The sequence below is a fragment of the Pantoea sp. AG702 genome (assembly GCF_003182295.1).
Taxonomy (GTDB): Bacteria; Pseudomonadota; Gammaproteobacteria; order Enterobacterales; family Enterobacteriaceae; genus Pantoea; species Pantoea ananatis.
This window is the reverse complement of record NZ_QGTU01000003.1, coordinates 285,961-343,631: the sequence shown is the minus strand read 5'-3', so window position 1 is coordinate 343,631 and position 57,671 is coordinate 285,961. Positions and strand designations below refer to the sequence as shown.

Below are 57,671 nucleotides of genomic sequence, written 5' to 3'. Positions count from 1 at the left end.
TTGCGCCGTTAACCGACGACGAAGATGCCGCCTGGCGACATTCACTGGCAAACTGGAAAACCATGATTGCCCAACGCGCGCCGGTTATCACGCTCGGCAATCCCGAGTACTGCCTGCTGAATGATATGTTTGCTTTTAAGCGCCAGTTTTACCTGTCGTGAATCTGCCCTGCGGGAAATGCGCGAGGCCCTTTCTTCGCGCTTCCCTTATACATCCTGGTTTTACGAAAAAAGCCTTACCTATCCATCGTGGCTGAATCGTTTACAGATTTTTGACTACTGCCGATAAAAAGATGACTTAACACCATTAAAAAGCATTTTAAATGTGAGCAACATCCCACTAACACGCTTAATCCTTCCTCATTTTCCAGCAGGTGAGGAAAATCACGTTTCCGTTACGTCCGAATCAGTAAATTCCTCTGATGATTGAAAAAACGATTCAGCTAAAGGGGTAAATGATGAAGACAAAACTCGCACTGACGGTATTAGCCGTGATGATTTCTGGTTCTGCGTCTGCCAAAACCTGGGTGCTGACGAGTGCTGAACAAGGCACAGACAAAGGAAACTGGCAGGTTAACAGCAGCGAGCTGAAATTCCAGGGCAAGCCGTTCAGCATTAAGCAGAAAGTGTTGCACGGCGGTAAGCAGGAAGGCAGTAAGATCCTGGAGATTCGTAGTCAGGATGGCCTGACCATCACGCTCGTTCCCACCCGGGGAATGAACCTGCTCCGCGTGGAAGGCTTTGGCACCCGACTGGGCTGGGATTCACCGGTTAAAGAGGTGGTGAATCCCGCTTTTATCAACCTTGAAAGTCGCAATGGCCTGGGCTGGCTGGAAGGGTTCAACGAGATGATGGTGCGCTGTGGCTATGAATGGACCGGCCATCCTGTTAACGACAAAGGCCGCATCTATACGCTGCACGGCAAAGCTGGAAACACGCCAGTCTCACAGCTTGAAGTCGAGGTGGCGGATGCGGCCCCGCACGAAATCCGCATCCGCGGTTTGATCAAAGAGAGCACCTTCAAGAAAGCCGATCTCCAGACGTGGACGGAATTGCGCTATGTGCCGGGCAGCAATCAGTTCAGCCTGCATGACGTGCTGACCAACCATTCCGATTACCCACACGATTACGAGATTATCTATCACAGCAACTTCAGCACGCCAATTCTGGAAGAAGGCGCACGGTTTCTCGCCCCGATGTCGCAAATCAGTCCGTTTAATGACTATGCCAAAGCCGGTTTGAACAACTGGCAAACTTATCAAGGCCCGACAAAAGACTTCGATGAAATGGTGTTTAACATCAAGCCGCTGTCTGACAAGGATCATCAGACCCTCGCCGCCGTAGTGAATAAAGCCGGAAACAAAGGTGCCTCTATCCAGTTTGATACTCAACAGCTGCCGCTGCTGACCCTGTGGAAAAATACCGATACGCTGAAACAAGGCTATGTCACCGGGATTGAGCCCGGCACCAACTATGCCTACCCGGTGACCATTGAACGTGAACAGAAGCGCGTGAAACAGCTGGCACCGGGCGCGAGTGCAACCTTCGATCTGACCTATACCTTGCTGCATAACAGCGAGCAGGTGAATGCGGTGGAAAAACGCATCCAGGCGATTCAGGGCGATACGAAGATTGACGAAAATGCTACGCCGATAGCGACAGAGTAAAACATCCTGCCTCTCTGCCGGGAAATTTGTCGGCTCTCGGAGCGGACAGATGATGAATCACACTTACGGGCATAATTGCCCGTAAGTGCATCAACGAAGCCTGGGCGCGTTTACTTCTACGCCCTGTTGGCTGTTCCTCATAATGCTGTTTCTGCGAACCGAAGATGCATGAGATATCATCGATAAATCAGCGGGTTAAACCTCACAGGCGAGGCGATTTACTTCAAGGAATGTTGAATCAGTTGGATGCTGTTTTTAATTTCATGCTGAATCTTGTTCTCATCCCAGTCCGCCAGTTCTGGCGCAAAAGGTTCAAAGGCATAAATGCCTTTATAGCCTCGTTCTTCAAGCTGTTTAACCTGGCGACAGGTGAACAGGCGATCTTCCGGCGTTAACATTATGCGCTCGGCATCTGTCAGGCTTTCACGCGGACGTTTGTCCTCCACGCCCGACAGGTGAACCAGACCAATTTGGGCGATATCCACCTGACTGAATTCGGCGTCAGCATCGGGATAGAGATAATGATGGAAGGTGTCGATTAATAATTTAAAGGGAACATGGGCATCGCGAATAAGCTTCTGCGCCTGCGCTGCCGAACGCAGCGAGCTTTGTGGGAAGCCGAGTGGCTCAACCAGTCCGGTTATTCCATAGGTCGCGAACAGCGGTGCCAAATCGCGCAGTGCGTTTAATGTTACCTCTGGCGCAACCGACGAGCCGTCGTTCAGGGGACAAAGCACCAGCGAACGCGCCCCCACCGCTTTCGCATCGGCCAGCAAGGATTCGGTCAGTTGGCGAACCTGTTCCGTACGCTGATTGAAGGGATAAACGGCATTTATGGTAATAATGTCAATGCCATAACGTTCAGCCAGTGCGCAAACCTGGGCAGCACTCAGGTTGTCCATCACGTTACCGCTGGGCAAGTCGTTACGAAGTTCCACCTTATTCAACCCTAAACCGTTCACCAGCCTGAAGAAGGCTTCAATGCTCAGCGAGGGGGCGATCTTTCTGTTAATACAAAAACGTTCTGCGGCGATGGTCATGCGACTCTCCTGAACCCGGTAACATCAAGCGAACCCAATGGGATAATAAAAATATTTATTTCATTTTAGATTAAAAGGAAAATAAAGTTCTTTGATGACACTCGCAAATACGTTAACGCCCGGTTAAATAACCCAGAAAATAAAGAATAAACCCCACCATTTCTCTTAATTAACAACTAACTGTTCATTATTCTTTTCCTGACAAGAATGGGCAGGTTCACGTGAAAAAATGCATCCCTGATGAAATGGAAATTTCATTTCATTTAAATGCCCTTAAGCACCCTGCGAGGACAGCGACAGTCAGGTGTGAATCTTTTGCCGGTGTCAGGCCAGTACCTGATTATCGCGGGTTAGGTTATTAGTGGAGATCAGCCATCCAGCAGCTAACCGGCGTTAACACCATTATGTATTATGCCCCCACCGTGCTGGAGTCAGTCGGTATGTAGTATAACGCCGCGCTTTTTGCCACCATCGCCAATGGCGTGGTGTCCGTCCTGATGACGTTCGTTAGGATCTGGATGCTGGGTAAAGTGGGTTGCCGAACCATGGTGATGACGGGACAGTTTGGTTGCACCGCCTGCCTAATCTTTATCGGTATGGTGAGCTATCTGCTGCCTGAAACGGTTAATGGTCAGCCAGATGCGCTACGGCCTTATAGGGTACTGGCGGGCATGCTGATGTTTCTCAGTTTCCAGCAGGGTGCCTTATCAACCGTGACATGGTTGTTATTGTCAGAGATATTTCCGACGCGACTGCGTGGCATCTTTATGGGCGGTGCCGTATTCGCCATGTGGATAGCGAACTTCCTGATCTCTCTTTTCTTCCCTCTTCTTCTTGTCTGGGTCGGTCTGGCGAGTACGTTCTTTATTTTCGCCGCCATTGGACTCTTTGGTGCCATTTTTGGCATCAAATGCGTGCCGGAAACCCGTAACAGAAGCCTGGAGCAGATCGAGCATGATCTTAAGGGCTGGCTTGATGATGAAAATCGCCATACGGCCGACCATGCCGTTTTCGTTTCAAAAAGCCGCTAACGGCACAGGCGCTTAAGAGTTGGTAATCGCCTGTGCCGTAATGAGGACGTTTAAGGGATGATAGTGCTCAATGTTATCTGACGATGCCCCGTGGATGATCGCGTTCCAGTCAGTAAACCGTCATCTCAACGCTGCGCGGGGCATGACGAATATTGATCACCTTTTGCGCCACCATCTGAGGCGTCATGCAGTATAACCGCCCCGGATACAGAGACAGGCTGATATCCGGGGCGTTATTAATTACCGTCAGGCGCTGTGCTAAGCATCGGTGTTCTCCCTACGGACTCATTTAGGGGAAAGCCGTTAGGCCGAAAAGCGACAAGGACGATCAAGCTCGTCCAGTTTCTTTTCCACCAGCCACTGAAACGCTTTGCCATCCGGGCGGGAATAAAGCGCTTTTCTCACCGGCACCAGCGCCACCCACTTCTGGGCAATCGTCATTTTTTTAACGTCGGACAGCGGCAGCCCATGACTTTCGCTAATCGCCCGATTAACGGCCTGTTCGGCAGTGATGTCCTTCCAGTTACGGTTACGCTTCAGCGCCTCGCCAAACCACAGCAGGCGAAAACTCTGGTGACGTTCGATAAGCCCTTTCATCGCACTGACGCGCTGCCAGAACGTTTTACTGAGGGTATCAATGACATCCTCAGGAAAGAAAGAATCCATGGTGGTTCTCCTTTGCAGATGAATGTTCAGGTCAGTATGTGCACCGCTCTCTGTTATATCGGCATATGACCGTCAGAGTGACAGTAACGCATAGCAGGAATGATAAGCGTGTCACAGGTAAAAAACGCGCCTGTTTACAGCCTTTTACGTCCTTTACACTATCTAACGAGAGATATCATGGTGTGACCACGGCGCGGTATAGCCCCCTTGTAAGCGAGCTGTTAGCCATCAAAGGCTGCGCCATAACCTTCAGGCGCTTTGCATCCTTTTACTGCGGGTATTTCAGCAATTCACCCGGCGGTTTTATCAGAAACGACGCGCCTGCGGTGGCAGTCGCCCGGTTGCAGTTTGTTTCCCTGAGAGGAGCGCACATCCAAAAACTGAACCGGCTTACCCTGTTCGTTATCAAGCAGAACAGAATAGGTTTCCCCTTGTTCAAACATATAACGCTCTCCCCATTGCCGCATCGCCACAACAATGGGGAAAACGGAACGCCCCTTTTCCGTCAGGACGTATTCCCTGTAGGCGCTGCCATCCGATGCTGGCAAAATGTCGAACACGCCGATATCGACCAGATGTTTCAGGCGCGAAGCCAGGATGTTTTTGGCAAGCCCCAGGTTTTTTTGAAACTCGCTGAATCTCCGCACATCATCAAATGCCTCGCGGATAATCATCATGCACCAGCGCTCACCAATCGATTCCAGCGTCCGCGCAACGGGACATTCGCTGGTTCTTAGCGATTCCTGTTTTGCCATGGGTGTTCTCCCTGTCAGTCTGTCTACTGATGTAAGCTTAATCCCCGCATTTAACAGTTGCAAAAAAAAACCACTCTTGTTACTTCTATAAGCAACCTAGTTTTAAAAAGAAACCAGAATAAAGGCACCTTATGGCAGGTAAGGCAAGTACGTGTCGCAATGACGGAACGAAAATCGCATCGACCAGTGTCACTGCGCTGAGTTCAGGGATGACGATGCTATTTTCATTGACCTGTGCACTGGCGGTAGCCAATGTGTATTCTGCGCAACCGTTACTCCAGTCGATGGCGACAAGCCTGAAAGTCTCGCCCGCTATGATCGGCAGCATTGTTACTGCCACACAGGCGGGCTATGCCATCGGCTTGCTTTTTCTGGTGCCGCTCGGGGACTGGATGAACCCTAAACGCGTAGTGATGACGCAGTTGTTATTCTCCGTTGTGGCGTTAGTTATGGCGGGGTTATCACGCAGTGTCACGGTCCTGCTCTGCGCCGTGCTGGTTATTGGCCTGATGGCCGTGGTGGTGCAGCTTATCGTAGCGTGGGCAGCGAGACTGGCGACACCACAAAAACGAGGCCAGGTGATTGGCACCCTGACCAGCGGAATTGTTACAGGCATCCTGTTATCCCGTTTTATCTCAGGCGCCATTGCCGATATCGCCGGCTGGCGGGCTGTTTATCTCACCTCTGCCTGCCTGATGTTGCTGATTACCTGTTTCGTCTGGAAAGTGATGCCATCGCCCCCGCCACGGCCCTGCAGGCCCAGTTACCTCTCCCTGCTGAAGTCGGTTTTTCGGTTGTTTATCACGGAACCTCAACTGCGAAAACGTGGGATGATTGCGCTCCTGATCTTCGCGGCTTTCAGCATGCTGTGGACAACCATGGTAATGCCACTTACGGCACTTTCCCTGACACATACCCAGACAGGTATGTTTGGCTTAGCCGGAATGGCTGGCGTGCTCGCGGCATCACGCGCGGGCAAGTGGGCTGACAGAGGATTTGCCCAACGCACAACAGGGTTAGCACTGGCACTATTGGTGTTCTCATGGCTGCCTGTCGCATATGTCGAAAACTCTTTGTGCTGGCTGGTGGCAGGCATCATCGCGCTGGACTTTGCGGTGCAGGCCGTTCATGTCTCCAGTCAGAGCCTCATCATTGCAGCCAGACCCGCAGCAGCAAGCCGTCTGGTCGGTGCTTATATGTGTTTTTATTCGCTGGGCAGCGCAGCAGGCGCCCTCATTGCAACGCAACTGTATGCCTACTGGGGATGGCAGGCCGTCTGCCTTGCCGGTGCCTCGGTCAGCGCGTGTGCCTTTCTTATCTGGTCAGGATCCCGTTAATCATGAAATACCCACATCTTCTGCTCGCCATCCTGGTTACCGCAATCTGGGGCGTAAACTTTTCCGTCATTAAACTTGGCCTGCACACTATCGATCCCTTCATACTGGCAGCCATTCGCTTCACGCTGAGTGCCCTGCCTGCCCTTTTTTTTATCAAAAAGCCCGATGTGCCGTGGCGTTACCTCATCGGTTACGGCCTGATTTTTGGCATCGGCTTGTGGGGGCTGGTCAATCTGGGAATCAAAACAGGCTTGTCTGCCGGGATAGCATCGCTTGCGCTGCAGTTCAGCGCTTTTTTTACCTTATTGCTGGGCAGCCTGATATTCCGGGAGCGCCTCAGTCGCTATCAAATCACCGGTTTTGTTATCGCCTGTGCGGGTTTACTGAGCATTGTTTTTGTAACGGATGGCTCGGTTACACTGAGCGGTATGCTGCTGGTCATGGCCGGTGCGCTTGCCTGGAGCGTCGCCAACATCATTATTAAAAAGGCAGGCACAAAACAGGTATTCGCCTTTCTGGTATGGTCGAGCGCATTTTCGCCGCTACCGCTTTTTGGCCTGGACTGGCTGGTTAACGGTAGCAGCGGCTTTACAGAGATGTTTAGCCACATGGACAACCGCGCGTTGTTGTCTGTTTTGTTCCAGGTCTATCCCAATACACTTTTCGGCTACTGGATATGGAATTCGTTACTCAAGCAGTATCCGGTTTCCACAGTCGCACCGCTTTCACTACTGGTGCCGGTCTTCGGGATTTTAGGTTCCATGATGATATTCGGCGAGCATATCTCACCGCAAAAAATGCTTGCTCTGCTGTTGATTATTATCGGGCTAACGGTCGGGTTGTATGGTCAGCGACTCGTCCAGCGCGTTCAGTTGCTGCCGCGCAAACGCTAAAAATACCTCCAGCGCGGCACTACGCGGCCGGCCGGAAGGCACCTGCAACTGCAGATTGCGCTGGCTTAATTGATCGATGCCGACGGATCGCAAAACCAGTCCGTGCGCTTCGGCTTCCTGTATCACGCTGAACGCACTGCAAATGGTGACGGCTAATGGCGTATGCAGCAGGAACTGGAACAGGGTTGAGAAATTGTCGCAGGTCACGACCGGTTCAATCAGATTGCCGCTCATATGGCTTGCCAGCTCGAACAGCTGTCGTACCGTGGTGTTTTGCTGCGGCAGTGCCAGTGGATAGTGGCTGATATCGCTGAGCGTTACCTGCGGCGCGCAGGCCAGTGGATGACCCTGATGCATGACTAACAGCACCGGTGCAGGCCAGGAACCGAGGATCTCAACCCCGTGCTCAGCGTGCAGGCTGAACTGCAGCGCCAGGTCGCAGTCGCCATTACGTATCAGTTCTGATACGCCCTGTGGGCTGGCGACCTTGATCTCAAAAAGGATGCCGGGATTATTCTCCCGAAATGCGGCGATCATGCGGGGCAGCAACGTGAAGGCCAGGCCATCGGTACAGACCAGCCGAATCAGGGTGCGGCGTACTGCTTTCAGCCCTTTGATTTCCGCCAGCGCGTATTCCATATCCAGCATATTTTTGCGCACGTGATGGGCAAAAATTTCCCCGGCTTCATTCAGCACCATGCCGCGCGCGTGGCGATCAAACAGCGGCACGCCCACCTGCGCCTCCAGCCGCTGAATTTGACGACTGATCGCCGATACCGCAATAAACAGCTGCTCGCTTGCCGCACTGAGCGATCCGGCATTGGCGACGGCAAGAAAATAGCGGATTTCATTACTGATCATGCGAACGCCTTTTGCTGGTGCATGCCTCGAAAACGGGCAGGCAGCTTTGCTTTAAAAGCAAATCTTACTCGATAAATTGATAATTGTGGCAAAGCAGCGTTTCGGAAATGATGGGAAAACCATAATACGAATAAAAGACGAGCAAACATGACAGCCCAACAAGCGGTAGACCAGGCCACCGCCTGGTTCGACAGTGGGGAATTTCAGCGGGTTCTGGCGCGCCGCGTTTCGCAGCGAACCGAGAGCCAGCGCCAGGATCGCGACAGTGAATTACACCACTATTTACACGACGAAATCGGCCCACAGCTAAGTGCGTTGGGTTTCACCCTCCACTTCATCGAAAACGCCGAAGCGGCCCATCGTCCTTTTCTGGTGGCGGTGCGCATCGAAGATCCTGCGCTCCCTACGCTGCTGAGTTACGGCCATGGCGATGTGGTGTTCGGCGATGATGAAAACTGGCGTGAAGGATTAATGCCTTGGCAGCTCGTTGAAGAGGGCGATCGCTGGTACGCCCGTGGTAGCGCAGATAATAAAGGTCAGCACTGCGTGAATCTGGCCGCGCTGGAACAGGTGTTTCTCGCACGCGGCGGACGTCTGGGCTTCAACTGCAAGCTGCTGTTTGAGATGGGCGAAGAGATCAGCTCACCCGGCCTGGCGCAGCTGTGCCGGCAGCACGGCGATCTGCTGAAAGCCGATCTGTTTATCGCCTCGGATGGCCCGCGCCTGAATGCGGTGCAACCTACCCTGTTTCTGGGATCGCGCGGTGCCGTGAATTTCCGCCTGACGGTGACGGCCCGTGACAACGCCTATCACTCTGGCAACTGGGGCGGTTTGCTGAGCAATCCCGGCACGCAGCTGGCCAACGCCATTGCCGCGCTGGTTAACGCACAGGGTGTACTTCAGGTGGAAGCACTGAAGCCTGACTCACTGACGCCGCAGGTACGTGACATTCTCAGCCAGATCAACGTTGGCGGGATGCCGGGCGATCCCGAGATCGATCCCAACTGGGGCGAACCCGCATTAACGCCAACGGAACGCCTGTACGGCTGGAACACTCTGGAAGTGCTGGCCTTCCTGACCGGCAATCCTGCGCGCCCGATGAACGCCATTCCAGGTGAGGCAACGGCGGTCTGTCAGCTGCGCTTTGTGGTGGGCACCGACTGGGAAAAGCTGGCGCAGCACGTCAGCGAACATCTGTCGCAGCACGGCTTTGGCTATGTGAAGGTCGAGTTCCTGCGCGGATCGCCGGCAACCCGCCTTGATCCCACCGATCCGCTGGTCGACTGGGTGCTGGCCAGCATCGCCGAAACCAGCGGCAAGAAACCGGCTCTGCTGCCCAACCTGGGCGGTTCGCTGCCCAACGAGGTGTTTTCTGACATCCTCGGCCTGCCCACATTGTGGGTGCCGCACTCCTATCCCGCCTGCGGCCAACACGGCGTGAACGAACATATGCTGAAGTCGATTGCGCGTGAAGGTCTGCAAATCATGACCCGACTGTTATGGGACTTAGGCGAGCAAGGCCGCGAACTGGTGGCGAAGCATCGTCAACATGCCGGAGGTGCCGCATGAGCACGCTCAACACCGCTGCACCGCTGCACGCGAATAAACCCAGCCTGCATAAAACCCTTTTCGCCACTTGCATCGGTAACGCGCTGGAGTGGTTTGATATTGCGGTTTACGGCTTTTTTGCCAGCTATATTGCCCATGCGTTTTTCCCGACCAGCGATCCGTCCGTTTCTATGCTGCTGACCTTCGGCAGTTTCGGTGTCTCCTTCCTGATCCGGCCATTGGGCGCGATTGTGTTGGGTAACTATGCCGATCGCCACGGGCGTAAAAAAGCGCTACTGCTCTCCATCAATCTGATGATGCTGGGCGGTGCCATCATTACGTTTATGCCGGGCTACGAACACATTGGTCTGGCTGCGCCCTTGTTGATTCTGCTGGCGCGTCTGATACAAGGCTTCTCTGCCGGTGGCGAATTTGGTAGCTCGACGGCGTTTCTGGTCGAGCATTTTCCCGAGCGCAAAGCCTTTATCGCCAGCTGGCAGTTCGCCACGCAAGGGGCAAGTACCCTGATGGCATCGGCCTTTGGTCTGGGATTAACGAAAATCCTGACGGAAAGCGAGATCCAGGACTGGGGCTGGCGCATTCCTTTTGCCTTTGGTCTGCTGATCGGCCCGCTGGGGATCTATATTCGCCGCCACGTACATGAACCTGCCAGCTTCGCCACCCAGCAGCCCGAGGTCGCCCCGCTTAAGCGCCTGTTTGGTCGCCAGAAAGAGCTGATGCTGCTGGCGATTGGCCTGATGGTTATCTCTACGGCGGTTAACTACATGCTCAACTATGTGCCAACCTACGCCACCCGCAATCTCCACCTGCCCGGCTCTGTGGCCTTTACCGCCACCTTGCTGGCGGGGGTGATCCTGACCGTGGTGACGCCGATTATGGGCCTGTGGGCAGAGCGCGTGGGCCGGGTTCCGCTGATGTGGGGATCGCTGATTTTACTGATTGTCACCATCTACCCTGCCTTTAAGCTGGTGGTGAATCACACCACGCCCACCACGCTGATCGTGCTGGTCTGCTGGATGGCGTTGCTCAAGTCGATTTACTTCTCCACGGTACCCTCGGTCATGGCCGATCTGTTTCCTATGGGCACGCGCGCCAGCGGCATGGCGATCAGCTATAACGTGGCGGTGACGGTATTTGGCGGATTTGCGCCGCTCATCTGCACGCTGTTGATCACCGCCACCGGCACCAGCCTGGCTCCCGGCTATTACCTGATGGCGATGTCGGTGCTGAGCGGCCTGGCGCTGCTGCGAAGCCAGAAGCGGGTGACGTGAGAGGACAGGTGCACAGGGTTGTGCACCTGACGGATTTTATCATCGTGATGAACAGACAGCATGTTTTTGGAAAGAGATTCCCATTTTTGTCATCCATGTCAGATTTCCGCTGTTCGTCATGGCAACCTTAATCATTTACACGTTATGGCGCATGGTTCATCTTTACGGTGTGGTCAGCAACTCGGTTCGATTTCAGCATGACCGGGCTTCACTCTTTTTGTTGCATCATGCCCAGTCATTGAAGTGTGTACCTCTCTCATAACAAGGATGATGGGATGACAATCTCTAAGGAAAAGACCAAAACAAATCAGTACCAAATCCGACTTTCTCACGAGTTTCGGACGCAGCTCGAAGAACAGGCGTGTGAGGATGGTGACGTCAACCTGGCGACGTGGATAAAGCGGGTACTGCGGAAAGAGCTTAAGGTAAGGGGCATTGAGCCGAAGGGGGGAATTTAGGTTGGAGTTATTTCGCTTTAACGGCATTATTATTGTTGTCTCAACAACCAGCCAATGTTTCAGCTGCCAGAGATAAATGCTTATGCGGTTGCCAGTTTTAGTTGACTACTACAGTGCTGACGAATAATGGATACGTAGAGTAAAATTACCCCAAAGTGATCTCGAAGCAGTAGTTAATAAAGAGGGTATGGTTAAAAGTAAAGATTACATAGCTAAATGGCTTTAGACAGGTGAGGATTTATAATGAGTGCAGTAAAAGTTGCAATTAATCCATAGGACTTCACTCTTTATAAATTTGATGACTCTACTTATATAATGAAAGTCATATTTAGTGAAGGCGAGTATAAAGTTGATGTGGAGAGGTTTTTTATTTTAACTGATTATTTTTCTGGGTTTGAATATAACATCTAAAAATTAAAAAAAATCTCTCAAGAGATAAGAAGTGACTATAATAAGCACAAGCATAGAGAAATTAATAAGATTCACTTTAATATTCTTTTAAAGTTTTTTTAACAAGTTTACCACTATGAATCGCCACGGATAATCCAGACACTTCTGAGCCGTTGATAATACTGGTTTTCATATTCTGTCGGTGACATCTGATCGCTCGAACCATGCCGACGCTTACTGTTATAGAACATTTCGATGTAATCAAAAAAATCGCTACGGGCTTCCTCCCTTGTAAGTACACCTTTTTAGTTCCACGCACTTTTTGAGATTTCCGGGTTTTCAGTTATCAGCCGGTATTCTTCCGGCGTCAGGTTATTCAGGGATTCATGAGGGCGCTCGCTTTTATATTCCATCAGCCAGCGCTCTAGAATTTCCTGTGCTTCATTCAGGGTTCTGAACAGATAAAAACCCAGTATTTCTGTCCAGTACGTCCCGCAGAATCGCTCGACAAAGGCATTATGCGTTAGCTTGCCAGGCCTGATAAACTCTGGCATCACACCATGCTCTTCTGCCCATTGTGCCAGCTCAGCGAGACCCGCTCCAGGCAATTAACCATATCCGCACCCTCAGCGGATATCCGCGGTTCGCCAGTATCCTGTCCAGTCCCCTGATGACACGTTGGGCTGTGATATTCAGGTCAATTCGAACGCCAGTACTTCGCTGTTAAAATCACCCAACCCATTTTAGGTCCGGAAGCGTCTTCCGCATACCAGCGCATCGTGCATAAAATAGATGGACCCGCTCTGGTTCATTGCCTCTGGCGTAGGCAGCGAGCCTGGATTACTCACCGGCAAAGCGCTGTTTTCCCTTATGGCGAAAATTCAGGTTCAGCAGGCAATAAATCCGGTAAACGCGCTTATGGTTCCAGCTATTGCCCTGCATGCGCAGCACCTGAAAAAGCTTTTAAAGCCTTATCGCGGATAGCGTTCAGCCGTCACGGTCAGTGCCATAATGGCCGGCTCATCACGTCGCGTATCCGGCTGATATCGAAATACCGTCCTGCTCAGCGAAAATATCCTGCAGGCATGACGTCATCTCATAGCAAACTGCGCGGTCAGACAGCTGACTACCTGACGCTTTATCGCTGGTTTTAACATTTATTTTAAATAACGTCTTTCAATGCCGACACTCGAGACTCAGGTCCGCAAACATCGGTTTTAGCCGGCGGTTTACATTTTCGAGGTCTTTCATGTTTTTGATATCACAGGCCTCTGAAATTCCGACTTCGCGGCAGACATCTTTCACGGACTTCAGAACGGCAAAGATCTGGTGTTCGATGAATCGGGCTTTGCGCATGACAATCTCCTCCGGTAAAATAATTATTATGCCGAAAGATCTCTAAAGTTGAATGGTCCGCTTTGACGTGATGCTGACAGCTAAATATGATACTATCTATTATTAAATCTTAAATGAATTTTTAAAAAGTTCTTGCTGCAGAAGAATTGATGGTTAAGAGCTAAGTCTAACTTATTAATGGCAAGAAGCATTTAATTTTGATAACATCACAAACATTGTTCTTTTAAACTCTTTTTATACCAACTGCATTTGTGGGAGGCAAAATGAACAATTATTGGCATCAATTCGTAGACACATGATATTTATCAATGCGAAGTAACATTGAGGCAGATTACAACTCCCCTCTGAACATCGAAACTCCCATTAACTCAGAACATCTAAATATCTACAGACCTTCAAAAACATTGCCTACGAGTTAAATAAATATAATACCACGTATAGTCTCACCATAGCTAACCAATAATATAGATCATTTTTTGAAAAAATTAATTCCACACCAGGGAGGGCAACCATCTTTAAATTAATCAATTACTACCCCACTCTGTTTACTATAATAATTAATCATCATACTTATCAATTAATTCTAATTTTTTTGACAACCTCAAAATAATACAGTTAATTATTTTATTTCCCCAATAAACTTATAGTTTTCTATTTTAAAACTGCATATTACAAATACATGTAAATTTAAATATATTTTTCGAATAACTCCTTACTCTCATTTATGCCATGAATAATTCTTTCTGAGTATATTTCTAATTCAGTATTTTTGATCCTCTCTAATAGTTCACATTGATCTTCACCCCATATTGTGGCCCTTCCTGTGTTGGTTTTTCGAGATTTCATTTTTTGGACGAAACCAAATTCTTTTAAACCTGTTTCAAGTTTCAAATGAATTGGCATCTCAATGACTTCGTTTTCATGATTTAATTGTGAAGAAAATTTATTATAAATTTTACTTTCCAAATCCAATTGATATAAATTTTCATTACAAGCATATCCAGTAGCTCTGATTGTTCCATTATACCTCGCATTAATTTCTATAACTACCAAATCCTGATGTGTTTTTATAAACTCAACCTCTATCCATCCATTAAAGATATTGGTATTACTAATTTTACTTAATATGGCATTTATTTTTTCATTTAAGCTTTTATTTTTTAGCTTGCTAATATACCTGAATTTGTCCATTGCGTGCCCGCTATGAATATCAGTTTCGCCTTTAAACATTATCGGGGAGGCTATATAAAACCCATTTAGCATATAAGCGTTTACAGAAAACTCAAGTCCTTTCAGAAACTGTTCTACATACCAATCAGTTACCTCATGAGGGAGTTTATATATGTCATCAAATCTTTGGCAATAAAATTGATTTACACCACCTGCTCCATTGTTAGCTTTACAGACTATAGTTCCACCATTATATTCAAGGAAATCATGTATTTCTTTTTTTGTGTTACATTGAAGCCCTTTGGGAATACTAACACCCAAAAATGCCATTAACTCTTGCGTGATGCTTTTATAAGCAGCTGTAGAAAAAGCATTTTCATTCATGCCTAGATAGATGTTTCTTAATCCTGCCAACTCAACAGCTTTTAATTCAGCGAACGAGTTGATTTCAGAACCGGAAGTGCTCCATATAAAATCAATTTCATTCCCAAGCTCCATTAATCTTACAGAGTAAGAATCTATCTTATCGTAGTACTCATATTTTAAACCTAAGCTAAGTTCATTTATTTTTGGAGTATAGAAAATTAGTGATCTTTTTAATCCAAACTCATCGCATGCCATAGAGGATAAATCACTATTAAAATGCGACGTAATAATTAAACTTTTCATCATTTTACACCTTTAGTTATGCTACTTTAATTTCATCCATAGAAAAATGAACGTTTATAAAATACTAACTCAATAGCTAAAATGGTTATAAAGAGTAACTAAATGCCAGATTTAAATTTCTAACTCGCACTAAATAAGTATGTAGTTTCGATATCTTAAATATAATAATACATGCACTGTGAGCCTGACGGCAAGCCGTCAATACATGTCCTTTGGCTGGAATCGCCTTTACTAACAAGTGTCTAATATGTAAGCCAAACCTGAATTAATACTACATCAAGACGACCAGAATGACCACAAATCGGCATTAGTTTTATCAAAAAATACGATATCAATGCTAGCTGTTGTCATCATAACAACTGCCTATGTTCCAGTGAATTGAGAGAAACGCCTTGGGGTAACCACATCCAAATGTCATCATTACCTGAGAGATGACGCTATCGGGCGGTAACAAATCCGTTTAACCTTTAAAATAGAGCACCGGTCCTTTTCTACTTCACATCACACTCCCATACACCTGTTTTACTCATCTGGCATTTTGTGCCTGATTCTCACTTCAAAAAAATAATTTTCCTCTGGGAAGGTTCCCTTTTTATTAAGGAATCGTACCTATGCATTACATCAGGATGACTAATCCTCTTATGTTACTGAATTATGATTAGACGGCTTCTGCAAAAATTATAGTGCATTACGTAAAAACTCAGCTTAACCTTCGTCTTAATTACGGACACATAGTTGATGAAGATCCCCTGATTCCTGCTGACGGCCTTCCTGACTTCCTGACCTGGTTCCCGAATCTGATTTAAATTGGGATTCAGGTATAATGGGTTCAGGAAAAAGGAAGCAAAAATTCAGAATTTAAATGAAAGTGAAAATCAAATAAAAAATTAATATTTACACGGAAGGTATAATTTAAACACCTAAAAAAAACACACCTTACAACTCTATTTTAATGTAGAAACAAGAATATTAACACCTGGTGATTATATCTGATGAATATGATGCGGCCTGTTTTTTCTCAGAATATTTATGCCACGAAATAAAGACAGTATTACAGCATTTTAGGCATAGTGCCTTATGATACACGATGATAATTCCGGCAATAATAAACCAGCGCATCTTTCCCCACAAAAGCTTTAGAAGAAAGAACCTGACAAAAGAAGACAGAGTGGGTTCCTGATTCCACAATATTATCTACACGACAATCTAAACAGCAAACGGAATCAACTACAGCAGGAGACCCCGTGACCAGAACGTCTGCGTCGAATAATGCTAAGCGCTCCTCAACTGAAACCTGATGATTAGCACATTGCATTGCAATGTTGCTTTGCTCTCCTGAAAGAATGCTGACACACAAAGAGCCATTATTTCTTATAACACTATTGTTATTGGAGGCACGATTTATACATACGAGTAAAGTGGGTGGGTCGTCGGTGACAGAACACACGGATGAAACTGTACATGCTGCAGCCCCGCAGGAGCCGCTTGATGTTACAATAGTGACTGCAGTAGGAAGATGCGACATTGCGTGGCGAAAAGCACTTTTATCTAGCATAATAGAGCTCCAATGAGTGTTGAGGTGTTATCGCATGATGTTAAATGAGCAATGACATGTAACTTTAAAATATTTTAAACTGGTTCTTATATACAACCTTCAACCCGGTAACCATGTCGCCTTTTCAAAATGAGAGGTTATTTCTAGTTTATGTTTTATTATTCTTTCTTTGAAAAAAGATCATGTTCCTGAATAGCCATGGTAAGACTGTATGGGATGTTATTTTTAATAAGCTGTTCTGCTATATCGCTTGATGGTTTATAAGGGTAAATATACTCTTGAACGGCAGGCATGACCAGATTAGTGGGTAACGCAAACTCAACTTCAGATTGATTTGGTAATGCCATTTTCCATTTTTCAATCACCTGATGCCAGTAGTTATCCATTTTTTCGCCTCCCACAAATGCTGCAGGCTGAAAAAAATTTAACAGCGCAATGTTTGTAAAATTATCAAAGATAAATGCATCGCGCCATTCACTGGTAAAACTCAATTCTTCGCCATTCAGTCTTCTGCATTGTGCCTGGCTTAAAAAAGCTTCTAAAAAATTAAAAGATATAACATCGTTTTTTGCCTGATGAATAATAAAAGCTACAAATGCGTCAAGTGGGAGATAAAGGGTACGGCCTTTATGTGCAAAACCGCTATTGACCTCTTGAACGGCTGTCATATAGATGAAGCTAAGAGAAATACGTTTAAACTTCATACTTGTATCAAAGTCATGACGCAGACGTCGATCTACAGAGGCAGAGTGCATTTCATTTGGTTTTAGCGAGTAAACGATATTATGTTTCTTTTTTTTATTTCGTGTGAAAAAGGTAAGTTTATCTATTTTCCCGCCGTTATTAAACCACCATGCATAAGGGCGCCAGTTCAGATCGCTAAAGTTGGTATGGGTCAAGAAAAACCTTAAATGGAACGCGTTTTTGTTACTATTTTGTAGATCGTAGACATAACGTGAGACCCCCGCTCTTGGAAAAAAAACATTCATACTTGCATGAGGTAAGGTAATATAAATATCTTCTGATGTTATAAACTCATTGATTGCGCTGGGTGTGACGCCAAGCGTTTCAAGCACATGTTCTCTTTCCTGCGTATTTAAATGAGTAAACTGTTTAAGATAAAAACCAGTAATAAATTCAGAAAAATCACTTTTGAAATTTAACATCACCTAAATCCTCATAGTTAAAACTGCGACTCTGATAAACCCATAATACATTGAAAAAAATAAGCAGTATCGCAAGTATTAGATAAGTTGTAGTTATGCTGTAAAAAGTCAAAAAAGCACCAGACGAAATAGAAAAGACAATTTTCACACCAGAAGCGACTGAGTTTCTCATCATTGTGAATTTACCAATATTTTCTATATCAGGCATTTGATTCGTGAGTACCTTAATAGAAATCATATGCCATGAAACAAAAAAAGAAGTGAGAAATAAAAAAAAGTATACGGCATAATAATTTCTCGTTGATAAACACATCAAAATCAGACAGATGCCAGAAATACACAGAGAAAACCGTAATGAAGACTTTAGAGAAAGCATATTGAGTGCTGCTGCTATCCCCGAGATAATGACAGCACATTGTAGAGTCATATTCAGCACTGGATAAATTTTCTCGCTATTACCATATAGAGAAGATAATGAAGGAAGGGATGTGTTTAAAAATTGTAAAGCTCCACTTGATGGAACAGTAAAAATCAAGGGTAACAAAAAGTCCTTACTGCGAAAAAGATATGTAAAGGATTCATTTTTCTTAGTGACAGAGTGAATCTGCACAATAACCTCAGCGTCTTTATTATCAGGATTCCCTTTCTCAAAAAGTGTCGAAATATAAATATTCAAAAGGTAGATGCAGCAGGTCAGCATGAGCGCTTGCATGTAGTAACCCGTACTGATAGCCCATCCTCCTATGGCCGCGCCAAAAACCTGAGCGGCCTGCATGCCAGAGGAGGCAAGCTGAAGTGCTTTTATTGCATCACTATTACTGAATGCTGTTCTGATAATGCGATTTTGGGATGTCTTATTAAACATTTTGACAACAGATAATACGGCCTGTGCCAAATAAAAGATACTGAGCGTGATTAGTTCAAAACCCTCATTTCTCATTAAAATAAAATAGACAATTAGCGATATGGCACTAAGAGAAACATTACTGATAAATAACTGTTTTCCAGGACTGCTCGCATCAGCTTTTTTGAGGAAAAAGAATCCTAATACGGCTGATGGAAGATATGAAGAAACTATAGTCAGACTGACAAGCATCGGACTATGAGTTTCATGATATATAAGCCACAAAAATATAACCGTCTGAATCCCTTCAGCCGAGCATGAAAGAAAATTGTATATCTGGAAGAAAGCGTTTTTTTTGGTTTCATATTTTAACATATCGAATCTTACTCTTGTCTGTCAGAAATATCATGCAAAAAATTCCTTATTTCTTCTAAGGATGATGAAGAAACATAAATCATATGATTAAAAGACGTTGAACTGGGAACTGCGGGTTTAGCAGCATTCTCACGCAAATTTACATATTTATCCACGGATACTTTTGACGTACTTCTGATATCATCGACCGGGAAAGAAGAACATATCCCAATAGCAGCACAATATTTATCGGACTTATGATTTAGGGGTAAAATAAATTCTTTATCAATCTGAGAATAAATAAATGCCTCCCAGAAATCGACGCCTCTATACATATAATACATATCGGTCACACCCGCTCCGGGAGGGCGGATACCAAACTCACCGAGTATAAATCCATCCTGAGTATGATACATTTCAATATGAAAAACGCCATTAGTCATTTCAAAATGACTTTGCAAATTCGTGGCAAGTATTAAGGCATCTTCATGAAGCCGTGTGCCATCGGGTAAGTTGATACTGGCTCTGTTTTTACTTTTTGCCTCGAGTATAGGCCTGTCGTAAATTGACAGTGTTGAAAAGAGGATATTACCGTCTTTGATTATACAATCAAGATGATATTCATCTCTCATTAAAACCTTTTCTTCAATTAACATCAATTTGTTATTTTCATTAAGATATTGGTTTAAGTCTTCCTGTGTGACTGTTTCGACATGTTTTGCAGAACTACCTGTAAGAGGTTTTACGATGTAATCTTTCTGGGATGACAGTAAAAGATTCTCTGAATTGATGATCTCACCTGATAGCCAGAACTTGGGACAGGATAAAAAACCTGAGCAAAAATTACGCATCAGGAATTTATTGGTTGCAATTGTACTTTTATAATATTTTTCACCATAAAGTGAATAACGATTACGCAATAACCCAGCCAAAGCGATAAAATCCTCAGAACTGGCTATAACATAACTGAATGATTTTTTATGCATTAAATCATCTGAAAGATTAATGATATAATCTATACTTTCGTTATCCAGTGTTCCTCTGTCAATAATAATAAATTCTATCTCATTGAGCCCTTTGATGACTCTTTCCATATTACTTTTCAACCCAATAACCAATGCTTTTTTATTCATGGCTTTTCACCGTTTAATTTTAAAATAAATACACTATGCATATTTGTCTGGTATTTATGATAAAAGTAAAATCCTTTACTTTCAAAATAGCGTCGGTTATAGCTTAGCGAATCTCGCAAAACGATCTTCATAAAATCCTTTCTTTTTTCATACGCTATTTTCTTCAGTTTATGAAATAATTCATTCCCTACTCCCATTTTTCTGAATGGTGGTGTGACGCAGAGAAAATGGAAGTCCAGATAAATATCATAAAGTTCATATCTCACTGCCCCCACAATGTCTGACTTGTATTTCGCGACTAGCCACTTCGAGGATTCCTGAGCAATGATATTTTCAGTAAACTGCAAAGCGGTAGGTGAGAAATTCAGTGTATAAGGTTCGTAAACTTTTTCTAAAGCCTTTCTTAACAGCTTCGCATCTTCATACGAAGCTTGTTCAATGCTGATGTCCTGAATCGTCATGCTATGAATCATCACGCTTCTTAGCTATAAATAACTCACTTATATAATCTATGCTAATTTTTCCACCAACTGAGTGTTCGTCAATCAAGATTTCAATCTCCTTCCAGAATCCATTACGATCGTTCTCAATAGCTCTTTGTACCTGGGTTGAGGAAGAAATGAATCCAAAAAAATCTTCTGAAATCATTTCCATAGTCCACCCTGTGACGACTTTCTTAAAGTTAGCAATAGGCAATTTAAAAACATTGGTGATTTCATTTTCATAGTCATAGTCGCGATAATGTCTGCTGTAACCTGGACTAAATTTCTCTAGCAAACCTTCATATTTGTTAAGCATTTCATTATTTCTGTAATCTCGATTGTTTTGCAAAACTGCAAAAACCCCGCCCTTATTTAAAGATTTTATCGAAACTTCTAATGTTTTAGCTCTATCCATCCATTGGAAGGACTGTGCCGCCATAATGACGTCAATACGGCTTTTATCAGAAAGAATATCTTCCGCTTTTCCTTTAACCCAAGTCGTACCAGGCAGTTTTTCCCTTCCTTTTTTTATCATATCTTCAGAAATATCTATCGCCGTGAAATCATAGTGTTTTCCAGTGACACGTGTCATACCTTCAATAGCAATACCTGTGCCTGCGCCAATATCGTATATATTTTTGGCAGACGGCTGCATCCAGTCATGGATTTCCTTGAAAAGGATTGCAGGATAACGGGGACGATATTTATCATAGTTATCAGCCAAACCATCAAACTTTTCACTTTTCATTGCTATAACCTCTTAAAATATCACCTTTTTTTTCCATAATTTTATTTATGGTGTAGGGTATTATGCCACCTGCACTGACAATTGCCGTCATCTGCGAGCTGGGAGGGAAAAAATTTATTTGATTATTTTCTGTATAAATTACCCCTCCAGTCAGTTCTATTTTAATTTCACTTAAATCTGCAAGTTCACTCGTATCGACCTCAATCGCATGTAAACCCAAATTCCAAGAGTTCCTAAAAAAAATCCTCCCGAAAGAAGGGGAAAATACATATTTAACACCACATGCCAACAGAGTTGTTACTGCCTGCTCCCGCGAACTCCCTATACCGAATATTTGATCACATACAAGCACATCATTGATACTGAGCGTTTCCCTAAATCCGGGAAAACGGCTCTCAAAAAGATGCGGTGCCAGCTGGGCCGGCTCGGTATACATATGTTTATAGCGCGCAGGTATAATATCGTCGGTCGAGATGTTCCCTTCCACGCGTCTGACGCGATAATTTTCAGCAGTTTTACTCATATGCGGACTCTCCCTCAAAATGTGGAACAGTGCCGTTCAATGCAACCATCGCTGCAGTTCGTGGAGAACATAAAAAGATGTCTGCCTCAGCATTCCCCATTCTTCCCTTAAAATTGCGGTTCATCGTACTTAATACTTTCTCCCCATCCGCAGGAATGGTTCCTTGGGTACCCACACAAGCTCCACAACCCGGTGGGGTGACAATAATGCCCGAGCGGATAAGCGTATCGATATATCCCGCCTGGAGAGCTTTTAGATAAACACTTTTCGATCCTGGCGTCAGAAGGCAGTGAATATCGGGATGTATTGTTTTACCAGCAACAATTTCGGCCACCTCTTTGATATCTTCAAGTCTGCTGTTAGTACAGCTTCCAATGAAAATATAATCAAATTTCAGACCCTCAAAGTCATTTGCAGGTTTAGCATACAAAGGACTGTGAGGTGGTGCGATATGGGGCATTAATTCTGATACAGAAAAATTGATGACACTGTCTGCCACTGAGGCATCCGCCTTCAATAGCCCCTCAGGCCTGCCTTGCCCATCTGGCATAAATATGCATTTGGCTCCTAACTCAACAGCCATACTTGCAAAACTTGCAGCTTCGTCAAGCGTTAGCTCTTCTGCCCATTCCCCTGAAACTTCGATCGATTTATAAAGAAATGGTGTTTGTCCGTACTTATTTAAAAGTGCCAACATGACATCTTTTGCCCGCACATCTTTTCCCGTTTTACCCTTAATACACAAATGGACTGTTTGAGGGACTTTCAACCACGTTTGTCCTGTTAACATAGCAACCAGAATATCCGAAGCCCCCATTCCCAGCGCTAAAGACTGTACGGCCCCCCCTGTACAAGTATGGGAATCTGCGCCCAGCACTATATTGCCGGGTTTAAATATTTTACTCTCCAGGGCAATGACGTGACTAATTCCCTCCCCTCGTGAATAGATGTTTATTCCAAGTTTTTTTGCAAATTCCATGGCCTCGTTGACACGTTTAGCCATGGTTTTATCAGGTACCAGAACTGAATGGTCGAAGAAGAACCCGATTTTATCGGGTTTTAGCACCTCAGACAGATGATAATCCTGAAACAGTTTTGCCACGGTCGGTGAATTTCCATCCTGAACATAGACGTAGTCAACATCTACCGTGATCAGTTCACCTGCTGAAACCTGACCTCTGCCACTGTGTGACGCAATGATCTGGTTAACAATCGGCTGATTACTTTTCATACCTGTTTACCCCGCGGTATACAGATCAACTAATACATGTGGAGGGATCCCACCGGGGTGGCGCACGGCATGACTTCTCACGCGTTCTAAACAGCGATCAAGAGCCTTATCGTCGGCAGCTTTCACGCCTGATTCTTCGAGAAAATGTTTGATAATGGCGCGACCGGAATGTTTACCCACGACCAGACGTCGTTCTCCTCCCACCGTAGCTGGGTCGAAGGGTTCAAAAGTACTGCTGTCTTTGAGCATACCATTTGCGTGAATGCCCGATTCATGTGCAAAAACGTTATCGCCTACGATCGGCTGCCATGGACTGATTTTTTGATGGCTGTACCTGGCGACCGTTTCACTCAACGCGATTAATTTTGTTAAATCGAGCCCTAAATCAACCCCGTGGAAAAAGTGCAATGCCATAGCAACTTGTGCCAGGTCTGGCATTCCAGCCCTTTCACCAATGCCATTGACGCAGACATGAAAGTAGCGTGCTCCTGCTTCAATGCCTGCCAGCGTGTTAGCAACTGCAAAACCAAAATCATTGTGGCAATGGCACTGCAAATCGATGTTGACGTTCTTATTTAACAAAGAGACTTTTTCTTTGTATTGTGCAGGAGAAAGAATACCAATCGTGTCAGAGAGGCGAAGACGATCGGCTCCAGCCTCAGCAACTACCTGTGCATACTCCTGTAAGAATCCAATATCTGTTCGGCCTATATCTTCTGCGCTGATAGAAACAAACATCCCTTTGTCTTTGGCAAACTTAACTAAATCTGAAGCCGTCTTTACAAGCCAGGACTTATCTTTCTTAACGCTTTTCTCTAAATGGATAGCTGAAGTCGGTAGCCCGATATGCACCGCTTTGAATCCAAGTGAGATACTGTACTCAATGTCTTCAAGCACGCCTCGGTTCCACGCGATGATGTTAATTTCATTTTTTCTCTCTAACATTTCCGACAGAGCCTTTACTTCATCACCCTTCATCGCAGGTATTCCGGCTTCGATCCATTTAACGCCCATATTTGCAAGTAGATAAAAAATTTCTACTTTTTGCTCTGGTGTAAATGCAACACCTGGCGCCTGCTCACCATCACGTAAAGTGGTATCTTCAAGAATCAGATTTTTATTAAGCATTTTATATTTCCTCGCAATACATTATTGATTAAACAATTTATTAGTAGGTCTTTTAAGCCCCAGTTTTTCTCTTAATGTTCCAGTAGAATATGATTTTTTATACCATCCTCTTGCCTGAATAAGTGGAATGACATGATCGAAAAGATTAATAAGAGATTCAGGCATGAGAGGAGGCATAATGTTGAAACCATCACATGCTTCATTTTCAACCCACTTAATCATCTCATCTGCTAAATCTTGATAGGAACCTGTAAATGTATAATGTCCTCTTGAAATGATTATTTTTTCATAAAGTTGCTTGATAGATAGTTTTTCTTTTCGAGCTAAATCGATAATAATTTTTTGTCTACTCTGATTACCATTAGATTTCGGTAAATCTGGTAATGGTCCTTCAGGATCATTGTTTTTTAAATCAACCCCACCCAGTAAATCTGATAACATACTTAAGCCAAATGATTGAGGGATCAGTGCGTTGAGATCATTAAGCTTTTTACGGGCTTTAGATTCGTCACTTGCAATATAAAAGCTTAATCCGGGAAGAATAAGAAGTTCACTCTTTGACCTTCCGTATTTTTCCATTCGCCCTTTAAGATCATCATAGAATTTTTTTGCATCTTCAATATTGTTTTGTGCAGTAAAAACAATATCTGCTGTTTTTGCAGCTAACTCTTTTCCTTCCTCAGAGGAACCCGCCTGGACGATGACGGGATAGCCCTGAGGAGGGCGAGCTATGTTTAATGGGCCTTTTACATTAAAATATTCACCCTCAAAATTTATTTCCCGGTATTTATCCTTAACGAAGAATTGTCCACTGGTTTTATTCCTTACTAAAGCATTGTCTTCCCAGCTGTCCCACAAACCACTGATAACCTGCCATGCTTCCCAGGCCATATCATAACGCTTTGAATGTTCTGGATGAGCGGCAAGGCCAAAGTTTTTAGCCGCATCCGACTTTGAGGATGTCACCAGATTCCACCCTGCCCTTCCTTTGCTAATGTAATCCAGCGAAGCAAATTCCCTCGCAATGTTGTAAGGGTGTTTGTACGTCGTTGAAGCCGTCGCAACCAGCCCAATATTTTGTGTTTGAGATGCTAAATACGATAATAATGATAATGGCTCCAGTACAGATACCCTGCTGCCATAACCGTCCATATTGTCCTGAAATACAGAAGGCGTATCTGCAAGAAAAAGTAAATCAGCTAATCCTTTCTCACATACTCTTGCAAGATTGGCATACGTATCAATATCAAGCGCTGCCGCTGCATTTACGCCACTTTCGCGCCATGAAGCAGGATGATGTCCTGTTCCATACGATATATAGGCACCTATTATCATCTCTTTTTTTTTCATGGTCATTCTCTTTAAGGAATCAGTGAAATAATTTCCTTTACACTCATGCAAGATTTTTCTATCTCTGCCGTCCTGCCATATCTCAATATTTCTTTTGAAACATTTTCCATTGCTTTATAAGCAGCCCTGAGCATATGGTTTGCATAAATGATCACGTTAAAACCCGCTTCACTGAGTTCTCTGTTGCTGGTTGCAGAATAAGTAGTAGGAACACAAATTAATGGTACTGATGGATATTTTTCCCGAAATTTCGTACTGAATAAGAAAACCTCATCCGGAGTCTTCTTACAACTATGAATCATAATTCCGTCTGCCCCGGCTTCGACGTATGCGTCGGCACGTTCGAGTGCATGTTCTACGTCGAACCCTGCAATAAGACTTTCAAGTCTGGCTATGATCATAAAATCATCAATATAAACTGCAGATTTTCCTCTTTTAATCTTCTCTGAAAAATCATTAATATCTGCGAGAGTCTGTTCTACTTCAGTGCCGAACAAAGAATTTTTCTTTAATCCTGTTTTATCTTCGATGATGACGCCATTTACACCGTTGTTAATCATTCTTTTTACGTAATAACTAAAATGTTCTGGTTTTCCCCCCGTATCAGCATCCATGATGATGGGCATGTCTGTCACATTTCGGATATCAGCAATATTTTCTAACCTGCTGCTTAATGCCAGTGTTTCGTTATCGGGAATACCGCGAGATGCTGAGTCCGTTAACGAGCTTGACCATATACCGTCAAATTTGACAATACGGCCTTCTGAATTAGTTTGTTCTGCTTTAGACGCAATTAATGCGGAGAGCGGATTATGGGCCTCAATAAAAATCAGAGTACCCTTTTCTGCAATAAGTTTTTTGATCATATAAACACCTTTGATGCGTAAAGATGAGAAATTAAGACGCTCTTATAGAGTGCCTGCCTAAACGCTTTACATTTCCGTGGTGATAAAATGATCAATAAAAAATTTTTGAAAAAAGTCGTTCGTTTATTCAATACGCCTTTAAATTCTGGCTATCTGGTTTGGAGTATTTCGACACTGAAAATGCTTCAACATTAGTAATGTTAAACACTAACCGTGATTTATCACTGCCGTCACGCTTATGTCTGTGAACTATCTTATAGCTATCGCCCGACAATCTTATCAACTTAATTTATATTTCAATTTGTTAATCAAAGTGTAATCTTTTGTCAGTTTTGCAAAAAAACCCTTAAAACCAACACTTTACATTGTTAAACTTTAATTAAAATTAAATTTAATGGCGGCAATTCGATATTAAACATTAGAAAAAAGCAATCTTTTACACTTAGGATAGTCACCACAAAAAACATGTAACAGATGAAACTTATTCATGTTTTTAACTCTATGTATTTTCTGATGTAACTTTTAGTACGAAACAATTTGTTTCTTTTGTTAATAAACTTTGTTTTAATTTGTTTATACTCAAGCGTTCTCCGTGTGCCGCCACTTCCAAGTAAATGAGATTTATCTTATATCCGAGGTTAATTATCTTATCTCAAGCTCCACGATAATGACTTTTGGAAAATTGCTTAAGGCGGGGGATAAATTGATCTTACACGCCTCACTTTGACTGTTACTGAATCCCCTGTTTTCATCTTGGGTGATAAGATCCGCATTTTGGGACAGATAACGTTGGTGGCATTATTCGTTCATGGCATAACCGTTGAAAGCAGCCGAGTGAGTACGATCCTTCCATTCAGTACCGTGATATGTTTCCGGGTTTTTTCTTCGCTCAGCATAAATTCCCTTTCTGACGTTCTTCTTTATAGGTGTTGGGGCCGATATATAATAAATGGCCTGCCAGTTAGGTTTATCTCCCCAAGACTTAATCACCAGTATGTCTCTCTGAATATAAAGTTCATACAGCGGTCACTCAGCCTGGACCAGATTGCGCTCCGCACGCTTTACAGAACGCTCTCGACGTTCTACGGTTTGTATGTCCGTATCTCTCTCTGAATCCAGTAAGTTGATTTTACTATGCAAATTCTTCATAAACACTCCAGAGGCTTACCGGGCATAGTAAATTAGGTCGCGTTAATAAAGGGCTCAACGTAATGAATGTGTGCATGCTCTTCGCAGCACACATTCATAGTCAGCATTCTCCTTCATGGTTCTGAAGCACCGTACAATCCGGTGCCAGCTGACAGCTCTACTCCTCTTCAATGCGTGTCCCCGTATGAATCTGACTGAAAAGACGCTTCGTCCAGGCATCAGTGACTAGCTTAAGATCGGATGTGATATACATCGATTTAATAAAGCTCCTTTCCTTGTGGCGGAGCTACCAGCTATATCAGACGTGCGGCTAACCTCAATCGTCAGCCTGTTATTTCCCGCCCAGTTTCTGGACATGCAGTAATAGTTGCCGGGCTCTGCTGACCAGATGGTGCCCTCTAAAACGGCCGAGGCTGAGCAGTCTGTATTCTTTTGGCCGCTGTTATGCGCGGCCGCTACACCCGCGTCATAGACGAAGCCAAACTTTTCCTTCAGATGCACCAGCGTATTGATCGGTACGAAAAGTGGGCCGTAAGCATCGTCGACCTGAAGATGCCACGCGGGTTCCCCCATGGCATCGTTAAATGCTTCAGTCCATAACGCGATATTTCGATCGTTCAAATCGAATACATGTCTGTAATCAGTGTGGACATCCCTTTTATGAATTAACATTCGAAATTATTTTTTCGGTTAAGAAGTTATTTTCAACAGCATTTCCGGCCATCTGGTGCGTAACATGCAATGCCACTGCCGGGAGAAAATTTCCAATTGCATCAGGGCAGGGCGCGGGCAGAATCTCTCAAAGGGACGCCTTTTAGCAGGTTGCGATTAAGTCAGCCCCACACCTTCAGGTAGCCCCTGAGTCTGACCCCAGGTAAGATGCAACCACAACTCGATTTCCCTCCGCTAACGAAACTCGAACACCTTCGACCAGTACTCTCTCACGCGCTGATGTATGAGCTCGACGGTAGGCTGCCAGAGGGGACAGATGAAAGGTGATGCATTTTCTGCGGCTCAGCATACAGAGCTTCTTGAGCAGCGGAGGAGTCCGTCAGTCAAATGATCTGAGCAGAAACAGCGTGGAGGCGGTAAACCGCCAATTAAGCGTGAATGAAGGTAATATGATGGACATTTCGTAAGACTTTGACGAGTCAGTTTCAGCCCTGGCACAATTAAAATTATTTTTGTGCTTTATCTTGTTTCCTACGTAACAAGAGGCTTAGCTTCACTAATCGGTTTTTTCATCAATATAAGAAACAGGAAAAACAGGTATAGAACGCACGCACCTCAATAAGCTAACCAAATCTTTCTGGATTAATATTATTATCAGTTTTTTATTGCTTTTAATTTTTCATCGGGTTCATTATTTTAGCTATATGATTAGCCCGTCCTTTGCACAAATAGATAACCCCCTTACCAAATCAAACCACTCCTCAAAATTAACATATAAGCTATAAAAAACAGTGTAGTGATACTCAGACAGCTTAAATAAATATGTATTTTACATGGACTAACAATTAAAAATTGAAATATATTTCAATAAATTAGTCAGCTTAGCAATAGCCTGCTCATTAACTGTAAAACTTCCTTATGCTTTTTGAGCAATTTACACTATTTCTTAGCTTCGTATGCCCGTCTTTTCTCGATCATTCTTATATAGAAATCATGAAATTCTTTATATTGGCTTTCTCTGATTTCTTTAGGAAGCATTTCACGAGATTTTGACCAGGCATCCAATTCCGACTTGCATTTTATGTATGCGTCGTCAACGATTTTTTGGCTGGAATTTTTGTGTTTATGAAAGGAATCGTATTGTCATTGAGGCATTCCACTTCGGGTGTCATAAAACCGGGAGTATCTGAGAATGCCAACGCAGGATATAAGATGCCTAAAAATAATGTACGTTTCATCATACAGCTTCCTGTTGCTGTTTAGCCTGCTTGGTTATCCAGGGAATAATTCGCTTCTGCGGTATCTCATCAGCTCGCACACGGCGAAGCTGCGTGTTGTGCAAGGCAATGACGAAATGCGCCTCTGTGCCATCCCCGCCCATATGCTTTCAGCATCACATAGTGAAAATGCCGACCATCGAAACCGTAAACCAGAACATTACGATCGCGTAAATCAACCTTACCCCAACAACATCACAGCGTTAAAGCCCTCAAACGCAAAAACCCCCGCCGAAGCGAGGGTTTCAAATTTGTGGTGCCCGAACCCGGAATCGAACCAGGGACACGGGGATTTTCAATCCCCTGCTCTACCGACTGAGCTATTCGGGCAACGGGGCGCATTAAACCTTAAGCAGGCCCCAGCGTCAAACGCTTTTCACAAAAATGAAATCAACTGACGGGTTTTCCATCAACAGGAAGGGGAACGGGCGAAAATTTAACAATCCGCCCAATCAACCGCCGGATTTTCGCGCTGCAGAACGCCCTCTGGCAGGCTATTTTTCGCTGCAATTTTGCTTTAACTGCGATTTATCGGCCCTCTTTTTACCAACCGTTTTTTTGCCATAAATCCGTCATCTGCGCTCATTACTCTAAGATTATTCCTGGACAATCAAGAGCCGCATCATGCAGTTACCCGCCTCTGCGAATACTGTGGTTTCCGCCTCAAGCCGTTATGACGCGCGGGTGTTATGCATTGAGGTCCCTTTCGTCAGTCCGGAGACAGATAACCGTGCCGTCATGGCACTCTTTGCCGAACACAAAGATCTGATCGGGTTGCCCGTGGTGGAAAACGGCAAGCCGTTCGGCATGATCAACCGCCACATCTTTTTGTCGCAGATGGCGCGCCCTTTCTTTCCCGAACTCTATGACCGCAAGAGCTGCATTGCCTTTATGGATAAGTTCCCGCTGGTGATTGACGTGGAAAATACGCTGGAAAGCGTTGCGCAGCAGGTCGTGGCCAACGGGGATAAGTCCGTCGCCGATGGGTTTATCCTGACGGAGAACGGGCACTATATCGGCATTGGCTTGGGGATCGATCTGATTCGCCGCGTCTCCGATTTGCAGGCGCGCCAGCATCAGCAAATTTTACAAAGCATTGATTACGCGCGAGTCATTCAGGACGCGATGCTGGATCGTTCCAACCAGCTGATTGCCTCCCTGCTCGACGACTGGTGTTTGTACTGGCAGCCCCGAGACGGCGTGGGCGGCGATTACTACGCTTTTCACCGCCATGACAATGGCTGGCTGGCGGTCATCGCCGACTGTACGGGCCACGGAATTCCAGGCGCTTTTATGACGGTGATTTTGCAGTCTGCGCTGGAAAACGCGCTGCGCGAGGCCGATCTGCAGGCACCTGCCAGCATCCTGCATGCCCTTAATCACCATATTAAACAAACCCTGGGCCAGCTGAACGCCTCCCAGCAAACCTCACTCTCTAACGATGGCTGCGATGCCATCGTGATGTCAGTTGATACCGGACTGCATCAGCTGCGCTGGGCCAGCGCCCGAACCCAGGCATTTATGCTCAGCAACATCAGCAATGAAATTATCTCGCTCAGTCAGGATCGCGTCGGCGTCGGCTATACCGATACGCCGGAAGACTATCACTGGCCTGAACAGAGCCTGGCGTTTAATCCGGGCGACATGCTGTTTGTCCTCACGGATGGCGTCACCGATCAACCGGGTGGCGAACGGAATATCATGTTTGGCAATAAGCGTATTCAGTCTCTGCTGATGCGCTATCAGCATTTGCCTATGGCGGAGTTATCGCTGGCGTTTCAGCAAGACTATTTAAGCTGGCAAGGTAATCAGGCGCGACGCGATGACGTCACCTGGTTTGGCTTTCGCTATTGACTGCACCGGGAAGAAAATGAAAAACGAGTCACTACGGGGTCTGCCCTTTAATACCGAATCGCAGTCCGGCCTTATTGCATTGCAGTATACCGGCTTTTTTTCACCGCAGAACATCACGGCGATGGGCGAAGTGGTCAAACTGTTTCTGGAGAATCACGAGCGGTCGCAAAAAGTCAGGCGGCGGCTGTTCTCCAGCTTTGTCGAGATTGCGCAAAACATTCTGCGTTACTCGCAGGACAGCCGGGCGCTGAGCCACAACGATCAGCTGTATCGCTTTGGTTCATTGAGCCTGCGTTACGATGACGGTCGCTACTATCTGGAAAGCGCAAACCTGGTCGGCAGCGACGCCACTCATCAACTGCGCGGGGATCTGGATTCGCTCCGCGTGATGAATGCGGATGAAATTAAACAAGCTTACCGAAACCGGTTACGCGCTGAGAGTCCGGTCTGGAGCAAAGGCGCCAATATCGGCTTGCTTACCCTGGCGCGCGACGTCAGTGAACCGCTGGAGTATTGTTTCCAGCCACTGGAGGCCAGCGAGCTCTCTGCCTTTTGGCTTAAGGCCACTATCTGCCATGACTGAAGAAGCCCCTATGCAAATCATTCAACTTACCGCCACTGAATGTACGCCCGCCGTAGAGTTTGACTTTGCGGCCCACCGATTCTCCCTGCGGGGAGAATCCTGGCCAGAGAATGCCGCCGCCTTTTACCGTCCGCTGCAAAGCGCGCTGGAAAGCTGGCAGCCTCAGGCCAGCCAAGCGGCAGAGGTGAATATCGACCTGAGCTATTTCAACAGCTCAAGCACCAAGATGCTGTTTGGGCTGTTTGATCAGTTCAACAGGCTCGCGCAGAGCGGCTGCACGATCGTACTGAACTGGTTTTACGATGCCGAAGATGACGTGTCAGAAGAGTTTGGCGAAGAGCTGTCTCTGGATTTCACCGCGTTAACCGTGAAGCTGCATGCGGAACAGCGCCAATGACGCACCTCAATGAGCTGTTTCTGGAAGAAACCCAGGCACTCAATCAGGCCAGCCATGTCGCGGCGCAGCATAGCCTGCAGGCTGAAGAGTATCGGCAGGCGCTGCTACAGCTCAACGGGCACTACCAGCGGCTGATGCGTGAAACCTATCGGTTAATCTCACGCAGCGATCGGGCAGAGCGTGAGCTGAACCGGGTAAATGAGCAACTGAACGAGCTGGCAACGGAACTGGAGTACAAAGCCACGCACGATCCCCTGACGGATGTCTGGAACCGCAGCGCCATTATTCAACGCATCAGCGATACGCTGGACCAGGCGCCGGCGGCCTTAATCATTCTTGATATCGACTTCTTTAAACGCATCAATGATGAATACGGTCATCCCGTCGGGGATAAGGTGATTTGCGAACTGGTACAACGTATTCAGCGTAATACGCCTGCCATCGCCAGCATCGGTCGAATCGGCGGTGAAGAGTTCACCATCATGCTGCCCAATACCTGGCTGGGCGATGCGGTTATCGTCGCCGGAGCCATTCTCGCCTCGCTGAACGCCTCGCCGTTAAATGCGCTGCCAGAGCGGCTGGTCACGGCCAGCCTCGGCGTCAGCTGGGGCGCAGCAGGCACCCGGTTCGAAACGCTTTACACCCAGGCAGATGCCGCGCTGTACGATGCCAAAAAGCACGGGCGTAACCGGGTATTCTTCCGCTAGCCTGCCTGATGCTGTGCCACCTCAACGGGCGGCGGGGTGGTCGGCGGCAGGAAGATATGGTCAAGCAGCTTGCGCATCACCGGCGCGGCAACCACGCCTTCACTTCCGCCGTTTTCCAGAATCAACGCCACCGCAACTTTGGGGGCGCTGAAGGGCGCGAAGGCGGTATAAAACGTATGATCGCGCAGCCGTACCGGAATCATTTTGGCGTTGTAGGTCTGGTTTTCTTTCAGACTGAACACCTGAGATGTCCCACTTTTCGCTGCAATGCCGTAAGGCGCGGTATGGAAATATTTATAGCCCGTGCCGTTCGGTGCGTTGGCCATGCCAAACATAGCGTGGCGCACTAATGACCAGTAGGGAGAATTCGGATCGCCAATCTGCGCCTGTGGCAGCTTAGGCTGATAGAGCTGAACCCGGGTGCCGAGCTGGGATTTTTCCAGTAAGTGCGGCGTAATCACCCGTCCATTATTAATCAAGGTTACCAGCGCCTTCACCATCTGAATCGGGGTCGCAATCCAGTAGCCCTGACCGATCCCCACCGACACCGTGTCCCCCTGATACCAGGGCTTTTTATGGACTTTCATTTTCCAGTCGCGGCTGGGTAGCAGGCCACTGTACTCTTCGTTCAGGTCGATGCCTGTGGAGCGGCCGTAACCAAATTTGCTGAGCATGGTGTGAATGCGATCGATGCCCATCATAAAGGCCACCTGATAGAAGAAGGTATCTGCAGACTCTTCGATCGCTTTGGTGACATCGAGCGTGCCGTGGCCGCTTTTTTTCCAGTCACGGTAGCGACGGTCGGTGCCCGGCAGCGTCCATGTTGGGCCGCCAAAAAAGGTGGTTTGCGGCGTAATCACATGGGTTAACAGGGCAGACATCGCCATATAGGGTTTGACGGTGGAGGCCGGGGGATACAGGCCCTGGGTGACACGGTTAATCAGCGGCAGGTTTTTATCCTGCAGCAGCGTCTTGTAGGCTTTATAGCTGATGCCCTTCACAAAAGGGTTGGGATCGTAGCTGGGGCTGGAAACCATCGCCAGTACGGATCCGTCATGGGGATCTTCCACCAGCAATGCGGCACGCTGTCCGGCCAGCAGGCTTTCCGCATACTGTTGCAGATGCAGGTCCAGCGTCAGGGTGATGTTCTTGCCTGCTACCGGCGGCACTTCTTTCAGCACCCGGACAATGCGGCCATGGTTATCCACTTCCACTTCCTGATAGCCCGGCTTACCATGCAGCAGGGATTCGTAATAGCCTTCAATCCCCTGCTTACCGATGTTGTGGTCAGCCGCGTAGTTTTCAGCAATGCCTTCGGCATTCAGCCGCTTATAGTCGTTATCATTGATTTTAGAGACGTAGCCGACAACATGCGCCAGATCGGCCCCATAGGGATATTCCCTGTCCTGATAGGTATCAATGCTGACGCCGGTAAACCGGAACTGGTTGACTGAAAAGCGCGCCACCTCTTCGTCGGTAAGTTCCTCTTTGAGGATAACCGGTTTGTAGCGGCTGTTCTGCCGGAGATCGTGCTGAAAACGCGTAATGTCGTCCGGTGTCAGATCGATAAGCGGCGTGAGCTGGCGCAGCACGTCCTTCATATCGTCCACTTTATACGGGGTGATAGTGATGTCGTACCAGGTCACATTGCGCACCAGCGGAATCCCGTTACGGTCGAAAATCAGCCCGCGCGTGGGCGCGATAGGGATCATTTTGATATCGTTTTGGTTTGAGCGCGTCTGGTAGTAGCTGTGATCGCGTACCTGCAGGCGATACAGGTTTAAACCCAGGATGGTGAAGCAGATGCAGACCAGCACAAATGCCATGGCGGCACGGCGTACAAACAACTTCTCTTCAGCGTCGAAATTTCGAAAATTCATCAGGCAGGTATTTTCAGTCTGGCATGTTGTTATTTATTGTTCGGCTTCATGATAGTGGCATAAGCGGTCCTTGCCAGTAGCAAGATGCACAAGTCTGATGAAAAGTGTGTCATTTGATGAGAATGTTGCGAAATGAGCGGGAAGCGTAAATCTTCTGACGCGCTCACCCGGCAACGTCGCGCTGCCGGGTGAGCAAGAGCATCAATGAGCGTGGAGATTAATCGCCCAGCAGCACAGATTCCAGCGCAATCTTAATCATGTCATTAAAGGTTGTCTGGCGCTCTGCGGCAGTCGTCTGCTCATGGGTACGGATATGATCGGACACGGTGCAGATCGTCAGCGCTTTCGCCCCAAATTCAGCAGCCACGCCGTAAATGCCGGCGGCTTCCATTTCCACACCGAGAATGCCGTACTTCTCCATTACGTCAAACATCTGCGGATCGGGCGTGTAGAACAGGTCGGCAGAGAAGATATTCCCTACGCGCGCGTCAACACCCAGATTTTTGGCCGCATCGACAGCGTTGCGCACCATATCGAAATCCGCAATCGCGGCAAAATCGTGATCCTTGAAACGCATACGATTCACTTTGGAATCGGTCGATGCGCCCATGCCGATCACGATATCACGCAGTTTCACGTCGGGACGCACGGCACCACAGGAACCCACGCGGATGATTTTCTTCACGCCGAACTCGGTGATCAGCTCTTTGGCGTAAATGGAGCAGGAGGGAATGCCCATGCCGTGGCCCATAACGGAGATTTTGCGGCCTTTATAAGTGCCGGTATAGCCCAGCATGCCGCGCACGTTGTTCACCTCAACGGCATCTTCCAGAAAGGTTTCTGCAATGTGCTTCGCACGCAGCGGATCGCCCGGCATCAGTACGACGTCTGCGAAATCACCCATTTCTGCATTAATGTGAGGAGTTGCCATAATTCTCTATCCTTTTTAAAAATTTCGCTGTTTTTACAGCATGTTCTTGCCGTAGTCCATGGGGGACAGGTCAAAATAGTGTGCGATCGTCTGGCCGATATCGGCAAAGGTGTCGCGATAGCCCAGCGATCCCGGCTCAACCTTCGGTCCGTAAATCAGGATCGGAATATGCTCGCGTGTGTGTTCCGTGCCTTCCCAGCTCGGGTCACAGCCGTGGTCGGCGGTGAGGATCAAAATATCATCCTCTTTGACCAGTTCCATGAGCTCTGGCAAACGGCGGTCAAACAGCTCCAGGCCGCCCGCATAACCCGCAACGTCGCGGCGATGGCCCCAGGTGGAATCGAAGTCGACAAAGTTGGTGAACACAATCGCTTGATCCGGCGCAGTTTTCATTTCCTGAATGGTCGCATCAAACAGCGCGTCCAGACCGGTGGCTTTCACTTTTTTAGTGATGCCCTGCTCAGCATAGATATCGGCAATTTTACCAACCGAAATCACATGACCGCCCTTCTCGTCCACCAGCTTCTTCAGCATGGTCGGCGATGGCGGCTCAACGGCCAGATCGTGACGGTTGCCGGTGCGCTCGAAGCTGCCTGCTTTGTCGCCCACAAACGGCCGGGCAATCACGCGACCAATGTTGTAGCCGCCTTCGGTCAGCTCTTCACGCGCAATTTCACAAAGTTCATACAGCCGCTCCAGCCCGAAGGTTTCTTCGTGGCAGGCGATCTGGAATACGGAGTCCGCCGAGGTGTAGAAAATCGGCTTGCCAGAGCGCATGTGCTCTTCGCCCAACTGGTCGAGGATTACCGTACCGGATGAGTGGCAGTTGCCGAGATAGCCGGGTAAACCGGCGCGTTCCACCAGTTTGTCCAGCAGCGCCTGCGGGAAGCTGTTCTGCTTATCGCTGAAGTATCCCCAGTCAAACAGAACAGGCACGCCGGCGATTTCCCAGTGGCCAGACGGCGTATCTTTGCCCGATGAAAGCTCACTGGCGTAAGCATAGGCGCCCGTGATCTTCGCCTCAGGATCCAGCCCCGCAGGAAAACGACCAGTAGACAGCTCAGCCGCTTTGCCCAGGCCCAGCGCGGTCAGATTAGGTAAGTGCAGCGGCCCTTTACGGCCCTTATCCGCCTGACCGTTAAAGCAGGCTTCTGCGATATGACCTAACGTATCTGAACCTGCATCACCGAATTTATCGGCATCTTTGCTGGCGCCGATTCCAAACGAATCCAGCACCATAATAAAAGCACGTTTCATGCCAGTCTCCTGCGCCAAAAGCGCGCGACAAGTCAAAAAAAAGCGATCAGATCAGTATACCTGAATCCGGGACGGTATAAAGGGGTTCCCTGCGTCAGCCTGCCTCAGTGACGCGGCGATACACGACAGGCGTGGCTGCCGGGGCGCGTTCACCCAAGGTAATCGCGGCTTTTACGGCGGCAGCGGCCTGTTGCCAGTGCGCTTCGCTGCTGGCATGGATGACCGCCAGCGGACGTGAAGCATCCACCTGCTCGCCCAGGGTGATCATGTCGCTCAGGCCCACGCTGTAATCGATGGCATCGCTGGCGCGCTGGCGTCCACCGCCCATCGCTACCACCGCCATGCCCAGCGCGCGGGTATCCATATGGGTAACACAGCCTGCCCGGTCGGCATAAACCGCTTTGCTCATCGTTGGCGCAGGTAAATAGCTGTCGTAGCGCTCAACAAAATCGCTCGGGCCCTTCTGCGCCGCCACCATGCGGGCAAACACCTCTGCGGCCTTGCCGTTATCCAGCACCGTCATGAGTTTTTCGCGTGCCTCAGCCTCATTTTCTGCCAGTTTGCCGGAGATCAGCATTTCGCTGCACAGCGCCAGCGTCACTTCCAGCAGGCGCGGGTTACGCTGCGCACCGGTCAGGAAGCGCACTGCTTCGCGCACTTCCAGCGCGTTACCGGCCGTGGAGGCCAGCACCTGGTTCATATCCGTTAACAGCGCCGTGGTGCGACAGCCCGCGCCGTTGGCGACGCCAACAATGGCCTGCGCCAGGTTTTCAGAGGCTTCATACGTGGGCATAAATGCCCCGGAGCCGACTTTGACATCCATCACCAGCGCATCCAGCCCTTCGGCCAGCTTTTTCGCCAGAATCGAGGCGGTGATCAGCGGAATCGAATCCACGGTGGCCGTGATGTCGCGCGTGGCGTAAAAGCGTTTGTCCGCCGGAGCCAGGGAGTTGGTTTGGCCAATAATTGCCACGCCAACCTGCTTTATGGTCTGGCGAAAGTGGTCTTCACTTGGGAAAATGTCAAACCCGGGAATCGCTTCCAGCTTGTCCAGGGTGCCGCCGGTGTGCCCCAGCCCGCGACCTGAGATCATCGGGATATAGCCGCCACAGGCGGCCACCATTGGCCCCAGCATCAGCGAGGTGACATCGCCGACGCCGCCGGTGGAGTGCTTATCGACCACCGGCCCGTTCAGGTTCAGGGATTTCCAGTTCAGCACGGTGCCTGAGTCACGCATCGCCATCGTCAGGGCAACCCGCTCCGGCAGCGACATATCGTGAAAATAAATGGTCATTGCCAGCGCGGCAATTTGTCCTTCCGAAACGCTGTTATCACGCACGCCGTTAATGAAGAAACGAATCTCGTCTTCACTCAGCGCGTGGCCGTCACGTTTTTTTCGAATGATTTCTTGTGCGAGGTACAAAGTCGCCCCCTTACGTCAGGGAAAGAGGAGAAAAGGCGGCAAGATGCCGCCCGGAGATATCAGTAGCCTGACTGACGGGTATCGCTGCTGTGTCCAAGGGTGTTCAGCAGGTTTGCCAGCAGGCTGGAAGCGCCAAAACGGAAGTGGCGTGCGTCAGCCCAGTCGGCACCCAGCGTATCTTCAGCCAGTTGCAGATAGATGGCGGCATCTTCAGCGGTACGCACGCCGCCAGCCGGTTTAAAGCCAACCTGCGCTTTCACACCTTTATCGCGGATCACGCTCATCATGATCTGCGCCACTTCGGGCGTTGCATTCACGGGCACTTTACCGGTTGAGGTTTTGATAAAGTCCGCTCCGGCATCAATGGCAATTTCAGAGGCCTGACGGATCAGCGCTTCCTGCTTCAGCTCACCGGTTTCAATAATCACTTTCAGCAGTACATCCGCTTCCGCACAGGCTGTTTTGCAGGCTTTAACCAGATCAAAGCCCACCTGAGTATTGCCAGCCATCAGCGCGCGATAAGGGAAAACCACGTCCACTTCGTCAGCACCGTAGGCGATAGCGGCACGGGTTTCAGCCAGTGCGATCTCGATGTCGTCATTGCCGTGGGGGAAATTGGTGACGGTGGCAATACGCACGTCCGGCGTGCCCTGCTCACGCAGCGTTTTGCGAGCAATGGGAATAAAACGCGGATAAATGCAGATGGCGGCGGTATTGCCCAACGGGGATTTCGCCTGGTGACAGAGTGCGATCACTTTCTCATCGGTGTCATCTTCATTCAGGGTGGTTAAATCCATCAGTTTCAGCGCGCGCAGGGCCTGCTGTTTGATATCAGTCATAACAATCTCCAGGACAAGGGGTGAATTATTATCCACCCGTATGTGATAATAATAACAATTTGGAGCCGGTGAATATGTGCCATTCGTCACATCGAAATATGAAACAACTGCAATATTTCAAATTAAAGTTGATTCAGTCACGAAATCAGGCGAAGTGAAGCCCGTATAAGCCCACGACGGGAATGTTACTATTATAACATTTTGTGAGAAAAAGGGTAAACGGGCGACATCAGGAAAGGCGAAAAAGTCTGTGGCTGTTGCGCCATAGCGCATCGGCAATGACCTCTGGCGCTTCTTCACGCAGCTCACACAGCACCTGCCACACCTGAAAAGCGCGCTCTGGTCGATTGGGCTGGCCCTGAAAACCGTTCAGCGGCATATCGGGGGCATCCGTTTCCAGCAACAAGGATGAAAGCGGTAACTGTGCGATGGTCTGTCGGGTTTTACTGGCGCGCGGATAGGTAATGGTGCCGCCCACGCCAATCGCATAGCCAAGTTTGATAAAAGCCTGGGCCTGCTGCAGGCTACCGGCAAAACCATGAACCACGCCACGGCGCGAGAGATCGTGACGGCGCAGATGCAGCGCCAGCTGATCGTGCGTTCGACGCGAGTGCAGGATCACCGGCAGATCATAACGTTTAGCCAGCTTCAGCTGCGCATCCAGAAAATGTTTCTGCTTGTCGAACTGCGGATCGTCCCGATAAAGATCCAGGCCGATCTCACCTAACGCTACCAGCTTAGCGGGCGGCTTTATCAACCGGGCTTCCAGCTCGCTAAGATGCGATTCCTGATGATGTTCAATAACAATCGGGTGCAGCCCCAGCGCAGCATAAAGGGCGGGATGCGCGTGAGCCAGCTGGCAGACCGTTGCAAAGCGTCCCGCGTCTACCGAGGGCACGATAATTTTTTCAACGCCGGACTGGGCGGCCCGGGCAAGACTTTCCGCCGCCTGCCCGACGAAGGGCGGAAAATCAAAGTGGCAATGGGTATCCACAAACCTCATGCCAGCGAGCCTTCATTCCAGGCGTCGTCATTGCCCGCCAGCGGCGTAACGATCGCCCCACTGTTGGGTTCATTCGCCACCGGCGCGGCAGGCGTAACGATATCCAGCCCCGTTTGCGGCTCGGCATCGCTCAGCCACTGGCCCAGCGTGGCCATAAAATAGCGGCCACAGCGGCGTCCCAGGTGGTAATCCTGGTTAAGCGAGGCGATCCGGCTGCCTAACGCGTTACTGGCCAGCACGCGCGGTGGGAAAATTTCAATGATGCGTAAATCCCCTGGCGGTGACTCGATAAACTGCTGCGTTTCCCGATAGGTCTGCTCATGATGATGCAGGATAGTGAGCATCGGCTGCAGCGCACCGCCGCTGAACCAGCGTTCCATACGCGTTATCCAGCGTGGCGTATCGAACATCTGAGAGGGCACGGTACGGATCACCACGATCGTATCTGCGCCACGTTTGGCCGCCTCACGCACAGGAATGGCATCACTGACGCCACCGTCCAGATAGCTGATGCCTTCCAGATCCACCCCCAAGCGATAAAAGCCCGGAATGGCGCTGGATGCCTTAATGATTTCCAGCCAGTTATCACTGGTGGGCGCAAAATAACTGGGCGCATAGTCATCACTGCGGCAGGCACACATATAGAATTCGCGCCCGCTGGAAAACAGGGTTTCGGCACTGCTCATCGCCAGGGGGAATTCGCTTCGGGTGATGTCGATTAACCAGTCGAGATCGATAAGATTGCCGCCGCGTAAGAAACGCAGCGGATCGAAAAACTGCTTGCTGGTCGTATAGCGGGTGATCACCCGGCGCGCGTAGCCCGGCTGCGCGCAGACAAAGGCAGACAGATTCTGTGCCCCGGCAGACGTGCCAAGCAAAAGCTGGAAAGGGTTGAATTTAGCCCGCTGAAACTCATCTAATACGCCGGCGGTGAAGATGCCGCGTTGACCGCCACCCTCGCACACTAAGGCGATTTTCCTGGCTTTAAAAGGTGTGAGAGCAAGGGGTTCAATCGCCCCAAGCGTCACGGGAATACGTATACCCAATGTACCGACCTCAGATTGGGTTCCCGATAGGCAAATGTAGGGAATGCAGGGATTAGAATTGTGAAAGGATACTAGCACGGAGAACCAGCTACGTTGTCCATAAATTGTGCTATTGGCGTTGCGCCGTTTAACACATCGTTGCGAATATGAAGCATCCTTTGCCTCACAATAACATTCGCACAAATAACTGGTCTCCGTTTGATGCTGACTACGCCAGCATCAAACAGTCTGGGTCATCGCTATAGCTTTTTACGGCCAGTGAACAAGCTGATGAGGAACAGAATAATACCCACCACGAATACGACTTTAGCTGCCCAGGCTGCGGTACCGGCAAGGCCACCAAAACCTAATGCAGCAGCGATCAGTGCGATCACCAGAAAAATAATGCCCCAACGAAACATAAGCCTCTCCTTAACCATTTTAATATTGAACTGCTTGTTTCATCCCACGATGGGTATTTTTATCAGTGCGGCTTCCAAAAGAAGCCGCACCGGGTCGTGTTAAGACTTGACCTTCAGGTCATTTTTAACACTTTTTACGCCTTCGATAGCTTTAGCGATGCTTTCGGCACGGTCAGACTGTGCCTGATTCGCCACTTCACCTGAAAGCTGAACCACACCGTCGGTGGTTTCCACTTTCACGTTACGTGAAGGAACCATGTCATCTGCTAATAGCTTAGCTTTAATTTCGCTGGTTGTGGCAGCGTCACCGGCATAACCTTTCATTGACTGTTTTTTCGCGTCTTTCACGTGCAGCTTGTCGCTGACTGATTTAACGCCTTCAACTTTTTTCACCACGGCCACGGCTTTCTCAGCCTGATCTTGTGAGGTCACAAAGCCGCTCAGGGTAACAACGCCCTGATGGGTTTTGACAGAAATGTCGGTGCTTTTGATGGAGTCGTCATCAACTAGGGCCGCTTTTGCTTTAGCCGTCACGGCGCTGTCATCCATAAAGCCGCCCACTTTCTTCATTGAGCTGTCAATTTTTGCACCGGCGCTGTCAGCCGTTTGTGAGGCTTTCTGAGACGCGGATTCCTCTGCAAATGCGCTTCCGCTCAGCAGAGCAGTACCGATCATCGCAGCCATCAATGTTTTAGTAATCTTAGTTGTGTGCATCGATATCATCCTTCTATCTGTTAACTCGCCCAAAACTGTGGGCGCAAGAGCAGCAAACAGTGCTGCTGCGGCACTGGACGCGGGGAGAATAAGTCTCTTAAACCGTCCGATGAAGTAATCATAGTCGGGATTTAGGGTTTTGCTCGGGTAACTGGTTGATCGTGCGTCAAAAGAGAGGAAAAGGCGCGTTTTAGGAGGGTTCTGTATCCGTTGAAACAGGGCCATTCCGTGCTGGAATGGCCCTGAAAGCACGAATTAGTGCTCGCGGGTTTTACGGAATGTCACATCAGGATAGCGTTCCTGAGTAATATTCAGATTCACCATGGTGGGAGCGATATAAGTCAGGTTATCACCGCCATCCAGCGCGAGGTTCACCTCATTTTTACGCTGGAAATCTTCGAACTTTTTGGCATCGCTGCACTCGACCCAACGTGCCGTAGAAACGTTAATCGCCTCATAGATGGCTTCAACGTTGTATTCGCTTTTCAGACGCGCGACGACCACGTCAAACTGCAGGACACCAACTGCTCCCACAATCAGGTCGTTATTGTGAACCGGACGGAACACCTGAACCGCGCCCTCTTCCGACAGCTGGACCAGCCCTTTCAGCAGTTGCTTTTGCTTCAGCGGATCGCGCAGGCGAATACGGCGGAACAGTTCTGGCGCGAAGTTCGGAATACCGGTGAACTTCATGTTCTCACCCTGGGTAAAGGTGTCGCCGATCTGAATCGTGCCGTGGTTGTGCAAGCCGATGATATCGCCCGGATAGGCTTCTTCTACGTGCGAACGGTCGCCCGCCATAAAGGTTAACGCATCAGAAATCACGACGTCTTTGCCAGTGCGCACCTGGCGCAGCTTCATGCCTTTTTCATAACGGCCTGATACCACGCGCATAAACGCCACGCGGTCACGGTGCTTGGGATCCATGTTAGCCTGAATCTTGAACACGAAACCGGTAAATTTCTCTTCTTTTGCCTCAACCTGGCGGGTATCGGTCTGGCGCGGCATGGGGCGCGGCGCCCACTCCACCAGGCCATCCAGCATATGATCAACGCCAAAGTTACCCAGCGCAGTACCAAAGAACACCGGAGAGAGCTGACCGCTAAGGAAAGCCTCTTTTTCGAATTCGTGCGAGGCGCCCTGCACCAGTTCCAGCTCTTCACGCAGCTGTGCGGCCAGCTCTTCGCCGACGGCCGCGTCGAGGTCCGGGTTATTCAGGCCTTTAACGATGCGCACTTCCTGGATGGTGTGCCCTTTACCGGTCTGATAGAGATAAGTTTCATCGTTATAAAGGTGATAAACCCCTTTAAACAACTTACCGCAGCCTATTGGCCAGGTGATGGGCGCACAGGCGATTTTTAACTCGCTTTCCACTTCATCCAGCAGTTCCATCGGATCGCGGATGTCACGGTCGAGTTTGTTCATAAAGGTCAGGATCGGCGTATCGCGCAGGCGCGTCACTTCCATCAGCTTACGGGTACGATCTTCAACGCCTTTCGCTGCGTCGATCACCATCAGGCAGCAGTCAACGGCGGTCAGCGTACGATAGGTATCTTCAGAGAAGTCTTCGTGCCCCGGCGTATCCAGCAGGTTTACCAGGCTGTCACGATAGGGAAACTGCATAACTGACGTCGTGATTGAAATACCACGCTGCTTTTCCATCTCCATCCAGTCAGACTTCGCATGCTGGTTGGAGCCGCGGCCTTTTACCGTACCGGCGGTCTGGATCGCCTGTCCGAACAGCAGGACTTTTTCGGTAATTGTGGTTTTACCGGCATCCGGGTGCGAGATAATCGCGAAGGTGCGGCGGCGTGCCACCTCTTCTAAAAAGGGATTAGACATGAGTGAATTCTTCTCAACGTAGCCACGCGCTAACAGGCGCGGCAGATAAATCACGGTGGCCGGCAGAACCTTACCGGCGGATAAACGGTGCCAAATGCGACTTTATGTCGTCGCGGGGTGAGCGCAAAGTTACATTGGCGTGCTTCCGGTTACCTGGTCAACTTTAAGGCGGCATAGCATACAATATTTTGTGCTATTGGCCTACAGCGTACGGAAGAGAAAGTGGCGTCAGTCAGAAACGGCAGGCCGCCGCGCCGGTAGCGCGTCAGGGTGGCCAGGCGTTACCCCGAACGAAACCTGCCCCACAAAGCGTATCCGTGGGGGCGGTTACTCCTCAGGCCTCGACTAATCGACGAGTTCGATGCCCAGACTTTCCAGCAAACAAACCGCTTCCAGGCGAGAGAATTTGGCTTTATGGACCGTGTTATGGAAGATATTGATGGCGTAATTCCAGGATTCTGTGAGATCTGCGCCACGTAGCACGGTGTGATTGAATAAACTGCCCGTCAGGTCCGATTCGGTGAGCGTTGCGCCAGTTAAATCGCACTCCCTGAAATCCACCTCTGTCAGTTTGCATGCCTCCATTTTTAAGCCCTGCAACCGCAGCCCAAAAAAAGAGCCGCTGGCCAGAATACATTTCTGAAAATGCAGTTCGTGATCCAGATAAAAATCGGGCCAGTAGGCTGTCGTCCAGTCAATGCCGGTCAGCTTGCACTCATTGAAGTGAACGCCAAAGAAGCGGCTATTGGATGGGTTCAGCAGGCTCATATTGCAGTGATTAAACACACAGTTGATGAACTTGCAGGCCGAAAACACCGCAGAGGTAAAGTTGGCGTTATTGAATTCGCAGTCTTCAAAATGCGTTTCAGCGATCGTCAGACCGGTGAAATCTTCTTTTGAAAACTGGACGTCGTAAAATTCAGCATGGCTTTTGACAGATTGCATATTCCCCCTGAGGGTTAACGGTGGCATTTCACGAAAAGTTTATGCGATTTCTTCGCGATGAACCCGCATAAAATTCACCTTCACGCCTTGCCTCACAAATCTCTGGTCAGGCATTTCTTGCGCATGCGCTGCAGCCGGTTCATCGCCGGGTCACCCTTGCCTTCCTGCCAGGCCGCATCCAGCCTGACCTGCCGGTAAAGGAAGCCGCACGGAAGCCTGGTGCACCGGCTTAGGGAGTGACAACTGGCGACCCGAAAAGCTGACCACAATGATAATCGCTCGCATTCAACAGTTGAAATAATTCTTTTTAAATCAAACAGATAAATTGCAAATTTTTCAATAAAAGGCTTCCCATTCGTTACCAGCCTGTTGCATAATTCACCACTAATTTATTAACACTCAAAGGACGCGGCCATGCTGACTGCTGAAATGACTGGACGTTTAAACGACCAGCTGAACCTCGAATTTTTCTCCGCCAATCTCTATTTACAAATGAGTGCGTGGTGCAGCGATAAAGGCTATGAGGGCGCAGCGTCCTTCCTGAAAATGCATTCGCGTGAAGAGATGGAACACATGCAGCGCCTGTTCGACTATCTGAGCGATACCGGTGCTATGCCGGTGCTGGGCAGCATTGCTGCACCGCCCGTTGCCTACAATTCACTGAACGAAGTGCTGATTCAGGCGCTGGATCACGAGAAGCTGATTACCAGTAAAATCAATGAACTGGCGCACTCAGCGATGACAACGCAGGACTATTCAACCTTCAACTTCCTGCAGTGGTATGTTGCAGAACAGCATGAAGAAGAGAAGCTGTTTAAAACCGTGCTGGATAAACTGGCGATGGTTGGCGATAGCGGTAACGGTCTGTTCCTGGTCGATAAAGACCTTGGACGCATGAGCACCGAAACCCACTCCGCCTAAAATAAACCGGCCCACGCAGGTGGGCCGGTAGTGTGATTTGCGCTCTGGGTTACGCCAGTCGGTAACAGGTTGTCATTTCCCCGTTGACCCACAACGGACGCTTCTCGCCCGGCGGTAAGCTAATCGCCATATCACGCCACGCTGGCTGATAATCTCCCCGCTTTTCAATGATCAGCTCCAACCGTGACGCGCTGCTGGTTAACGTCCAGCTCAGCCAAAGCGCATTGCCCTTCTGCCAGCCATGCGTTTCTCCGTCGTCGTCAAACAGTTCGCCGGAGGTGGTCGCATTGCCCGGCGCAGGCCACAGCTGCAGTTCCCGTACGTTATCACGCTGCGCATCGGTGGTACTTTCACACTCTCCCAGTGGAATTGCGGCACCGGCACGGACCAGTAACGGCAGACGATCCAGCGGCGCATCCAGCATTACCGACTGGCCCCCCGCCAGCCAGCTACCGCTGTGCCAGTCATACCAGCCGTGGGCGTTATCTGGCAGATAGACCTGGCGCTGACGGGCGCCCTGCTCAACCACGCTTGCCACCAGCAAATCGCGCCCCAGCATGAAATCATCGCACTCGTCATAGGTGCGCGGATCGTGCTCGTGATCGAGGAAGGTTGGCCGCAGCATTGGCTCATCCTGCTCGCTGGCCTGCCAGGCCAGCGTATACAGATACGGCATCAGGCGATAACGCAGGCGAATAGCCTCACGAATCATTGATGTGGCTTCCGGATACATCCAGGGCTCGTTGACGGTGTGATCGTCATTCCATGAATGAATAGTAAAACGGGGATGCATCACGCCATTCTGTACCCAGCGCACAAACAGCTCCGCATCCGGTTTATCGCCGGCAAACCCGCCCACATCGTGCCCGACGTTAAACAGGCCCGACAGACTCATTCCCAACCCCATACGGATGTTATAGCGCAGGGTTTGCCAGTTTGTCCGGTTATCCCCGCTCCACGTCTGCACATAGCGCTGCATGCCTGCGCAGCCTGAACGGGAAATCAGGTACGGCCTTTTTTCCGGGGCAAAGCGCTGCTGAGCCTCCATCGAGGCGCGCATCATCAGCAGCGGCATCACCGGTCGGATGTGCTTAATCGCAATGGGTTGGCCAAAGCCATAGCAGCGTGCTTCGCCGTCCCAGACTTCATATTCGTTATTATCGTTCCAGGTCGAATCGATCCCTTTTTTCAGCAACTGCTCAGTGACGTTTTGTTGCCACCACGCCACCGTTTGGGGATGGGTGAAATCCAGATGCGAGCCTTCATCATCCCAGAATACGGAACGCTCAGGCCGATCCTGTTCCGAATCGCGGATAAACAGCCCCTGATCCGCCACTTCTTTATAACGTGGATGATCCTGTAACAGGCAGGGCTTGATGTTGGCCGCCAGCTTCATCCCGGCCTGATGGAAAGCAGCGCACATGGCATTGGGATTCGGCACCTTGTCATAGTTCCAGTTGAACACGTAGCGCTTGTTATTGATGGAGGTGTAGCCCGACGACAGTTGAAACGAATCGCAGGGAATCTCATGCTCGCGGCACAGTTGAATAAAGGACAGGAGCTGTTGCTGCGCATCAGGCGCATCCGTGTAGTGCATGGTGGAGCCGCTGTAGCCCAGGCTCCACTTCGGTTGAAAGAGCGTCCGGCCGGTGAGGCGAACAAATGCCTTGGTCACCTCCAGCAGCGTCGGGCCCAGCATCATGTAGTAATCCAGATCGCCCGCCTCTGCGCGGTAACGGCGATAAGGCAGATGATAATTATCTAACTCATTCCCCAGGTCCAGCCAGCTGCTGGTGAGGTTATCGTAAAACAGCCCGAAGCTGACGCCGTCACGCTGGGTCAGCGTGAAAGGAATATGTTTGTAGAGCGGATCGGTACTGGCAGCGTTATAGCCCATCGCATCCAGATTGCGCATTTCGAAACGGCGATTGACCCGGTTGAGATCGCCGCTCTTTTCACCCAGGCCGTAAACCCGGTCCTGCGGCTGACGACGCTGATAATGTTCCACACCATCGCCATGCATGTTCAGCAGGTAAGCCCCGGTATGGCGATCGACCGCCAGCGGCTGCCAGTCGGTGCCGTCAAAATGTTCCCAACTGAGGCAAAGGGGATAATGCACGGTAACCCGCAGCCGGTCCGTGGCCAGACGGATTTGTTGCGCCTCCTGTTGCAGGGTAAAGGCGGGCAGCGTAAAACCTTCCAGCGATTCGCGGTCGCGCCCCTCCCAGGGCACATCCTCTTGCGGGGCAATGCTCCAGGTGCGGTTCAGCGCCAGTTCCCCGTCGCGTTTCAGCAGCACGCGCATCAGGCCGTTTTCTAATACGTAAATCCGTAAAAAGTGACGCTGCTCGACTTTCAGTTCGACAAAATGCGGCGTTTGTTGATGTAGCGTCCATGTCTTAAGTGTTTTCATGAGATTACCCTCACTGTTTAGCAGTACGTTGGCGGCGTTCGGCAATAAACATCACCAGAAAAACCGCGCCAATCAGATCAAAAAAGCCCATGGCAATAAACAAGGGATTGAAGCCAATGGTGTCGGCGGTAACGCCGATAATCAGTGAAAAAATAAAGCTGGCTATCCAGGCGCAGGACCCGCGCATGCCGTTGACCGTCGCCATCTGGCGGCGATCAAAACGCTCAACCACCAGCGCGCTCAACATGCAGGAAATCACCTGGTGGCCGAAACCGCCGATGGAGATCAGGGCAATGGCAAGATAGGGATCTTTAACCAGCGTCATCAGTGCCAGCGAGATCATCAGCGCGGCCCCGGTGACGGAACTGGCGACGATGGAGTTCACGCGGGAGCAGCCAAACCAGCGCACGTAGAGTTTTGTCAGGTAACCGCTGGCGACGCTGCCGAAGTCAGCGGCCAGGAACGGCAGCCAGGCGAACATCACGATCTGCTTCAGATCCATGCCGCGTTCATTGGCCAGGTAGAGCGGCACCCAGAAGCTCAGGACCGCCCAGGCGGGCTCGGCTAAAAAAGCCGGAATAGCGATTCCGTAAAACTTCTTCTCTTTCCCAATCACTTTCATCGCAGTGAAAAACGGCAGCTTTTCGCCGATGACTTCGTTGTCCTGGGTAATAAACGCCCGCTCCTCATCCGAGAGGCGCGGATGGCGTTCAGGCGAGTGATAGCCCCACCACCAGAGCGCCACCCAGATCAAACCCAGCCCGCCGGTGAGCAGGAATGCGCCCTGCCAGCCAAACGAGATATGCGCGATATAAATAATGGGCGGAGCCAGCATCGCGCCGACGGAAAAGCCAACGCCCGCCCAGCCTGCCGCTACCGGCCGCTCCTTTTTCGGAAACCACTCCCCGATGGCCTTGGCATTCGCGGGCGTGGCTGCCGCCTCTGATGCGCCCATCACAAAACGTAACAGCGCCAGATGCAGCCAGCTTCCTGCCCCGGCGTGCAGCAGACAGGTGACAGACCAGATAACGGCGCAGATCAAAAAGCCCACTTTCAGACCGATAACATCAATTAACCAGCCGCACACAGGCTGAAACAGCGTATAGGCCAGTTGGAAAGCCGCCACGACCCAGGAATACTGCTCCGTGGTCATATTCAGGGTGCTTTTCAGTTCCGGTGCCAGAATCCCCAAGGAGTTACGGGTGATGTAATTCACCGTGACGCCCAGCAGGAACATGCCCAGCATCCACCAGCGCAAATTTTTAATCATCCGCAGCGGGCGCGACGACGCGTGAGTGCGGGTGGTCGAGTCGAGACTCATGATGAAACTCCTGTAGCCAGTGATTGACGCGTTGCCGCGCAGCGAGCCTGTTTATCTGATCCGACCTTAAAAAAGCCGAAAACGTGGGTACAGCCCATTTTTTGCAACCCTTTTCATGGCACTATCGGGAAATAACAAAAATGCCCTTGCAGACCAGCAGGGACACGATTCAGCACCTTATGAAAATTTTTTCATTTGCAGATTTGAGGGCGATCACAGAATGAAGCAAAGCTTAAAAGTGAGCGAAATTGCCGCCCTGAGCGGCGTGTCGATCAGCACGGTTTCGCGCGTCCTTGCCGGGAAAGCCAATATTCGCGCCGCCACGCGCGACAAAGTGTTACGCATCGCCCAACAGCAAGGCGTACTGGATAATCTTCAGCATGGTCGGCTGTTGCTTAATGACCTGATGGTATTTGCGCCACCGCGGGCATTCGATATCCGCACGGATATCTTTTATTACAAGGTGATCCAGGGGATCAGCGAAGCCGTTAAACCGCACGATGTGCGGTTGCGCTACTGCCCGCTGGAAGAAGTGGAAAGTGATGCCGCGCTGTTTATCGACAAGATGCAGCAGACGGAAGCCGCGCTGTTGATCGGTATCGACGATGAACACATTCATCAGTTGGCGGCCGAAATGAACAAACCCTGCGTGCTGATCAACGCCCGCGACCGCCGAATGCGCCTGCCCTCGGTCTCGCCGGATCATCAGCTTATTGGCGAGTTTTCCGCGCGCTATCTGTTTGAACAGGGCCATCGGCAAATTCTGTCGCTGCACTGCCTTCGGCGTTACACCATGGAGCAGCGGCTTCAGGGTGTACGCGATGCCTGGCATGCCATGAATCTGCGCTTCGACAGCCGCCAGCACCTGATTACGCTCAACAGTTTTAGCAGCAGCGAAGCCAGCGCCTGTCTGGGCGACTATTTGCGTCGCTGCCCGCAGGCGCAGCGCCCTACGGCGATTCTGGCGAGTGGCGATTATATTGCCGCCGGAACGGTGCAGGCGTTACAGCAAGCGGGCCTGCGGGTGCCGGAAGATGTGTCCGTGATGAGCATGGATGGTTTCAACCTGGCCACCGTGCAGGAGATCCCGTTAACCTCGGTTCAGGTTCCGCGAGACGAGCTGGGCGAGGCCGCCGTCAAAATGCTTCAGGCGCTGCGTTTAGATCCAAACCTGCCGCCCGGTAATCTGCTGCTGAACGGCAAGCTGGTGGTACGCGACTCGGTACGCCGCATCCGGGATAATCCGGGTCATGCGCCGGTGCAGCAGCACGGGCTTTACAGCTAATGCGATCAGGCAAAGCTTTCCCAGCGGGATGACAGCGTAAAGTGACGCTGCCAGCTGAGCGTGGCAGACGCTCGGGCGATTAACTGCTGGCACAATGCCGGCTCGACAAAAGCGGGAATGACCTGTTCCGCTCCGCTGTGTTTGATCAACGCCAGTTGATCGTCCAGCGGGGGATGGACATTCCAGGGCAACCACTGCGCTGAGCCGTTTTGTAGCATCGCGAAGGCCCGCGTGCCGCGAGCGACATGACTGCTAAAAATCAGGTTGAACTCGGGTCGCTGGCTCAGCAAGGCGGCCAGGCCGCTGTCCGCCACCGCATCGGCCGCGACGATAACGCTGTCAGGTCGCCATTGCGCAGGCGTCGGCTCACGCAGCAACGGCAGCAACGCCAGCGCCGTGGCGGCCGGCAGCGCATTTTGCGCCAGCAGCTGTGACACGTCTTCCCGCACCTGCGGGCACAGCACCACCGGTAATCCTTTTGCTCGTAGCCGCAGTGCCATCTCCGGGCCTCTGCCGTGCAACGGCGCCGTGACCACCGCCCCGTGGCGGGCAGCCTGTACCAGCGCGTCAACCTGCTGATTAAGTCGCTGATGACGGTCGCCGTAAGAGGCATCGGTAATCAACCAGCGCGCCCGTGGTGGTCGGTCAAAAGGCAGCAGCAGTGATTCGCGACTCCAGTCGCCCATATAGGTGATGCCGCCCGCGACCGGCAGGTGAAACCAGACGGATCCCGGTGAGTGGCCGCTCCGGCCGGTAAACAGATTAAGCGGGCCAACCGCGCACTGCCCGCGTAAGGGCAATGCGTGCCGCGATCGCGCAGGTACTGGGCACTCTCCCAACTGCTGCCAGGTCAGTTCCGTGGCGTAAACCGGCGGCGATCCCAACGCCTGCCAGCTGTCGAGTGCACCTGTATGGTCGCCATGAGAATGGGTCAGACAGATGGCATCGACGTGCCCCGTGACCGTCAAATCCGGCCTTACGCCGGGCTCCGGCCCCGCGCCCAGATCCCACAACAGGCGGTATCCCTGAATCTCAAGCAGGAAAGCGGCGGGCAACTTTCCCCCCACGCCGCTCACCACGGTCAGGCTTGCCATGGCAATACTCCCTGCGGCAGCGCGCGCGTCAGGCGCGTCGCCAGCAACATCAAGGTCAGAACAACCAGAATCATCAGGCATCCTACGGCGGCAGCCAGCGGTGCAGAGCCGCCCTCATCAAGAAAGATAATGGTTGGCCCAAGGGTTTGCTTATCGGAGGTCACCAGCAGCACCGAGACCTGAATTTCGTTCAGCGCGGTCAGAAAGACCAACAGGCTTCCCGCCAGCGCAGACGGCGCCGCCAGCGGCAGTAAAATATCGCCCATGCGGCGCAGAAACCCCGCCCCACACAGACGCGCGGCCTCATCCAGCGAGGGGTCAATTTGTGCGAAGCCCGCCAGCGTGGGGCGCAAGACTAAGGCCAGGAAGTTGGACAGATAGGCGGCGAGAATGATCCAGACCGTGCCGTAAATCGAGACCGCCAGCACAGGAAGCGGCGGCAGAAAAAACAGGATTGCCGCCACGCCTGTCACGATACCGGGCAGCGCATAAGTCAGCTCGCTGGCAAACCACAGGCCGCGCACCAGTCGCGTGCGTCGCCAGCTCAGGAAGAAAGCCAGAAACAGCGCCATGACCGTGAGCATCAGCGTCGCCAGCGAGGTGAGCCACAGGCTGGTCGCGAAAGCATGGCGTATTGCGGGATAGCCCCACAGCGCCTGGTAAAAGTTTTCCAGCGTCAGGGTCTGCCACGTCAAGGCCTGACCAAAGCCGCGCGTCAGCGCACTGGTCAGCAGCGCGCTGACCGGCATGATGAGCGTAGCCGCCATCCACAGCCAGGCCATCACCTCCGTGGGCAGCCGCCCGCGGTTAAGCGGTTGCTGAAACGGGCGCGGCGAGCCACTCACGCGAACATCACGCCGTCCGCCCAGCCAGCCGCTCAGCATCATGCCGGTTAAGGTGATCAGCGCAATCAGCAAAGAATAGACGGCCGTATCCGGCAGCGCACCGGGGCCAATGGCGTTAAGTTGCTGATAGACAAGCGTAATTAAGGTCGGCAGGCGTGCCGGAATGCCCAGCATCGCCTGAATACCAAAATTACCCACGCTTGCCACAAATGCCAGCGCTGCGCCCGCGAAGATGGCGGGACGCGCCAGCGGTAAAATAATGGTGCGCAGGATTTGCCCGTGCGAAGCGCCGCTAATCTGCGCGGCTTCCACCAGTTCTGCCGGTAAACGGCGAAGCCCGGCACGCACCGTCAGGAACACCAGCGGCGCATTGTGCAGGCCCAGCAGCAGCACGATTCCGCCCCATGAATAGAGCGGTTGTTCACCCGGCGCGAACCAGGGTAAACCCAGCAGCTGAAACAGCGATGCCAGCAGGCTGCCTGGCGCCAGCGCCTGCAGCCAGGCAAGTGCCGTCACCTGTGGCGGAATCATCAAGGGTAAGATAAAGGCGAAGACCCAGGCTGCTTTAGCGCGCATATCGCTCAGCGCAACCAGCCAGGCGGCGAGCGTGCCAAGCAACAGCGACAACAGGGTGGCGCTCAGCCCGATGCTTAAGGTCGTTAACGTGGCGCTGAGTACCCGGCGGCTGATCAACAGCTGCGTCAGCCGTGTCAAATCCGGTACGCCCTGCGGGGCTATCGCTGTCCAGATCAGCCGGGTAAAAGGCGCCACGGACAGCAGCCCGATCGTCAGCACCAGCAGCCCTAGCACCCAAGGTTCAGCGCGAAAACGCCAGCGCGTGCGATGCACCCGGCGAGGCTGACAGTCGTTACTCAGCAGGCTCATTCTCAGCCACCGAACAGCGCGGTAAACTGTTCCCGCACCTGCGCATCATCGGCCACCGCCTTCTCCACGTCCGGGGTCAGCAGTTTGATCTGGTCTACCGGAACAAAGCCTTCAGGCGCGGCAATGCGGTCATCGACCGGCCGGTTACCCTGCTGAACCACCAGTTTCTGTCCCGGCTCTGACAGCAGAAAATCCACAAAGGCTTTCGCGGCAGGCAGGTTATGCACCGATTTCATAATGGCGACGGGTTCCGTGACGTAAGACACGCCCTCTTCGGGATAGACCAGGTCGATGGGCGATCCCTGCTTTTTGGCCCGGATAATGTCGGCATCGGTAATCACACCATATTTATCCAGTCCACTCGCTACGGCTTTTAACGCAGGTCCGTTACCGCCCTGCGGCGCGATGCCCAGCGCCGCCAGCTGTTTATAGAAGTTCCAGCCGATGTCAGGCGTCGTGATATCCGTGTGCAGCTTATACAAGGCAGCCCCGGAGTAAAGCGGACTGGGCATGGCAATTTGCCCTTTGTTGTCCGCGTTTAGCAGGGCTTTCCAGCTGTTAACGGGTTTAGCGCGCTGCGTGTTGTAGGCAATCACGGTGGCGATAATTTTGGTGCCAAAAAAGGTTTTATCCCGGTCATAAAAGGCGGGTTTCAGGTGATCGACGGGCGCATCCTGATACGCATAGAGCTGCTTCTCTTTCTTCAGTGCGCCAAGGTTGATGGCGTCGGCAACCAACAGCACGTCGGGCTTCACCTTGCCGCTCATCATTTCCGTGTGCAGCACGTTCATTAACTGCGTGGTGCCGTTGCGCGTCCATTCCACCTGAATACCGGGATAGGCCGCTTTGAACGCGTCCATAGTTTGCTGCGCAATTTCCGGTGCCTGCGAGGTGTAGACCACCAGCGTGCCGGAAGGCTTATCTGCCGCCTGTGCCAGCGTGGGGCCTGCCAGCGCAGCCGTGAAGAGCAGAGATGTAACCGAGGTAAGCATGAGTTTTTTCATACTGTCTGAAGTCCTTTATGCGGGAAGAATCCAGCCGTCAGTCACGGCAATATTTACGGTGTCGTTAACCCTGAGAGCAGAGACATCGTCAAGGGCCAGCGTGATGGAAACCTCAGGCTCTGCCTGTGGAGACAGATGGATATCGTAATGGCCGCCGCGGTAAATCAGGCGTTCAACCCTGGCGGTGAAATGGCCGGTTTCGTCAGCCGCAAGGCGGAAACTGGCCCGATGAAAGCTGGCTTTACCCTGCGGCAAGGCTGTCTGATGCGCGGCACAGCGCAACCGCATCCGTGTACCAAACAGCATCACCGATGCCTGCCCCTGGCCTGTCGGTTCAATCTCTTTTACCGGCAGCACGCGCCCCTCATCAATAAAGGTGGCGACCATCTCATTAGCGGGCTCACGCCACAGGGTTTGTGGTGAAGCAAACTGCATGACCTGCCCCGCATTCAGCACCACAACGCGATCGGCGAGCGCCATCGCTTCGCGCTGATCGTGGGTGATATAAATTAAGGTGGCCCCGCTGTGACGGTGAAAACGGCGAAACTCCTCTTCCATGGCGGCACGCAAATGCACGTCAAGGTTAGCCAGAGGTTCGTCAAGCAGGACCAGCCGGGGCTTTGCCACCAGGCAGCGGGCCAGGGCTACGCGTTGTCGCTGACCGCCGGACAGATCGGCCGGGCGGCGATCGGCAAAGGCCAGCAGGTCGACCAGCGCCAGGGCCTGCCGGATACGTTCTTCCCGATCGGCACGGTTTACGCCGCTGACTTTCAGGCTGTAGCCTACGTTTTCAGCCACCGTCATATGCGGCCACAGCGCGTAGTTTTGAAACACCACGCCAAGATCGCGGTTTTCGGGAGGCAGATGAAAATCCGGGGAGGCAAACAACGTGTCGTTCACCCAGATCTCGCCGCGATCCAGCGTTTCAAATCCGGCGATTAACCTGAGTAAGGTCGTTTTGCCGCAGCCGGAGGGGCCCAGCACGGCGATAAACTCACCCTGCTGGATCTCCAGCGAGACCGCCTCAAGGACCGGCTGCGCCGCGAAGGCTTTATTCAGCCCGGAGAGTGAAATTGCGGCCATGTTGATGTCGCCTTTGCCGTGTACGTTTTGTGCAAGACGTTACGACAGTTTGATGACAGGACCGTGACACCGGGCTACTTCGGCAGATGGACCGCCACGTAGCGCTCGTAGCGCGATGGCTTGATTTTGGTTAAATCTGCCAATACCAGCCCATCAATACAGTTGTTAAAGTCCGGGTCGCTGCCGAAATCAATAAACTGCACCCCGCCTGGCTCATAGACTTCGCAATACTGTTTGTAGAGCGTGGGAATGGCGACGCCGAGGTTACTGAGCAGCTGCTTCAGCCGCTGAAGATCCTCTTTGTAATCATTGCCGCTAAACTGGGCCAGTACAGCAGGCAGAGAGGCCGGATAAGGACAGCGCGAGGTCGCCAGCGGAAAGTCCGTTGGGAAATAGATCCGATAGAACGCGACCAGCAAATCGCGCGCCGCCAGCGGCATAGTGCCAGAGATGGAAACCGGTCCGAACAGATAGCGCACCTCAGGATATCTGGCCACGTAAGCCCCGATGCCAAGCCAGAGATAGTCCAGCCCGCGTTTACCCCAGTAGGCGGGCTGAATAAAGCTGCGGCCCAGTTCAATGCCCTGACGAAGAATAGGGATCATGCGTTCGTCGTAATGGAACAGGCTGTGACTGTAGAGGCCTTCCATGCCGCGTCGTTCCAGCTGTTCGCCACCGGGGATAAACCGGTAAGCACCGACGATTTCCAGCTCTGCGTCGTCCCACAGAATCAGGTGATAGTAGTCATCATCGTAGCTGTCGAGATCCCGTCGGCGACCGCTGCCCTCACCGACGGCACGAAAGGCAATCTCACGCAGTCGTCCCAGTTCACGCAGTATCGGCACCCAGGTCGCCCCGTTACGCCGCCACAGATAGATCTTCTTGCCGTCAGGCGTATTGCCCAGCAACTCGCTTTGCAGCAGAGCCTTTTTCAGTTCGGCACGATCTTCCGCCAGCGCGATGGCGGATTCTGTCTGGAAGAGCCCTTTTTTGCCCTGCCCCAGGCGGTAAACATGTTTTCGCACGCGCTTTGCCAGCTCTTTGCCGGGCGTATGGCCATCGTGCCAGTGCGCGAAGGGGATCTGCGCGCCGATACGCAGTTTGATGCGCATCCCGCGTTGTTTAAACATTTCACGCACCAGCATCAGCATCGCCACGGACGGTGCGACTTTCGCGGTGGCATAGAACAGTGAGCTGTTTCGACCTTCGACATGCACCGGTACCAGCGGCGCGCGCGCTTTCGCGGCCAGGCGCAGAAAGCTGTGATGCCATTCGCGATCGCGCACGCCGGCGCTGGTCAGGCGGGACACTTCGCCCGCCGGGAAGATAATCAGGACGCCCTGATTGCTCAGGTGCTGTTGCATGTGCTGCAGCTGCTGGCGGTTGGT

At 50.2% G+C, this 57,671-nt stretch carries 48 protein-coding genes, 1 tRNA gene and 3 pseudogenes (2 of these 52 only partly in view); 14 read left to right on the top strand and 38 right to left on the bottom strand.

Features of this window, described 5'->3' with window-relative positions; translation table 11 throughout:
* Together DFO57_RS11145 and DFO57_RS11140 are read left to right on the top strand one after the other, a co-directional pair.
* On the top strand, nt 1-161 hold the end of the coding sequence (locus DFO57_RS11145) for a DUF1868 domain-containing protein (RefSeq protein WP_028715782.1). The gene continues 613 nt to the left of window position 1, outside the view; the window shows 161 of its 774 coding nt (coding positions 614-774); its start codon lies beyond the left edge, outside the window; the stop codon is at nt 159-161.
* A gap of 296 nt (nt 162-457) precedes the next feature.
* Nucleotides 458-1,666: an aldose 1-epimerase family protein gene (locus DFO57_RS11140; protein WP_110015348.1), complete on the top strand. Its 1,209-nt coding sequence runs from the start codon at nt 458-460 to the stop codon at nt 1,664-1,666.
* A 218-nt stretch (nt 1,667-1,884) separates the two neighbouring features.
* Here the strand turns inward: DFO57_RS11140 and DFO57_RS11135 are convergent, their stop codons facing one another.
* On the bottom strand, nt 1,885-2,706 hold the full coding sequence (locus DFO57_RS11135; protein WP_014605087.1) for a TIM barrel protein: 822 nt from the start codon (nt 2,704-2,706) through the stop codon (nt 1,885-1,887).
* 368 nt (nt 2,707-3,074) lie between these two features.
* Here DFO57_RS11135 and DFO57_RS11130 point away from each other — a divergent pair.
* Nucleotides 3,075-3,737: pseudogene (locus tag DFO57_RS11130) on the top strand (MFS transporter); the annotation flags it as partial.
* 303 nt (nt 3,738-4,040) lie between these two features.
* Here DFO57_RS11130 and DFO57_RS11125 read toward each other — a convergent pair.
* Together DFO57_RS11125 and DFO57_RS11120 are read right to left on the bottom strand one after the other, a co-directional pair.
* On the bottom strand, nt 4,041-4,403 hold the full coding sequence (locus DFO57_RS11125; RefSeq protein WP_014605086.1) for a hypothetical protein: 363 nt from the start codon (nt 4,401-4,403) through the stop codon (nt 4,041-4,043).
* A gap of 290 nt (nt 4,404-4,693) precedes the next feature.
* Nucleotides 4,694-5,158 (bottom strand): helix-turn-helix domain-containing protein, encoded by a 465-nt coding sequence (locus DFO57_RS11120; protein ID WP_014594538.1) that lies wholly within the window; start codon nt 5,156-5,158, stop codon nt 4,694-4,696.
* 209 nt (nt 5,159-5,367) lie between these two features.
* Here DFO57_RS11120 and DFO57_RS11115 point away from each other — a divergent pair, with 209 nt between their 5' ends.
* Nucleotides 5,368-6,495, top strand: a complete 1,128-nt coding sequence (locus DFO57_RS11115) for an MFS transporter (RefSeq protein ID WP_161610951.1) — start codon at nt 5,368-5,370, stop codon at nt 6,493-6,495.
* A 2-nt stretch (nt 6,496-6,497) separates the two neighbouring features.
* Nucleotides 6,498-7,388 carry an EamA family transporter gene (locus DFO57_RS11110; protein ID WP_014605084.1) on the top strand — a complete coding sequence of 297 codons (891 nt, stop codon included), beginning with the start codon at nt 6,498-6,500 and terminating at the stop codon, nt 7,386-7,388.
* Here DFO57_RS11110 and DFO57_RS11105 read toward each other — a convergent pair.
* Nucleotides 7,323-8,249, bottom strand: a complete 927-nt coding sequence (locus DFO57_RS11105; protein WP_110015347.1) for a LysR family transcriptional regulator — start codon at nt 8,247-8,249, stop codon at nt 7,323-7,325. The genes DFO57_RS11110 and DFO57_RS11105 overlap by 66 nt on opposite strands.
* A 147-nt stretch (nt 8,250-8,396) precedes the next feature.
* On the opposite strand from DFO57_RS11105, the gene DFO57_RS11100 reads away from it, so the two are divergent.
* The 3 genes from DFO57_RS11100 to DFO57_RS11090 all read left to right on the top strand — a co-directional run bounded on the left by DFO57_RS11100 (nt 8,397) and on the right by DFO57_RS11090 (nt 11,547).
* Nucleotides 8,397-9,818: a M20 family metallopeptidase gene (locus tag DFO57_RS11100; RefSeq protein WP_078829049.1), complete on the top strand. Its 1,422-nt coding sequence runs from the start codon at nt 8,397-8,399 to the stop codon at nt 9,816-9,818.
* A complete protein-coding gene (locus DFO57_RS11095; RefSeq protein ID WP_015699547.1) occupies nt 9,815-11,089 on the top strand; it encodes an MFS transporter in 1,275 nt (424 codons plus the stop codon). Before DFO57_RS11100 ends, DFO57_RS11095 begins: the two co-directional genes overlap by 4 nt.
* Before the next feature lie 275 nt (nt 11,090-11,364).
* Nucleotides 11,365-11,547 carry a hypothetical protein gene (locus DFO57_RS11090; protein ID WP_028715787.1) on the top strand — a complete coding sequence of 61 codons (183 nt, stop codon included), beginning with the start codon at nt 11,365-11,367 and terminating at the stop codon, nt 11,545-11,547.
* Nucleotides 11,548-12,071: 524 nt separating this feature from the next.
* Here DFO57_RS11090 and DFO57_RS11085 read toward each other — a convergent pair.
* The 16 genes and pseudogenes from DFO57_RS11085 to DFO57_RS11005 all read right to left on the bottom strand — a co-directional run.
* Nucleotides 12,072-12,230, bottom strand: a pseudogene (locus DFO57_RS11085) (IS3 family transposase); the annotation flags it as partial.
* Between the two features lie 12 nt (nt 12,231-12,242).
* A pseudogene (locus tag DFO57_RS11080) lies at nt 12,243-13,293 on the bottom strand (integrase core domain-containing protein).
* A gap of 687 nt (nt 13,294-13,980) precedes the next feature.
* Nucleotides 13,981-15,135, bottom strand: coding sequence for an ATP-grasp domain-containing protein (locus tag DFO57_RS11075; protein WP_013027150.1), 1,155 nt, complete (start codon nt 15,133-15,135; stop codon nt 13,981-13,983).
* Between the two features lie 1,072 nt (nt 15,136-16,207).
* A complete protein-coding gene (locus DFO57_RS11070; RefSeq protein WP_013027151.1) occupies nt 16,208-16,687 on the bottom strand; it encodes a flavin reductase in 480 nt (159 codons plus the stop codon).
* 158 nt (nt 16,688-16,845) lie between these two features.
* On the bottom strand, nt 16,846-17,853 hold the full coding sequence (locus DFO57_RS11065) for a hypothetical protein (RefSeq protein WP_014605079.1): 1,008 nt from the start codon (nt 17,851-17,853) through the stop codon (nt 16,846-16,848).
* Nucleotides 17,834-19,072 (bottom strand): MFS transporter, encoded by a 1,239-nt coding sequence (locus DFO57_RS11060; protein ID WP_028715789.1) that lies wholly within the window; start codon nt 19,070-19,072, stop codon nt 17,834-17,836. Before DFO57_RS11060 ends, DFO57_RS11065 begins: the two co-directional genes overlap by 20 nt.
* An 8-nt stretch (nt 19,073-19,080) precedes the next feature.
* The gene (locus tag DFO57_RS11055) at nt 19,081-20,184 is read right to left on the bottom strand and encodes an acetyl-CoA carboxylase biotin carboxylase subunit family protein (RefSeq protein ID WP_013027154.1); all 1,104 of its coding nucleotides are present in this window, start codon (nt 20,182-20,184) and stop codon (nt 19,081-19,083) included.
* Entirely contained in the window at nt 20,181-20,645 is a 465-nt protein-coding gene (locus DFO57_RS11050) for a GNAT family N-acetyltransferase (RefSeq protein WP_158279691.1), read from the bottom strand. Before DFO57_RS11050 ends, DFO57_RS11055 begins: the two co-directional genes overlap by 4 nt.
* Nucleotide 20,646: 1 nt before the next feature.
* Nucleotides 20,647-21,414 carry a trans-aconitate 2-methyltransferase gene (locus DFO57_RS11045; RefSeq protein ID WP_013027156.1) on the bottom strand — a complete coding sequence of 256 codons (768 nt, stop codon included), beginning with the start codon at nt 21,412-21,414 and terminating at the stop codon, nt 20,647-20,649.
* Entirely contained in the window at nt 21,404-21,937 is a 534-nt protein-coding gene (locus DFO57_RS11040; RefSeq protein ID WP_014605076.1) for a hypothetical protein, read from the bottom strand. The genes DFO57_RS11045 and DFO57_RS11040 overlap by 11 nt, the downstream gene beginning before the upstream one ends.
* Entirely contained in the window at nt 21,930-23,168 is a 1,239-nt protein-coding gene (locus DFO57_RS11035) for an aconitase/3-isopropylmalate dehydratase large subunit family protein (protein ID WP_014605075.1), read from the bottom strand. The genes DFO57_RS11040 and DFO57_RS11035 overlap by 8 nt, the downstream gene beginning before the upstream one ends.
* A 6-nt stretch (nt 23,169-23,174) precedes the next feature.
* Nucleotides 23,175-24,296 carry a hypothetical protein gene (locus tag DFO57_RS11030; protein ID WP_013027159.1) on the bottom strand — a complete coding sequence of 374 codons (1,122 nt, stop codon included), beginning with the start codon at nt 24,294-24,296 and terminating at the stop codon, nt 23,175-23,177.
* Nucleotides 24,297-24,317: 21 nt separating this feature from the next.
* Complete coding sequence (locus DFO57_RS11025; protein ID WP_014605074.1) at nt 24,318-25,646, bottom strand: LLM class flavin-dependent oxidoreductase; 1,329 nt, start codon at nt 25,644-25,646, stop codon at nt 24,318-24,320.
* An 11-nt stretch (nt 25,647-25,657) separates the two neighbouring features.
* Nucleotides 25,658-26,512 carry a phosphoenolpyruvate mutase gene (gene aepX, locus DFO57_RS11020; protein ID WP_110015346.1) on the bottom strand — a complete coding sequence of 285 codons (855 nt, stop codon included), beginning with the start codon at nt 26,510-26,512 and terminating at the stop codon, nt 25,658-25,660.
* 2,900 nt (nt 26,513-29,412) lie between these two features.
* Entirely contained in the window at nt 29,413-29,574 is a 162-nt protein-coding gene (locus DFO57_RS22880) for a hypothetical protein (protein WP_227022900.1), read from the bottom strand.
* Nucleotides 29,575-29,864: 290 nt separating this feature from the next.
* Nucleotides 29,865-29,940: transfer RNA gene (locus DFO57_RS11005), tRNA-Phe, on the bottom strand.
* Nucleotides 29,941-30,234: 294 nt separating this feature from the next.
* On the opposite strand from DFO57_RS11005, the gene DFO57_RS11000 reads away from it, so the two are divergent.
* From DFO57_RS11000 to DFO57_RS10985, 4 genes are read left to right on the top strand one after another with little or no spacing between them, the layout of a single operon-like run.
* The gene (locus tag DFO57_RS11000) at nt 30,235-31,464 is read left to right on the top strand and encodes a SpoIIE family protein phosphatase (RefSeq protein WP_105080655.1); all 1,230 of its coding nucleotides are present in this window, start codon (nt 30,235-30,237) and stop codon (nt 31,462-31,464) included.
* Nucleotides 31,465-31,480: 16 nt separating this feature from the next.
* Complete coding sequence (locus DFO57_RS10995; protein ID WP_014605071.1) at nt 31,481-32,047, top strand: SiaB family protein kinase; 567 nt, start codon at nt 31,481-31,483, stop codon at nt 32,045-32,047.
* A 10-nt stretch (nt 32,048-32,057) separates the two neighbouring features.
* Nucleotides 32,058-32,444 carry a DUF1987 domain-containing protein gene (locus DFO57_RS10990; protein ID WP_202945045.1) on the top strand — a complete coding sequence of 129 codons (387 nt, stop codon included), beginning with the start codon at nt 32,058-32,060 and terminating at the stop codon, nt 32,442-32,444.
* Nucleotides 32,441-33,151, top strand: a complete 711-nt coding sequence (locus DFO57_RS10985) for a GGDEF domain-containing protein (RefSeq protein WP_013027166.1) — start codon at nt 32,441-32,443, stop codon at nt 33,149-33,151. The genes DFO57_RS10990 and DFO57_RS10985 overlap by 4 nt, the downstream gene beginning before the upstream one ends.
* On the opposite strand, the gene mrdA is transcribed toward DFO57_RS10985, so the two are convergent.
* From mrdA to DFO57_RS10930, 11 genes are all read right to left on the bottom strand, one after another.
* Nucleotides 33,148-35,031, bottom strand: coding sequence for a penicillin-binding protein 2 (mrdA, locus tag DFO57_RS10980; protein WP_015699534.1), 1,884 nt, complete (start codon nt 35,029-35,031; stop codon nt 33,148-33,150). The genes DFO57_RS10985 and mrdA overlap by 4 nt on opposite strands.
* Nucleotides 35,032-35,248: 217 nt before the next feature.
* The gene (gene deoD / locus DFO57_RS10975; protein ID WP_014594584.1) at nt 35,249-35,962 is read right to left on the bottom strand and encodes a purine-nucleoside phosphorylase; all 714 of its coding nucleotides are present in this window, start codon (nt 35,960-35,962) and stop codon (nt 35,249-35,251) included.
* Nucleotides 35,963-35,995: 33 nt separating this feature from the next.
* Nucleotides 35,996-37,219 (bottom strand): phosphopentomutase, encoded by a 1,224-nt coding sequence (gene deoB / locus DFO57_RS10970; RefSeq protein WP_019104810.1) that lies wholly within the window; start codon nt 37,217-37,219, stop codon nt 35,996-35,998.
* A 94-nt stretch (nt 37,220-37,313) separates the two neighbouring features.
* Nucleotides 37,314-38,642 (bottom strand): thymidine phosphorylase, encoded by a 1,329-nt coding sequence (deoA, locus tag DFO57_RS10965; RefSeq protein ID WP_110015345.1) that lies wholly within the window; start codon nt 38,640-38,642, stop codon nt 37,314-37,316.
* Between the two features lie 59 nt (nt 38,643-38,701).
* A complete protein-coding gene (deoC, locus tag DFO57_RS10960) occupies nt 38,702-39,481 on the bottom strand; it encodes a deoxyribose-phosphate aldolase (RefSeq protein WP_015699530.1) in 780 nt (259 codons plus the stop codon).
* A gap of 229 nt (nt 39,482-39,710) precedes the next feature.
* The gene (locus DFO57_RS10955) at nt 39,711-40,484 is read right to left on the bottom strand and encodes a TatD family hydrolase (RefSeq protein WP_110015344.1); all 774 of its coding nucleotides are present in this window, start codon (nt 40,482-40,484) and stop codon (nt 39,711-39,713) included.
* Nucleotides 40,481-41,530, bottom strand: coding sequence for a patatin family protein (locus DFO57_RS10950; RefSeq protein WP_014605064.1), 1,050 nt, complete (start codon nt 41,528-41,530; stop codon nt 40,481-40,483). Before DFO57_RS10950 ends, DFO57_RS10955 begins: the two co-directional genes overlap by 4 nt.
* A 239-nt stretch (nt 41,531-41,769) precedes the next feature.
* On the bottom strand, nt 41,770-41,931 hold the full coding sequence (locus DFO57_RS10945) for a DUF1328 domain-containing protein (RefSeq protein WP_003848537.1): 162 nt from the start codon (nt 41,929-41,931) through the stop codon (nt 41,770-41,772).
* 99 nt (nt 41,932-42,030) lie between these two features.
* A complete protein-coding gene (gene osmY / locus DFO57_RS10940; protein WP_014605063.1) occupies nt 42,031-42,645 on the bottom strand; it encodes a molecular chaperone OsmY in 615 nt (204 codons plus the stop codon).
* A 255-nt stretch (nt 42,646-42,900) separates the two neighbouring features.
* Entirely contained in the window at nt 42,901-44,487 is a 1,587-nt protein-coding gene (prfC, locus tag DFO57_RS10935) for a peptide chain release factor 3 (RefSeq protein WP_014594591.1), read from the bottom strand.
* A gap of 345 nt (nt 44,488-44,832) precedes the next feature.
* Nucleotides 44,833-45,432: a pentapeptide repeat-containing protein gene (locus tag DFO57_RS10930; protein ID WP_110015343.1), complete on the bottom strand. Its 600-nt coding sequence runs from the start codon at nt 45,430-45,432 to the stop codon at nt 44,833-44,835.
* A 414-nt stretch (nt 45,433-45,846) separates the two neighbouring features.
* Between DFO57_RS10930 and ftnA the strand changes: the two genes are divergently transcribed.
* Complete coding sequence (gene ftnA / locus DFO57_RS10925) at nt 45,847-46,353, top strand: non-heme ferritin (RefSeq protein ID WP_013027178.1); 507 nt, start codon at nt 45,847-45,849, stop codon at nt 46,351-46,353.
* Nucleotides 46,354-46,402: 49 nt separating this feature from the next.
* Here the strand turns inward: ftnA and DFO57_RS10920 are convergent, their stop codons facing one another.
* Both DFO57_RS10920 and DFO57_RS10915 read right to left on the bottom strand, forming a co-directional pair.
* On the bottom strand, nt 46,403-48,766 hold the full coding sequence (locus tag DFO57_RS10920) for a TIM-barrel domain-containing protein (RefSeq protein WP_028715794.1): 2,364 nt from the start codon (nt 48,764-48,766) through the stop codon (nt 46,403-46,405).
* Between the two features lie 10 nt (nt 48,767-48,776).
* Nucleotides 48,777-50,087 (bottom strand): MFS transporter, encoded by a 1,311-nt coding sequence (locus DFO57_RS10915; protein WP_013027180.1) that lies wholly within the window; start codon nt 50,085-50,087, stop codon nt 48,777-48,779.
* A 220-nt stretch (nt 50,088-50,307) separates the two neighbouring features.
* Here DFO57_RS10915 and DFO57_RS10910 point away from each other — a divergent pair, with 220 nt between their 5' ends.
* Nucleotides 50,308-51,372, top strand: coding sequence for a LacI family DNA-binding transcriptional regulator (locus DFO57_RS10910; protein WP_015699526.1), 1,065 nt, complete (start codon nt 50,308-50,310; stop codon nt 51,370-51,372).
* Between the two features lie 5 nt (nt 51,373-51,377).
* On the opposite strand, the gene DFO57_RS10905 is transcribed toward DFO57_RS10910, so the two are convergent.
* From DFO57_RS10905 to DFO57_RS10885, 5 genes are all read right to left on the bottom strand, one after another.
* Nucleotides 51,378-52,466 (bottom strand): MBL fold metallo-hydrolase, encoded by a 1,089-nt coding sequence (locus tag DFO57_RS10905; RefSeq protein WP_014605060.1) that lies wholly within the window; start codon nt 52,464-52,466, stop codon nt 51,378-51,380.
* On the bottom strand, nt 52,454-54,196 hold the full coding sequence (locus DFO57_RS10900; protein ID WP_078829054.1) for an iron ABC transporter permease: 1,743 nt from the start codon (nt 54,194-54,196) through the stop codon (nt 52,454-52,456). Before DFO57_RS10900 ends, DFO57_RS10905 begins: the two co-directional genes overlap by 13 nt.
* 2 nt (nt 54,197-54,198) lie before the next feature.
* Nucleotides 54,199-55,200: an ABC transporter substrate-binding protein gene (locus DFO57_RS10895; protein WP_029570653.1), complete on the bottom strand. Its 1,002-nt coding sequence runs from the start codon at nt 55,198-55,200 to the stop codon at nt 54,199-54,201.
* Between the two features lie 15 nt (nt 55,201-55,215).
* Nucleotides 55,216-56,283 (bottom strand): ABC transporter ATP-binding protein, encoded by a 1,068-nt coding sequence (locus DFO57_RS10890; protein ID WP_029570654.1) that lies wholly within the window; start codon nt 56,281-56,283, stop codon nt 55,216-55,218.
* A gap of 74 nt (nt 56,284-56,357) precedes the next feature.
* Nucleotides 56,358-57,671, bottom strand: partial view of a lysophospholipid acyltransferase family protein gene (locus DFO57_RS10885; protein WP_013027186.1) — the 3' portion only. 393 nt of this gene lie beyond the right edge of the window; 1,314 of the gene's 1,707 nt are visible here — the last part of the coding sequence; its start codon lies off the right edge, out of view — the gene reads right to left on this strand; its stop codon occupies nt 56,358-56,360.

Bases quoted from the DNA above. Each gene is read 5' to 3' on its own strand.
- DFO57_RS11140 (WP_110015348.1), top strand. From the start codon at position 458: ATGAAGACAAAACTCGCACTGACGGTATTAGCCGTGATGATTTCTGGT.
- DFO57_RS11135 (WP_014605087.1), bottom strand. From the start codon at position 2,706: ATGACCATCGCCGCAGAACGTTTTTGTATTAACAGAAAGATCGCCCCC.
- DFO57_RS11125 (WP_014605086.1), bottom strand. From the start codon at position 4,403: ATGGATTCTTTCTTTCCTGAGGATGTCATTGATACCCTCAGTAAAACG.
- DFO57_RS11120 (WP_014594538.1), bottom strand. From the start codon at position 5,158: ATGGCAAAACAGGAATCGCTAAGAACCAGCGAATGTCCCGTTGCGCGG.
- DFO57_RS11115 (WP_161610951.1), top strand. From the start codon at position 5,368: ATGACGATGCTATTTTCATTGACCTGTGCACTGGCGGTAGCCAATGTG.
- DFO57_RS11110 (WP_014605084.1), top strand. From the start codon at position 6,498: ATGAAATACCCACATCTTCTGCTCGCCATCCTGGTTACCGCAATCTGG.
- DFO57_RS11105 (WP_110015347.1), bottom strand. From the start codon at position 8,249: ATGATCAGTAATGAAATCCGCTATTTTCTTGCCGTCGCCAATGCCGGA.
- DFO57_RS11100 (WP_078829049.1), top strand. From the start codon at position 8,397: ATGACAGCCCAACAAGCGGTAGACCAGGCCACCGCCTGGTTCGACAGT.
- DFO57_RS11095 (WP_015699547.1), top strand. From the start codon at position 9,815: ATGAGCACGCTCAACACCGCTGCACCGCTGCACGCGAATAAACCCAGC.
- DFO57_RS11090 (WP_028715787.1), top strand. From the start codon at position 11,365: ATGACAATCTCTAAGGAAAAGACCAAAACAAATCAGTACCAAATCCGA.
- DFO57_RS11075 (WP_013027150.1), bottom strand. From the start codon at position 15,135: ATGATGAAAAGTTTAATTATTACGTCGCATTTTAATAGTGATTTATCC.
- DFO57_RS11070 (WP_013027151.1), bottom strand. From the start codon at position 16,687: ATGCTAGATAAAAGTGCTTTTCGCCACGCAATGTCGCATCTTCCTACT.
- DFO57_RS11065 (WP_014605079.1), bottom strand. From the start codon at position 17,853: ATGTTAAATTTCAAAAGTGATTTTTCTGAATTTATTACTGGTTTTTAT.
- DFO57_RS11060 (WP_028715789.1), bottom strand. From the start codon at position 19,072: ATGTTAAAATATGAAACCAAAAAAAACGCTTTCTTCCAGATATACAAT.
- DFO57_RS11055 (WP_013027154.1), bottom strand. From the start codon at position 20,184: ATGAATAAAAAAGCATTGGTTATTGGGTTGAAAAGTAATATGGAAAGA.
- DFO57_RS11050 (WP_158279691.1), bottom strand. From the start codon at position 20,645: ATGACGATTCAGGACATCAGCATTGAACAAGCTTCGTATGAAGATGCG.
- DFO57_RS11045 (WP_013027156.1), bottom strand. From the start codon at position 21,414: ATGAAAAGTGAAAAGTTTGATGGTTTGGCTGATAACTATGATAAATAT.
- DFO57_RS11040 (WP_014605076.1), bottom strand. From the start codon at position 21,937: ATGAGTAAAACTGCTGAAAATTATCGCGTCAGACGCGTGGAAGGGAAC.
- DFO57_RS11035 (WP_014605075.1), bottom strand. From the start codon at position 23,168: ATGAAAAGTAATCAGCCGATTGTTAACCAGATCATTGCGTCACACAGT.
- DFO57_RS11030 (WP_013027159.1), bottom strand. From the start codon at position 24,296: ATGCTTAATAAAAATCTGATTCTTGAAGATACCACTTTACGTGATGGT.
- DFO57_RS11025 (WP_014605074.1), bottom strand. From the start codon at position 25,646: ATGAAAAAAAAAGAGATGATAATAGGTGCCTATATATCGTATGGAACA.
- aepX (WP_110015346.1), bottom strand. From the start codon at position 26,512: ATGATCAAAAAACTTATTGCAGAAAAGGGTACTCTGATTTTTATTGAG.
- DFO57_RS22880 (WP_227022900.1), bottom strand. From the start codon at position 29,574: ATGATGAAACGTACATTATTTTTAGGCATCTTATATCCTGCGTTGGCA.
- DFO57_RS11000 (WP_105080655.1), top strand. From the start codon at position 30,235: ATGCAGTTACCCGCCTCTGCGAATACTGTGGTTTCCGCCTCAAGCCGT.
- DFO57_RS10995 (WP_014605071.1), top strand. From the start codon at position 31,481: ATGAAAAACGAGTCACTACGGGGTCTGCCCTTTAATACCGAATCGCAG.
- DFO57_RS10990 (WP_202945045.1), top strand. From the start codon at position 32,058: ATGCAAATCATTCAACTTACCGCCACTGAATGTACGCCCGCCGTAGAG.
- DFO57_RS10985 (WP_013027166.1), top strand. From the start codon at position 32,441: ATGACGCACCTCAATGAGCTGTTTCTGGAAGAAACCCAGGCACTCAAT.
- mrdA (WP_015699534.1), bottom strand. From the start codon at position 35,031: ATGAATTTTCGAAATTTCGACGCTGAAGAGAAGTTGTTTGTACGCCGT.
- deoD (WP_014594584.1), bottom strand. From the start codon at position 35,962: ATGGCAACTCCTCACATTAATGCAGAAATGGGTGATTTCGCAGACGTC.
- deoB (WP_019104810.1), bottom strand. From the start codon at position 37,219: ATGAAACGTGCTTTTATTATGGTGCTGGATTCGTTTGGAATCGGCGCC.
- deoC (WP_015699530.1), bottom strand. From the start codon at position 39,481: ATGACTGATATCAAACAGCAGGCCCTGCGCGCGCTGAAACTGATGGAT.
- DFO57_RS10955 (WP_110015344.1), bottom strand. From the start codon at position 40,484: ATGAGGTTTGTGGATACCCATTGCCACTTTGATTTTCCGCCCTTCGTC.
- DFO57_RS10945 (WP_003848537.1), bottom strand. From the start codon at position 41,931: ATGTTTCGTTGGGGCATTATTTTTCTGGTGATCGCACTGATCGCTGCT.
- osmY (WP_014605063.1), bottom strand. From the start codon at position 42,645: ATGCACACAACTAAGATTACTAAAACATTGATGGCTGCGATGATCGGT.
- prfC (WP_014594591.1), bottom strand. From the start codon at position 44,487: ATGTCTAATCCCTTTTTAGAAGAGGTGGCACGCCGCCGCACCTTCGCG.
- DFO57_RS10930 (WP_110015343.1), bottom strand. From the start codon at position 45,432: ATGCAATCTGTCAAAAGCCATGCTGAATTTTACGACGTCCAGTTTTCA.
- ftnA (WP_013027178.1), top strand. From the start codon at position 45,847: ATGCTGACTGCTGAAATGACTGGACGTTTAAACGACCAGCTGAACCTC.
- DFO57_RS10920 (WP_028715794.1), bottom strand. From the start codon at position 48,766: ATGAAAACACTTAAGACATGGACGCTACATCAACAAACGCCGCATTTT.
- DFO57_RS10915 (WP_013027180.1), bottom strand. From the start codon at position 50,087: ATGAGTCTCGACTCGACCACCCGCACTCACGCGTCGTCGCGCCCGCTG.
- DFO57_RS10910 (WP_015699526.1), top strand. From the start codon at position 50,308: ATGAAGCAAAGCTTAAAAGTGAGCGAAATTGCCGCCCTGAGCGGCGTG.
- DFO57_RS10905 (WP_014605060.1), bottom strand. From the start codon at position 52,466: ATGGCAAGCCTGACCGTGGTGAGCGGCGTGGGGGGAAAGTTGCCCGCC.
- DFO57_RS10900 (WP_078829054.1), bottom strand. From the start codon at position 54,196: ATGAGCCTGCTGAGTAACGACTGTCAGCCTCGCCGGGTGCATCGCACG.
- DFO57_RS10895 (WP_029570653.1), bottom strand. From the start codon at position 55,200: ATGAAAAAACTCATGCTTACCTCGGTTACATCTCTGCTCTTCACGGCT.
- DFO57_RS10890 (WP_029570654.1), bottom strand. From the start codon at position 56,283: ATGGCCGCAATTTCACTCTCCGGGCTGAATAAAGCCTTCGCGGCGCAG.